Genomic DNA, 41,659 nt, shown 5'->3' with positions numbered 1-41,659 from the left:
TGCAAGCGCAACAATTCGCGCACGTGGTACTTGAGTGGTACCAACGCTTTGGCCGCAAAACATTGCCATGGCAATTGGATAAAACACCGTATCAAGTCTGGCTATCAGAAGTGATGTTGCAACAAACGCAGGTTGCAACGGTCATTCCTTATTTCCAGCGCTTTATGCTGCGTTTCCCTGATATTCGTGCTTTAGCCGCTGCTCCGTTGGATGAAGTTCTGCATTTATGGACTGGCTTGGGTTACTACGCCCGCGCCAGAAATCTACATAAAGCCGCCCAAACAGTTGTTGAACGCCATCAGGGTGAATTCCCGACGACTTTTGACGAGATACTCGCATTACCCGGCATAGGCCGCTCCACGGCTGGCGCGATTTTATCGCTCTCTTTGGGGCAGCATTTCCCTATTTTGGACGGTAATGTTAAGCGAGTTCTGGCTCGTTGCTATGCCGTTGAGGGATGGCCGGGTAAAAAAGATGTCGAAGGGCGACTGTGGCAAATTAGTGAGGATGTCACGCCAGCCAAGGGAGTGGGCCAATTTAATCAGGCAATGATGGATTTAGGCGCTATTGTCTGCACCCGCTCCAAGCCCAAGTGCGAACTTTGCCCATTGAATATAGGTTGTCTCGCTTATGCCAACCATAGTTGGGCGCGCTATCCAGGTAAGAAACCCAAGCAGACGATACCGGAAAAAACGGCCTATCTTCTATTGTTGCAAAACGGCCCTCAGGTATGGCTCGAACAACGCCCACCTGTTGGGCTATGGGGCGGGTTATTCTGTTTCCCACAATTTGCCGAGCAAGATGATTTGGATAGTTGGTTGCAACAACGGGGTATGGCTGCCAGTGAGTTGCAGCAGTTAACCGCTTTTCGTCACACCTTCAGCCACTTCCATCTGGATATTGTTCCAATGTGGCTGGATACTGCATCAGCTCGTGGATGCATGGATGATGGGGCAGGTCTCTGGTATAACTTAGCACAACCACCGTCGGTAGGATTGGCCGCCCCAGTTGAGCGTTTATTACTTCAGTTAGCAAAAGAAGAGTTAGCAAAAGAAGAGCTAGCAAAAACTAAGTTAGCAAAACCATAACGGGCAACACCGCCGTCTACCCAAACAGTTTTTTGACGTCAGTCATAGAAGAGGATTGAGCATGAGCAGAACGATTTTTTGCACGTTTTTAAAAAAGGAAGCTGAAGGACAAGATTTTCAGCTGTATCCAGGCGAAATCGGTAAACGTATCTATAACGAAATCTCGAAAGAAGCCTGGTCACAATGGATAACTAAACAAACCATGCTGATTAATGAGAAGAAGCTCAGCATGATGAATGTCGAAGACCGTAAATTGCTGGAACAGGAAATGGTCAATTTCCTGTTTGAAGGACAGGATGTTCATATTGAAGGTTATACTCCGCCGAGTCAGTAACCACTCGGGGCCAACACACTGGTAACGTACCGTATGACGGGTATTACCCTAAATAGCTCGAGTTACAAAAAGGCAGCTAACGCACTGGTAACTTGAAATATGACGGGTAAATTCCTCATCAAGATATGGCTTGTAAGATGAAGAAAATTTTAGCTTTGTTGGTCATTGCACCTTTGTTAGTGTCTTGCTCAGGCAATAAAAATCAGGCAGATAACGAAGCCTTTATCAAAGACACGAACGGTTTTGAAATTTTAATGGGTCAGTTTGCCCATAACATTGAAAATATTTGGGGATTAAAAGAAGTCTTAATCGCGGGCCCAAAAGATTACGTTAAGTATACGGATCAATATCAAACCCGCAGCCATATCAACTTTGATGCCGGTACTATTACGGTTGAAACTATTGCCACGACCGATCCGGCGGCTCACTTACGTCAGGCGATCATTACCACATTATTAATGGGCGATGACCCAGGCTCTATCGATCTCTATTCTGATGCCAACGATATCCAAATCAGCAAAGAACCGTTCCTTTATGGGCAAGTACTGGATAACAATGGCGAGCCTATTCGTTGGGAATGGCGAGCTGCACATTTCGCCGATTATTTACTGCAAAACAAAATGCAAAAACGTACGTCTGGTTTGCATGTTATCTGGTCGGTGACCCTGCAATTAGTGCCTAACCATCTGGATAAACGAGCTCACAAATATCTGCCGCTGGTACGGCAATCAGCCGAAAAATATGGTGTAGAAGAATCACTGATTTTGGCAATTATGCAAACAGAATCGAGCTTTAACCCTTATGCAGTCAGTGGCTCTGATGCGCTAGGTCTGATGCAGGTTGTTCAGCACACGGCCGGGCGGGATGTGTTTAAAATGAAAGGTAAAAGCGGTCAACCTAGCCGCAGTTATCTATTTGATCCTGCTAATAATATCGATGCAGGCACAGCCTATCTATCCATTTTGCAAAATACCTATTTAGGCGGTATTCAAAATGCCACTTCACGCCGTTATGCAGTCATAACTTCCTATAATGGCGGTGCTGGGAGCGTGTTGCGGGTATTCTCCAGCGACAAGAACCAGGCAGTAAATATTATTAACAATATGGCACCAGGCGATGTATTCCAAACGCTAACCACAAAACACCCATCAGGTGAATCTCGCCGTTATCTGGTGAAAGTGAATAGCGCTCAGAAGAGCTACCGCCGCCACTAATACCGCTGCAACCTTAGTCTAAAAGATATCAATGGCACAGTTCGCTGTGCCATTTTTTATGACTAAAATTGTGATCAGCGGATAACTGTGCACATTTGAATAACAACCATTCGCAATAAAACGATTATAGTATCGCTCACTATTTTCGATCCACAACTGGCAGATTGAACAAATGGACTTTGGACTTACCGCATTTGAAATGGTGGCAATCTTCTCCACCATGGTCATTGCCTATATTATTTTTGGTATTACTGGTTTTGGTTCCGCGTTAATCGCCAGCCCGGTTTTAGCACTATTTATCCCCGTAGCAAAGATTGTCCCATTGTTAGCCATTGTTGATATGGTTGCCGCAATCACTAACGTAGCGCGTCATAGCCGCCATGCGGATATTGCTGAGCTCAAGCGCCTGGTACCATTGATGATTATTGGCAGCCTGATAGGCGCAACGGTACTGCTGCGAACCCGCCCCGATATTTTGCTATTAGCGTTGGGCATATTTGTCATTTTATATGCAATTTACTCCCTCAGCCGACGCAAGCCACAAAAGCAGTTCAAACCTACAGCCGCCATTCCTTTTGGCTTAATTGGCGGTATCTTCAGTGCATTATTTGGTAGCGGCGGGTTTATCTATGCTATTTATTTATCTGGACGGATAGCCAGCAAAGACAATTTACGGATTACGCAGACGACACTTATTGGCCTGAGTACCCTAACCAGAGTGATTTTATTTGCGCTAGCCGGAGTCTACATGGACTTGTCAATTCTATGGATGGTATTGCTATTAGCCCCTGGGATGTTAGTCGGATTGGCGATTGCTAATAAAATCAGCTTAGGGATCAGTCGTGAACAATTGATTAAGATCATAAACATCTTACTATTGCTTTCAGGTACTGTTTTATTGGTACGTTATTTCGGTTACTGATCATCCTGAGAGGGATAAAATATAGTATGACAGCCGACATTCTTATCGGCTGTCTATCTGTTTTCAGATTACTGAGTAATGACATAACCAAAAATACGTCGCCGCTCTACATCACCTTTTTCGATATAAACACCCTGCAATTCCGGTGAGAAGCCCGGCAGTAAATTGATCCCCTCCTCTAAAGCGAGGAAATAACGCTGCACCGCCCCACCCCACATTTCCCCCGGAACGACACACAACACGCCCGGCGGATAGGGCAAGGCACCTTCAGCGGCAATACGCCCTTCCGCCTTAGCAATAGGAATCAATTCAATATTGTCACGGACAAATTGAATATTGGCATCCTGAGGATTCATAACAACTTGCGGGAAGCTGGCTTTTCGGAACATATCCTTTTGCAGCTGCTTCACATCATAACGGGCATACAGGTCATGCATCTCTTGGCATAACTGACGTAAGGTATAACCGCGATAACGCTCTTCATTTTTACGATATATCGTCGGCAACACATCACACAGCAGTGCATCTTGTTCAAGATAGCGCTCAAATTGCACCAACATATCAACCAGATGAGCCATTTTGCTTGGATTTTCCGCCGGCGTCAGCAGGAACAAGATCGAATTCAGATCGCATTTTTCCGGCACAATGCCATTTTCGCGCAGGAACGTCGCCAGTATCGCTGCTGGCACACCAAACAGGGTATATTGTCCAGTACTGGCATCAATACCCGGCGTGGTCAGCAATAACTTACATGGGTCAACCAAATATTGGTCTTGGTTATATCCTTCAAACCCATGCCAGCGTTCATTGGGCCCAAAATTAAAGAAGCGGGCATCATTGGCAATAATATCCGTATCATAATCCTGCCAATTTTTCCCCCTCACTATAGGTGGAATAAATGGCCGCAACATTGAACAGCGCTCTAATAATAATTTACGGGTCTCGATACCGAGCTTGACACAGTCCATCCACATCCGGCGGCCACTATCGCCAGAGTGTATTTTGGCATTAACGTCCAATGCCGCAAATAATGGATAAAACGGGCTGGTCGAGGCATGTAGCATAAATGCATTGTTAAAACGCTTATGGTTACAGTGGCGCTTTTGTCCTTTGATATGGTTATCTTTTTTATGTACTTGCGAGGTCTGGGAAAAACCGGCCTGCTGCTTGTGTACCGACTGAGTCACAATAATCCCAGGATCGTTTTCATTGAGCTCCAGCAGCAACGGCGAGAAATCTTTCATCATTGGGATAAATTGTTCGTAACCCACCCACGCCGAGTCAAACAAAATGTAATCACATAAATGACCAATACTATCAACCACCTGCCGTGCGTTATACACCGTACCGTCATAGGTACCTAACTGAATGATAGCCAATCTGAATGGCCGTGCATCACCCGCACGTTCAGGGGCAACCTCACTCAATTGCTGGCGTAAATAACGCTCATCGAAACAGTGTGCGTCAATACCGCCAATGAAACCAAACGGGTTACGAGCAGTTTCCAAATAAACAGGCGTTGCCCCTGCTTGAATTAGTGCACCGTGGTGATTGGATTTATGGTTATTTCGGTCGAATAACACCAAATCACCACGGGTCAATAAAGCATTAGTAACCACTTTATTAGCCGCTGAAGTCCCATTCAGAACAAAATAGGTTTTATCTGCATTAAAGACCTTAGCTGCATATTTCTGTGCATCTTTTGCCGCGCCTTCATGGATAAGTAAGTCGCCCAATTTGACATCAGCGTTACACATATCTGACCGAAAAATTGTCTCACCATAGAATTCAAAAAACTGACGACCAGCGGGATGCTTACGGAAGAACTCGCCGCCTTGATGCCCTGGGCAAGCAAAGGTTGAGTTTTTCATCTCGACATATTTCTTTAATGTTGAGAAAAAAGGCGGTAACAGATTTTTTTGATATTCACTTGCGGCAGCCTCTACCTGAGCATTATAAAATGCCTTATTTGCCTCACCGAGTGTGATGACGCCTTTAATCAGAGGCAAATACTCCGCAGAAACCGTCTGTTCTGCCGTGACAGCAACAAAAGTAGGAATAGCAAAGCCCAGATCATATAGCTTTGACAATATACCGGCATTCGCATCTTCTACCGACATCACCACGGCGGCAACATCCGTAAAATCAGTCTGATTGAGATATACCATTCCACGCTGGCTTTCTATATAAGAAGCCAAACGAGCACTTGTTGCTATTTTCAATTGTGTCATGTCACTTACTCTCAAACGGTCAGGTATGAGGCTGCCACTTTGGCATATAGATAGCATCACATTGAGTAGCTTTTGTGATGCCGGCAAATTGATATCTTAGACATACACGTCTCCCAGCAAAAGGAAAGCCAGAATAGTGAATGAACTGGTCTCAGCATCGACCAATAGACATCAGTAAAATCAGAGTGTTAGCTCTATTTTTAATAATGCCTAACAGTGAGCAACACGTAGCCTTACCGCATGGAAGTGATAAGAGACTTAATAGAAATGGGGCAGAAGAAGTGACACGTAAGGCGCTGAATATGCATTGGATAGAGTGAAAATGCCATAACCGCCCCCGCTTAAACTCTCAAAATGATATGGACTAGTCGAATGAATAGTAACGCTAAATTCGCGCAATAATTACATGTTTACGGGAGCGATTCAACCCTTGAAATTCAATAAAAATGCATATTTAGTGAATATCTAAGCTATTGTTATCTAACGAACTGAAAAATAAAAAATCTATAAATCAAGCAGATGAAACAGTGCATTACGATGAAAAAATCATCGTGCCAACACTTTCTAGCGACTTTCGCATGAAAAGAGAACAACTGATCGCCTTTATATGAGAAACTCATTGACGATTTGGTGCTAATACGGTTTAATGCGCCCCGTTGCCCGGATAGCTCAGTCGGTAGAGCAGGGGATTGAAAATCCCCGTGTCCTTGGTTCGATTCCGAGTCCGGGCACCACTATTCATAACCTGTTTGTTAAGAACTAAGATTTTTAACAGGCATGACAAAGTACTCGAATCATCATCGTAAAGTAGGCTGTAATTGCTACACCTTGGTTGAACATAGAGTACGAAGAAACCGAAGAATGTTAATGCATCTTCGGTTTTTTTATGTCAATTCTTTGCAAATATTGGCAGTTTTTTAACGTGACTGTCAATTTCCTATTAAGGAAAACGGTAATTTACTGTTTTCAATGCTTAAAATATCTTAAATCCCTTTTCTAATCTGAAAAAACCTCTTCCAATGCCAATCTTAGACTGTCTATATTCCCTTCAACATATTCCAGAGTAACCGCGACACTTGAATGCCCGAGCAAGGACTGAACTGCTTTCAGGTTACGATCCGGTGATTTCATCATCTCAGTAGCGATCGTATGCCGAAATCGATGTGGGCTAATCGTACAGCGGCATTCAACTGAAAGTCTGCGGAAGAAAGAACGTAATGGTGGATTATCCATATTTTCAGTGACAGACTCTTTTCTCCCGTCAAACCGACTGATATTGAATAACTGATCCATCTGATTAGCCCCCTTGTCTATCGTCGCTGCAACCAAACGCTCCAGTCTCGGACGTAACACTCGGGCTATTGGTACCCGATGTTCTCTATGATTTTTCGAGGCTTCTGGTCGTAAATTAATCCATCCCTCATCGAGATTAATATCCCCAAGACATAGGTGTAACAGCTGATTTTGCCGCATCCCGGTGTAACGCAGGGTGTCAACGACGGTCAGCCAGAACCAGGCTGGCCTCAATGCACATCGAGATTTATCTATTATCCCGACACACTCTTCCCGCTCTCTTGCTTCCATAAGCAAATATATTTTTTTAATTTCAGATTGAGTTAGCGTTTTTTTACGTTTGACGTCGGGTCTGGCGATAACGCCATTAAATGGATTTTCTTTATGTGAAACAAAATTATGTAAAAGTGCATAATTAAAAATAGCTCTCATGTGAGCTACTTTATTGTTCCAGGTGATAGATGAGAGTTCCTGCTCATTTAAAACATACCGTCGCCAGTTCAATACAATTAGCCGACTCACTTCACCAGGCAACAGATGATCTCCGGTATAACGTCTAAAGGAATTGATTACCTTGCGATAACTCCATTCAGTTGCTGGCCTCAATGACTTACTAAAAAAATAGTCCTGAAGAATATCGACATAATTAGCCGAAATCATTTCTATTTCCATATAGGTTTATTGAATACCTTATTAAATATCTATTTATTAGCTAACAGCCACTTACTGTCATTGGGGAAAAAACCATTAATAAAAATAAGAGTAAGCGGAATAATATAATATAATACTTTGATAAATCGGCCATCCCTATTTTCGCGTTCATATTTACGGTAAATATAAATACCCTTACCGTTGCGAGAATAATGACGGTTTAGTGCCTCAAAGTTCTTCTGAATATCATCCTTATCGATTTTAGCATTAGGCTTTATGGCTAAATAACGATAAAAACAGTCCGGCGTCTGAACAAAAACATGCTGCTTTATGATATGTAGCAAACTATCCTGGGCGTTAACTGTGAGTCGCCCAGCGTCCACTGATGAAACCAGCTAATGCCAGAAAGATTCTTCCGGTATTTCAGTGTTAACCGCCTTTTCACTTTGAAGTTTGGCTGAGAAATGTGGTAAGCAGGTCAAGGACGGAAGATATAAATACATTGCCACTGCAGAATGGATTTATATCCCCGTCAGGTCTGCGTTATTAACTGCGGTGATATAAATGCGATAGCCATCGGGCGTAACCACGGCGTCAATCATCATATTGAATACACGACAAAGAAAAGTGGAAACAGGTTATTCCGAAATCCTAATTTTGCGATCCACAACAGATACCAGACACGCTCGACGAGAAATTATCACATTCCTGCACCCAACTAGAAATGGAAAACTATTTTCTCAATACCTTATAGGCTTTGTTTTTTTGAAAAAAACTTACTCCATAAATCAAGTCTTAGTGAAGTTACAGACATTGTATGCCTCCACTGATTCATCAGGCTATCTCTAGCAGCTACTTCGGATTCCAAATAAGCTACTACTTCATCAAGAAAATTAAGCTGCTCTCTATTCTCTCTTCTTACATATTCGGCATCTAGTCGGCTAAGTTTGGCATAATCCAGCCGACGCTGAAGTCCTTTTTTTTCTATCACTTTCCAATCATATACGTATTTTGCCTTTTTCCTATCCTGCTCAATCTGTTCACGTATTGCATTAGCATCTATCGGTGGCTTAATACCCTTTTCTCCGGACAAATAAGCCAGTGCAGCATAATTATATTTTGCTTGCGCCTGCAGCTCACCATCGGTTGCAAGCCGCTCTAATACCTTCACCTGTTTTAGGCTAATTTCATTGCTTTCTGGCATGGCTTTAAAAACTGATATATAGGGCTTGTAAGCAGTATCAATCTGGTCACTGGCTGAATTATTACTCATAAATACCGCCAATGCTTGATCAAAGGTGTGTTGATTGAAGGTTTCAGTATCTAAATTTTCCGGTGTAACAAGCGGCAACCTCAGCATATTCTCATCTGAGATTGATACACTATTTTTAGTATCCTCTAAAAGTTCTACCTGCTCATTCGATTCAAGAACCAAAGTGATCCGTAGAACAAGTGCATCTTCTACCTGATTAGATAAATTAGTATCCCTAACTTTACGAGAGTGGGTCTGTCCTAGCAAATCAGATGATTCAACTTTGCTGGTTATCCGTGTAACATTCTGGATGCGTATCTCCTTTATCCTTTTACCAAATTCAGGGTAGGTGCTGAACATCCTTGCTGTCGGTTGGATATTGGGAGTACTCAGCATGGCCTTAAAAGCATCCTTCGTCGCACCATCCGCCTTGAGCACTATCGGTTTATTTTCGCTCGCACGCAGAGCTTTTTCACCAACAATCGCCTTCATTACAGCGACGGTTTTATTATTAGCAATATTCTCCTGCGTAATATACTCAATGTTTTTATACAACTCTGCATTGTTCTTTATGAACTCTCCCTGAAGTTCATTCATCTTTAACGGCTTCCCTATCCCAGGCCTAGTAACCTGATTATCCCGTGTCCCGTACATGGTATCCACAACCAGCACTTTTCCGTCATCCGATACCCTGAATTTATAATAGGACTCCGAATCTCCCTTAACATGTATACTCGTTTCCTTTCCGGGAGGTGTGGAAACGTTACCGTCCTTGTCTATATAAGGAGCTATAGTGGCATCAGGGGATAGCTTTTCCGTATAGCGAATATTGTACTCTTTTGCTTTTGATACTGATTCAGGTTGAATCTCATAAAACTCATGATATTTTTTCATTCCACTATCCAGGGCGTCAGTCCAAGTCTTATTATTCTCATGATATTTAACGAGATCGTAATAGTAATTTTCTTCAGCTGGTGTCATGCTTACCGGTTTTTCTGGTCTAATATATATAGGTTCATTATCTTTATTCTTCGACTTAATTTCATTTATTCTATTATGCTCATTTAAAGCTTGGGTTTTCACTTCATCGATTCTTGATTTAGTAATACCTTTTGACGGTTCAGGGTTGACCGGACCGAAAGTCTTTTCCTGAGACGTTACTGGTGGTTTTTTCACTCCCATCGACGGATGTGTGTTCCCTAGCGATTGTTGCGGTGGTGGCATCTTCCCTGGCGGCGGTGGTGGCGGTAGTGGCATCTTCCCTGGCGCTGGCGGTGGCACGGGACTTGTGGGTTGTGAAGGCCCCTGAGATGTTGATTGACCCTCTTCTGAAATTTTGTTCACCCCACCACTGTTTTGTAGTCTGTACGCTAACAAATGGATTTTGTTCCCCTTTAACCAGGTAACTCCGTTATCCAAGGATATATAAAATTCACCCCCATTTATTTTTCCTAGCAAATCTGTCTTTCCAATTCTGAATTTCCTCGGTAAGTATTCCTCTGGTTGTAACCTCCCCGGCATCCCAGCCTCAGCGTTAAATTTTTCCCTGAGTTTACTGACTGGTATGTGACTACCTTCTTTATCAGACCAAAAATGTTGAGATTTGGCTCCCGAGTGAGTAGTGGCAGGTTGCGTTCCCCTTGGGGTATCCATCACTGGTTTACTCACTTTCGGTATGTTGCTGGTTACAGTGTGCCTATATCCTTGTTTTATAAAACTCCCCACCTTACTTACCGGTTTAGAACCTATAATTCCTGGGATGGATAAAATCGCACCATAAATTGCAGTTTTACGCGCCGCTTCACGGTACATCTCTTTCTCCTCTGGCGAACTGGCATTTTCCGTTTGCAGCAAGTTAATACCAATCTGTGATCCAGTGATAAAAATAAAACCTTTCAAAGGAGATAGAGGTAAAAAATTACCTACTGCGCCAATAACCTCACCTGTGACTCTGAGGCCAAAACCCACCTCGATTTCCGTTTCCGTGTACGTTACCTCATCCAAGTGCTCTTTCAACTTGTCAAACCAGGCTGATGTTTTATTCACTGCCCCGCCGTTCAATTTATTTGACAAGGTAAAATAATTATCTATATCTTTAGCGTGTTTCTTATTTATTTCATCAAGATATTCTTCATAACCTGAAATTGCTTCATCTCGCCGGGAGTATAATTTGTACACCTCACTATTTTCCGGCATAACTACTTTAATATTTGTTGAGCGAGTAGGGTTGAGGTCATAATTAACCTTCCCTATAACAATATCATAAATGGTCACCGTCTTGGTTTTATCTGGATGAGTTCTCCTGAATTCTCTTATCGGTTTTTCATACAATTTATTATTTCTAGCATATTTGTCTGGTAAAGGCTTTGTTATATTAAATGTATAAGTGTCATCTGGCTCAAGATTTGAATTATTTCTTATCCATTGTTTAATATATTCTTCAGGGCTTTGAATATTCTTAATCACACCTTCAACTTTTGTTATGAATTCTTCCACTCTGTTTAATTCTTCATCCTGGCTATCGGTCTCACTTTTAATTTCATCATAAAGTTTTCCACTAATAACATCCTGCCAATCGTCCTCGCTAATCATCTCAGGTTTGCTAAGTGTAGCCACAATGTCTTTAGGCACGTCACCATTAATCACAGAGATTAAACTGACTTTTATCAACGTGTGTGGGATTTGTATTTCACTTGGCCATGATGATTTCTCCGCCGCCGATTCAATATTATATACCCTTCCCTTCAGGTACATTTCAATACTATCGTCATAATGTTTTTTCTTGGCCACTTCTTTAGATCTATTCAACTCGGCCTTCTTGGCTTTCTCTCTTAGCTTCTCGTCTTTCTTTCTATTTTCTTCTTGTTCTTGTTCTTGTTCTTGTTCTTGTTTTATTTTTTTTACATTCTCGTCGCTAAATGTTGAGTTAAATTTTTCAATATACTCCCCATGTTCTACATTTTTGTAGTCAATGATAAGTTTTTCCAGCTCATCATCTAAGCCCCCCTCACCCAATATCGTAAGTTTCGCCAATTGCGTGATGTAATCATTTATTACTCGATTGTCACTTGTTTCATATACCCCCTCCTCTTCGTTATACCTTACGTCAATTACCCCCCAGTCCTTTGTATTTAACTGCACATGCGTCTTAACATCAGGATTTGTTACCCAGTCTGCTACTTCAGTATTATTTTGGTTTGCCCATTTTAATGCAAACATCGCATAGTTTCTCTTTGGATTCAGAAATAACCCATCTTCCCCATCTAAAGGTGGAGGAAAAGTAATTCTCCGTCCATTTATATTCCATTCCGCTGCCCGTTTACGTCTGACGTGGGGGCGGTCAGCGTCCGGATCATGCTCATCAGACAACGGCATAATATCCGTTTGTGGCTGTAACGGCGATGAGTGAGTTGCTGAAGTAATTTTCTCTTCGGTTATCGCAGCCTCTATCAATGTAGTAGCATAAGCTTCGGCCACCGTTCTGGTTCCTGTATCCAGCCCACGCCAGGGCGCCTCCCCGATAATATGCTTCGCTACCTTTTCCCCAGCGCCTTTTAGCCCGCCCTCGTACACATCCCATACAATCGAGGCAATCCCAAGCGTCGTTGCCAGCCCTGGGGGGAGTGAAAGGACGATTTTGATAGCGGCCGTTTTGTAACTTTGCTTGGTATATTCTGCTATTTCATCACTGATATCCCCTTCCCCTCCACGTATTCCCTGTCGACCTTTATGGGCTCCCCATGCCACTTTTGCACCTGTAATAGCAAATTTAATCGGCAACCGCAGTGGAAATGCGGCCAGGTTCGGTAACAGCTTAAAGCCCCCCAGACAAACAGCCAGAAAAGCCCCTCTGATCAGTTTTCTTTCTGACCAGTCTCTTATTGCCTGCTCACGGCTCTTCATCCCTGCAAGAATATCAGCCATCGTCGCAGGGTAGAGCGTGTTACCTTTAGCGACATTGTCCACTTCAAGGCGCAGCCGCTGAAGAAGTTTTTCTCCTTGCGGATCTGATTCTTTGGATAACTGGGGAAGATAGTGCTGGATCACCTCAAAAAACACGTTGTCATAGTGCTTTTCGGTTGCCGCCCGCTCTTCTGCGGAAAGCGTGCCCAAATAGCGTTGCTTTTCCGCTTCACTCCATTCCGCCATCCACCTGGCTAACATCCCCTGACGGGAGAAATTGTTAATCGATTGCCCGGTTGCCTGCGTGATCCCGGTTTTCAGGTTGTCTTTTATGCCCTTCAGCTGCTGTAACCAGGACACAGTCTGTTTATCCAATTCTTTACCACCAGCTTGACCAGGCTCGGAAAGACGTAACAACGCCTGGCCCAGTGCCTTTTGGACGTCGGATAAGCCTTCAACAGTGGCTTTTACCTGTGTATCGAAATCACGGATAATATTATTGGAGGCCAGCGGGTTGGTGACAGCGTTTAATTCTTCTCTTAGCGCAGACTGGTATCTTTGTTTCATGCTCACGTCTGACAGCATCGTGATTGTTCCGAGTACTTGCTGCAGTTGCTCTTTTGACTCTTCTGCTTTTTGTCGCCATCTGCCGGACTCAGCACACAACTTTGCATCCAGAATTGAATTGCGCGGCATACCCGATAACATCTCATCAAGCTCACTGCAATGCGATACAGTTTGTTGTAATGGGCGAGAGGTTTGTATGGCCTTATGCATGTCAGATGTAGTTTGCTGAATTTTATCAAGCAGTCTTATGCCGACCTGAAAAACAGCTTTGTTTATGTTATGACTGTCGCCATTCTTATCAGAGGCAGTAGAACCGGGCAAGGCATGCACAATGCGGTGTTTATTTTTGTTACCCTTATCAGACAGCGTTTGAACAGAGGCTTTGGCCCCCTGCATTTTCTGTCCCACTGCATTCCAGACTTTTCCCAGCTCATGCGTTACCGTTTCTATTGTAGTGCGAGCTTCCTTCTGACGGAGTGGTTGATACATTTCAGGCTGAATCTGTTGCCCGGCGTATTGAACGACATGGATAACTGACTGCAAAACCTGGCAGAGAAAATCGATGTCGCGTTTAATCCCGCTGGTTTCACCTTTTTCATCGGGCTTTTCCGCATAATTTCTGGTCAGTGTAATACCACTTAATAATCTCGCCGACAGCCTCTCTATCTCTGTGCTCAATGTTTCACGGGCTATCCTTTCATCCAACGTGACTGAATCCACGATAGCATTAAACTTTATGTTATCAGGCTGCTTTCCCGTCAGATTTCCACGCGTTTGGGCGGCATATTGATTATTGTGCGTATCGGCATTTACCGGGAGAAGTTCATCGAGGAGTACATCGTAACTTGTCTGCCTGGTGGTTTCCCACGGAGTCTGGCGTTCCACGTTCTCATTGATGAGACTCATGAGATCCAGCGTTCCTGAGAGATAGCCCCCCAGGCGATTGCCATGCTTAAGCGCCTGATGATAATCCCGGTTTTGTGGATCATCCCAACCCGCTTTGTTCACCTCCAGGCGAAATTTGATAAACTCCAGCGCGTTGTTATGTAAATCACTCTCTTTTCTGAACCGCCTGAACCGGCCCAGAAAGGCGTTGGCGGCCTGTTCCAATAGCGTGTGCTGTGGTTGTATCAATGCCGGTATTTGCATTGTGTTGACCCGTGCCTGCAATGCGTCGATATCGACCTTTTTAGGATACAACAGGTTATATCCGGCCTGCTGGAACTCATAAAACCCAGGCAGGGCGCCGCTGATAATGGCTTGCAGGTGTGCCCTCAGTTCAGCCAGGTCGGCTTCAATTTCTTCATCTAAACGCTCTGTGAAACTGGTTGATGGAACCTCAACGGGAAGTTCTGTTTCATTTTCTGTATTAGTGAGAAAATTTTCGTTTTCTATTGGCTTTTTACCTAATTGCTTAAGTTCACTGGCATAAGTCATAAGACTACCCTCAGGTTTGGATTAATTACGGCTGAGTTCTGTGAGGTGCAGTATCCGGGTGAAAATAAACTCACTCGGTTTACGGCACGAATAACGGAGATAGACGGCGCAACGATGACGGCATGCCATTATCGGTGTCCGTTTCAGGATGCACGGTATAACCGCCAGATAACTGAGGACACACCGGTTTATAATATCAGCGAGGCCATGCAGGCGCCGGAGAGCAATGTGGTAAGCAGGTCAAGGATGGAGGATATAAATACATTGCCACTGCAGAATGGATTTATATCCCCGTCAGGTCTGCGTTATCAACTGCGGTGATATAAATGCGATAGCCATCGGGCGTGACCGCCGCAGCCTCATCCTTTGCCCATTCTTCAAAAACAGTGTTCATCGGGACGAGATATTCTGTTCGCGTCATACCGGACACCCGCAGAGACACACTGATGTCATCCGCACTTCCGTTTGAAGCGGCAACCGGCGAGGCATCCAGATTAACGTGCGTCATTGCAAGACGGGCATCATAATCACCGCCCAGCGCCACCATTAATTGCTCCCGCAGTACATCGGAAATGGCCTGTGGAGAAACGGGCGCTTTTGGCTCAACGGTGGTAGACAAGGATTTCACCGGGGTCACTTCCTCGTCTTTATCACACAGACTAACCGGTACGGTGACACAATAGTTGAGCGACAGGCGCGGACGATTACCCAGTGATTGCCAGAAGTTACCCAGGCTGTTCAGATTTTCTTTGGGTGGCATAACCTGCGTGTAGGCCCCGGGAATATCGGCTAGTTGGCGATTGTTAATCAACGCCGCCAGAACCTGGGACATGACTTTTATAGCCTGGTTTTCAGGCTGACTGTCCGGGTTGTCGGCATCCGTGGCGGGGCCGGTTGATTCCCAATAGGTAATGAGGTAGTTGCACTTCACGTTGGCCCAGCCGGGTGATAACCGTTTTGTGCCGGCATTAAATCCGCGGGACTCGGCCGTACGCAGCTGCAGGTCTTCGTGGATATCATAAAGAAACACGCTTATCGCGGCATCGGACTGCGTGGCATCCACATCCGGTAAATCAAAGCGAATCGCCACGTCCTTATTCACGTAGGCGCGCAGCATCTTATTCATTGCGTTATTCACGTCGAGCAGGGTTTGATAATTAGACATCCTCGTTCCTCTGAATTAATAGTACGTCATCACTGTCCATGATGCGTTATTGATAATGGATATTGAGTCGTCGGATTAAATAGCCAGCCGCCCTGTTTTAGCCAGTTCACGGGTTAACGCCGCGTCGATATGACGGTGACTGACTTCCTGGCTGTCACTTTCTTCGGCAAAGAAGGCGGCCAGTAGGGCAATATTCCTGATATTGGCGCCGGTAATATTTGCCCGCTGCGCTAACTTTTCAAAGTCCACGTCCGGTGAGATTTTGATATTCTTCGGCCATATTTTTTTCCACATGTTATGCCGCAGCGTTTCATCCGGGTAAGAAAAGCGGGTAATAAAGGTGAAGCGCCGGTTAAATGCACTGTCGAGATGGCTGCGGTTATTGGTGGATAAAATAACCAGCCCGGGGAAATTTTCCAGCCGTTGTAATAGGTAAGACACTTCAATATTGGCATGCCGGTCATGGGCATCCTTGGTTTCACTGCGCTTGCCAAATAAAGCATCGGCCTCATCAAAGAACAAGATACCGGCATCCTGCTCTGCCAAATCAAAGATACGGGAAAGGTTTTTCTCGGTTTCACCAATGTATTTATTGATCACCGTGGAAAGGTCAACCTTGATTAAATCGACACCCAGGGTATGAGCCAGTACTTCCGCCGCCATGGTTTTCCCGGTTCCCGAGTCACCGTAGAACAGCGCGCTGATCCCGACGCCATAACCCACCTTGTCTTTAAAACCGCCGGCCAGCACTTTTTCCCGATAGCGAATGGCCGTCAACATCTCCTGGAGCTGTTGCAAGAGACTCTCCGACACCAACAGGTCGTTTAATGACCGCTTCGGCGTAATGCGTTGCGCTAACGAACCAAAATTCTGCTGGGTGCGTAAATTGAGCGCCTGGCGAATATCACACTGTTGCAGAACATCCGCCGGGTCGCGTTGCTGCCGATACAGTTCGGCCTCTTGCACAATCAACGGCAGACTTTCCGGGGTAAAGGTGTAGCGCTGGCTGAGACTGATAAGGTCCATATCCGCCGCACGTCGTTCCGGCAGGCAATCCCTGAGCAGGTGCGTTTTTTCCTCCTGCGTCAACACCGGCATCGCTGTCTGCAAGGTGGGCGTCTTTTTCAGCCATAACGGCGGGGCATAGGGTTCGACCAGGCACACCACCCTTAATCCCGGCTGGTTCAGTTGCTCAGATAACCTCTCCGGCAGTGACGTGCTCTTTTCCATCCGTGTCTGCAGGTTACGTATAACCATGCCCGCACCACGCATACGGGCTTCGCGCATCAGACAGGTTAAATGCAGTAACAGCGCATCGTCATCACTCTCGGAGCACTTATCGACATCGACCTGCAGCGTCTGCCGGTTTTCAGAGGCAAAAATGCTCCACACAGCATGGGCTCTGGCGCACCCCGGCATACCGCGCAGCAACACCACAGGGCGCGGCTCAATATCGTCAGTCAGTAACACGCCGGCCAGCGCGTGTTTTAAGCCGGCAGGATAAAACGGCAACGCGGGAGGGGAAGACCATTCCGCCCACGACGCTAATGCCGGGGCCAAATAGTGATGCCCGAGTAAAAAATGGTACACACTGCTGTCGGTCATAAAACGGGTTTGGCTCCATGCCGGATTTTTTTTATTCTCCTCAATCGTTAATAGCTGACAGCTCATTAACGGTGACTGATGCAGAAAACTGGCTTGTTGTGCCCACTTTTCCCTGTCTGAAGAACAAAATAGCGTGAGGGCCAATGAAAAACTGGGCAGCTGGCTTTGCTTTCCCTGCTGGATCCAGGAAAACAGATCATAATAACGGCTGTCAAAATGGGGCAGCAATCCCAATAACACAGTGTCCCGTTCAAAGTCGGTGAGTTCGAAACGATGAATCAGGTCCGTTAAGCCTTCTGCCAACAAGGGCTGCCCGTTTTCCGCCCGGTATACCGGCTGTGTAACAGCGGCCCAATGAGGCCTGCCGAACGGGTGTTGCATTCGCGCCTCCACCTCCTCCTCGCTGAGCAGAAACGCATTAAGCCCCTCGTGACGCGCTGAATGGCAGTAATAATAATGCTGTAATAGCAGATCGATACGTTCCAGTTCGCTAAACAAGAGCGATAGCTGGCAATCACCCTGCGGAATAAACGCAGGCTGAAGTGCTGAAGAAAGCGTCATGTTGATATCCGATAAGAAGAAAAAATAGCGGCGGTTTATCCTGTGAAACCGTTTAGCGGCCAGACGATGGTCAGTGGCAGTTCAATCCACGGGAAAGACGCCAGCGTCATTGGCCACGGCCAGTCTCTGAGTAAGAAATCATAGGGTTCAGGCCACACACTGATTTGAGGGACTGGCCCTTCCGTGCTGATTTCCCCTGCCCGTTGCAAGAACAATTGCCGAATGTCTGTCAGACTCAATTTTTGCCAACCGGGAAGTTGTTGGCCAATAGCGGCCAGCCAGTCGTCAATCTGTTGGAGTTGCAACAGACTCAGCGGGGCGGGCGGCGGTACGGCGGTTGAGCAGGACACCCCACATAACACCTGATTCAACGTCAATCGTTCCTCCGTCGGGCTAACTTTCCCCCAGACCAGTCGGTCAAGACTGTACACGGCCTGCCACCGCGCCACATCGCTGACAAACTGCTCTTCCTCCCACAGACCCAGCAGGGAAAACAGCTGAGGCAATAGCGGCCACAGCAGAAGCAAACCGGCGTTGCTGATCCCCAGACTCGATGAGCGTGATTCACTCGGCGAACGGAGGCCGCCTTTCCCAGATTGCATCGTGCGTCGGGATGCTGCCGGTATCCCTTCACACTCTGGCAACATGGCGTTATCTCGCGATAGCGCAATCTGCAGGGCATCGGACGGCATCCCCCGGCCCTGCGGCAACGCAGAACTCTCTGGCAGTAGCGCAACCTGCAGGGGATCGGATGGCATCCCCCTGTTCTTCGACAACGTGGCGTTATACCTAGATCGCACAACCTGCTGAGCGTCGGACTCCATTCCCCCGTCCGGAGATAACATCGTATTATCTTGCAGTGGTGCGACTTGCTCGGGAACGTTATGCATCCCTTGTTCCTCCCGCATGGCATCATCATCCTGCCGTTGTAAACAGCAGCTCAGATAAGCATCAAGGCGCTGCACGCCCCGCCCGCCTTTCAGCCGATGGATCACCTGGCGCACGGCGGGTTGTCGCCATAATGGCAATAACCAACGCATCACGATCAGGGCGGGATAGGCCGGTTGTCCAAGCAATATGCTGTCGGAAGGCCGGTTGCCGGTCAGTAACTCCGCCACCTGCTCTGGGGGAACCTCTCCCTGAACAATCGCCTTTGCCCAGTCAGTCACCTGGCTGGCGGTGGGGGCGTGCTGATGCATCAGCCAATCATGCCCCCGTTGGCTTTTGAGTAAGTACAATATGGCGGCTATCGACAACCGGCCGGCGGTCACCCGGCCGTACCAACATACCGGCAACATTTTCGGGGATTGCCATGCCCCCTCAAGTAACCGCTTCAGTAACTGCTTAAGCTGGTATGCAGGGCTATCCTGTAATAATGTCTTAAATGTGTGAGACGTCAAACAGCAACGGGCAAGCTGGAACAATCCCTCCCCATCAAAATGAAAGCCGCCAAGTAACACACTTGATTCAGTTGCATTTGATGTCAACATCCTTACAGACTGCTGACCAGCGATTGACGCATGCTCGCGGGCGAGGCATTGTGCAAATGCCTGCGCCAGCCGCTGATTAAACTGCGTGTCAAATTGTATTAGTGGAATAGCACCGATATTAATCTCCAATTTATTCAAACAGAGTGGTGTCGTCCCGTATTTATCAATCACATGAAGTAAAACAGATTTCAACCTATCAGCATTGAGTGGAATGACACAAAGAAGTCGTTCCCCAGATAAGCGATTAGCTATTCTTAGATGGAGCTTAAATTTATCAATTAGGAGTGAATTCATAACTTCATAATAAAGGCCAAAGCATAGTAAGGCGGTATTGCAGAAATTGTGTGGTTATGTGATGCCGTCGTCATAGTAGCCGTATGCTTATGACCTAGGCCAGAGCCTGTATCTTTTGTTTCACCTGTTGCTTTCGTGCCTCCCGAATCTTTGCCATCGCGATGAACCTTTAAGGTCGAATTTTCCGGAACCACTAGGCTACCTGATACCTTTGCTACATAATAAAATGAATTTAACTCCACATTATGAGAGTGGCTTGGTATGTGAGCGGTGGTCAATTTAGTTTCCGCCACATTGACCGTGCCTGTTACGGTAGTACTTCCCGTGGATGTCGTTCCATCCCCTTTGTCGGTGAACTTTTTCCCTGCCATCACAATAAACCGGTCACGTAAATCCGGCGTCCCCGAGCCCCCATCACATAATGCCCAACCTGTCGGAATTTCATCTGCACTACCTGCGAACATCATCACCATACCTTTAACCATCCTTTGTTCATCAAGGAGCCTCAAACCATTCGCCTCACCGGCAACCAGCCCACTATTAACGGCCAGCTTGATACTCACGCCTCGCGTACTAATTTGAATTCCATCACCCGGGCATACGGACAATCCATTCTCTCTTAACGCTAACCCACCGGCATTACCCCAAGTGATACCATCACTCCCTTGCCCCTCTCCGCCATTAGTCTGAGCGCCTTTCGCCAGTTTTATGTTCATACCTTTGCTATCCACCGCGATGCCATATCCGGTTATAACACTCACGCCATTGTTATTTACCTCGAGGCCTTTATTTTCCTCTGCCTTGACAGCAATGCCATTTTTATCGACGCTAATTCCGTTTCCCGGTTTAATGGATATACCCGCTGAGTCTTTCAACTCGATCCCACTATCGGCTTTTGGCTTAACCGAGACCCCGTCATTATCCATCGTCAAACCACTATTGGTTTTTAACTTAATGGCCACCCCATCCTGATCAACGCTAATCCCTTTAGCCGCGTTGGATTTTAATTCCAGCCCCCCCATAGAAGAAAGTGCAAACCCATTTGCTGGCCCGGTTTGGCCTTCTGCGCCCCCCACCGCCTGACGGCCCATATTGGCCAGATCAATCAAGTCCGCAAAATCCGTCTGCAGCGGAATACTGCCCGCCTTAAAACGTGCTTTCAACGCATCAGCCTGGGGCAAGGTTTGGCTTTGTGGCGCACTCTCACGCATTGTGTCCGTCGTTTTTGGTAATGCTGTCGCAGTATTCATCGGGGTTTCTACCGATTTCTTCGGGGTTTTGTCAGTCATTTTTTTCTCCAGATTCGTCATGATGTTAAAGGGTGGTTGGCACGTCTTGCGGCACGTAAAACAGCTCTTCTCGCAGGATGACGTCTTCATTCCACTGGCTGCCGTCACCGACAACCTCGGTACGCTGCGCCTCGGTGGCGATGCGCATCAGGCCGATGTCCAACTGGGTAACAGGGAGATGCCCCAGGGTCAGCATCTGCATCAGCGCAAAGGCATCATCACCCAGCGGCATGCCGCTGTTTTGCCAGCGCGCATAGGTCGCCCCAAAGTTGTTAAAGGTGGCGTCATCAAGCCAGTGATTAATCAGGGACACGTGGGCCGGGAACTCCGCCATAATGGTTTCCTGTACCCAGGCAACCAGCTGGTCAGGTACAATATTGGGGCTCTCTATCAAACGGCGATTGAGTACCGCGCTGACCACAAAGGAGAACCGGTCTGTCGTCGCATAGTTTGAGTCACTAAACGCCCACTGATAACGATAACTGGTCTCCTCTGAGGGAAAATCCTCTGTGCTATTGGCCGCTTTTTCGATAAGTAACGAGCCTGCAATCGGGTCGACTGCTTTCACGGTCGCCTCAAGCCGCCAGTCCGCCTCCACAGTGAAAGCGCGGTCGGCCTTCGCCCCCGGCTGGCAAAACTGCAGGCTCGCGGGGCGCAGGACAATCACATCGCCGACGCTGACCATAGCGGGATACGGACTTTGTGCGTTGCTGGTCAGTAAACGCTGCTGTTGATTAGCCGGTTGCAGTTTAGCCTCAGCATAATTCAGCCGGTAATCCATATCCTGCAGCCAGACATTGCTGTTCTGCCAACGTAGGTTGTGACTCGCCCAGGCCGCCTGAAGCCGTGACAGGGTGTTGTGCAGTTGCTGACTGTTTTCCGTGCTGACGGTAAAACTGTCCCCGTCAGTCGCGATAACCAGCAGTCGGCTGACATGCAGTCGACTGCCCTCTTCAATCGCAATCAGGTCGATAAGCTGCCCTTGGACCACCTTGCTGGTACTGCCCGCCTGCGTCAGGGTAATGGCGGGCTCAGCCACCGCAAAACCGGACGGGGTCTGTTCATTGTCAAAAGTGCTGTCCGGGGTCTGGGGCAGCAGCTGACGATGCTCAATCAGGTAAAACGGCAGTTGGCTCAGGTTCGGGTTGTCAGCAAAGCAGGTACTGCCAAGGCCGATGCGCGCCGCAATGCGCTTTTGCAGGGCGGAGACTTGGTCAATACGGATATTGATGCGGTCATAGCCCAGGGCGGGTTGTTGTGCCAGATATGCTCGCTGCGTCGCCAGAAAATCCGGCAAATCCAGCGTCAACGGCAAGGCGGCGCGCTGGGTGCCAAAATACCCCAGCAGAGACTGAAGAAAATCCAGTTCGCGGGCAAAATTGGCCCCCACAGGCTGCTTATCCTGCGTGAAGATAGCCGCATCCTCCTGCGCCATCGCTTCCAGCGTTTCCGCGTAGGGCTGATGAATAGCCTGTTGCACCATCGCATTCGTATAGGGCCAGCGGGTCCCCCGAATGGCGTCGCCCCGGTCTTTAAAGGCCAGTAAGGTCGGTAGCTGCGCCAGTTCTGCCGAGCCGTCGGCCAGCAGTTGGTCGACAGGCAGCAGAAACTGATGCACCGCGCGCATCTGATCGTCAATCACGGCATCGGGCTGCTGTAGGGCATAGCATTCGGGCAGGCGCTGCCCGACGGGAATATAGCCCGTCTGATCACGAAAGCGGCCGGCGGGTAACACCGTGGGCGTTGTGACGATCAGGTCTGCCTGTGTCAGGTAGCGCGCCATCGCCTCACGGTCCAGCGTGTTGCGAATACCGCCTTTCGACACCAGAGTTAACGGACTATCGTCACCCGCCAGCAGGCTCAGCGGCGCCGCCCCCCACAGCAGGGGGTAATAACCGTCAGCCACCTGCCAGCGCCAGTTGTCCCCGGTAACAGCCGTAATGTGGCCATCGCCTTTATCGACCGACAAGGTGCTCAGGCTGGCCACGCCGGGGACAGCCAGCAACAGGTTCACCAGCGGGCCGAGGTTGAGGACGTATCCCCCGGAGGTGATCTGTGAGGGCGCCGTTTGCTGCCAGCCGTGTTTCAGCCTCGGCCCCTCAAATATGGCGTCATCGGCATCGCCGAGCGCACGCCGTTGTTCGGTGGTATAACGGGCGACCGCCGGGCGCAAGAACGCGTCGGTAACCTGATAAATCTGCGCCGCCACCTGATTGATGTCGCCGATGTTATCGGCCAGTTCAATCGTCATTCGCGGGCTAAAGGTCGCCGGTTGCAGCCAGATAATGCGCGACACCGCTTCGCCGAGATTACGGTGCGCCGCGAGAAAGGCAGTCAGGTATTGTTCTACTACCGCCCGGTTCTCGGCCGACAGAGACTGGGTATAGCGGGTCGGGACCAGCGTCAGCCACAGATTCCCCCGCAGAGACAACGTCTTCTTGTCTTCAGGCTGGGTGACCGTCGGCTCCGTGAAGCTGTATTCGCGTTTTTCCGCGTTATACCACCAGTGAAAACGGTGCGCTTCAGGTTCTTGAGTCAGGCTGACATCGCTGAATAAAAAATCCTGCCCAGGGGTGTCCAGGGCCTTAATATCGCTGCTGTGCAGGTCCAGTAAGGCCCGGCGGTAATCCTCTGCCGTCACCGTGTTACAGGTGAGCACCTGTTCAGGACCGAACTCTTCCGGGAACAAGGTGCTCCGGTCTTGATGGGTCAGCAGGTCATTCAGCGGCAGCGACGCGCGGTAACTGAGGTCGGAACAGTTCCAGGTTGCGGACTGCAGCAGGGTGACGCCCGGATCGTGATCGCCGGTATCCGTCCAGACTTCGCCACTGAGCGCAGTGACTTTTTCGTGAGCCTGTTGCCACAGCGCCTCAAACACAATCGCGTCCTTCACCGCCGGGAACAGGGCGTTTTCTTTAGACATCAGTCTCTCCTTCCGGACATAAAATCAGGACCTCGTCATCCCTGGCGGTGACGGTGCTTTGTGTTTCCACACGCGTGCATTTTCCCTCTTCATCAATAACGTCGTGAATAAGGACCAGCGCGTTCAGGGACTGCACCAGCGGTGACTGTTGCAGCGTGGCCAGCAGACGGTAGTAGTCCACCTGATTGCCCGGCGTGACCGCCTGGCGCCGATCGGTTGCCCAGGGCATATAGTCGTGTTGTAACTGCGCCGCGAGCTGTCGATAGCCATAATCCGGGTTAATACCCGTCACGAACGTCACCCGATAGCGGGCCGTCACATCGATATATTTAGGGTTCTTGAGCGTCGGCGCCGCCCACAGCGAGGTGTACTGCGCTAGCCACTGCGCCATCCGGGTCAGCCTTCCGTCACTGAGCGCCGGGCGCAACGCGTCATCGTTGTCACCATAACGGCCGTCAGGAATAACCATCAGCGATTGCACCTCAAGCGCCGGCAGACGACTCAGTTTGTCCACATCGGGAAAACGGACATCAAAAATCTCCGGGTAGTGCTCCATCAGCAGGCTGCGCATATTGTTCCAGGTGATCGCCCGCTGCCGGTGGGCTATCCGGGTCGCGGCGCGCTGCAACATCGCCGCCTCCGTTTCCCGTGGCTGCCCGCCGACAGAAGGCAGGGGCTGGCGAACGTCGCTGATGGCGGCAACCGGCGTCACCAGTTGGCTGACGGTATTGGCCGGCAACGGCTGGGCAAAGTGGCTGTCATCTATCGCCTGCGCCCTATTCAGGGTTGCGGTCATCGCATTGGCCAGCACGGCCTGCAGTTTCGGCATGGCCCCGGCGGGCGCGCTCTCGTCCTTTGCCGCTTTCTTTTCGTTCAGCGTGCCTTTGATCCAGTAATACCCTGCCTCCAGCGGCTCGTCATCCTGTGGCAGACCGCTCCCCGGCTGACTGTCCGCGGGCAGCCGCGCCCGCCACAGGTTGCTGACGGACAAGCCCGCCGTCTCGTCTTGCAGCCCCGCATCCAGCGAGGCCCAGTCTGTGCCGTTGTAATAACACCATGCCAGATCCAGCGCCGATGGGGCGCGCACAGACCAGTAAACCGACAGGGTGTCCTGCGCCGACGTCCCGCTGAACCCCAGATAGAGCACGGGAGCCTGCTCTTGAGTGGCCGTCCCTTCCCCGATTTTGCTAAAAAAACGCAGCCCCTCCGCCGGTAGCGCAACGCCCGTCGCGCTGTCGATGGCGGTATACCGTTTCCACGTATCCCCAACCTGGGCCGTCCAGCACAGCTTTTCCAGTTGCTGGCCGGTGATCAACAGACTGTCGTCAGTCTGATAGGTGATGCTGTTCCCGACGCTATCATGGCCGCCATCCAGCAGGCTGCCGGCAGGTAACGCATACGGGGACGCATTTCTTTGCAGCATAAAGCTCACCGCCACGCTGTCCGGTTGCGGGGCACGGGGGGCAAACCCCAATAAATCCCGGTAGTAAAGTGAACGGTGCCGCGCCGGCACCGTGTTCAGCAGGACTTTGGGCGTTTCTAGCAGATGCAACAGCGCCAGCAGGAACGCCTGTTGCACCGGCAGCGTTTTCTCTGCCAGCTCGGGGTGCTGATAGATGTCACTCAGCGCTTGCGGCGTGCGGCCGGCCAGCCAGAAGCGGTTCCAGTCAGCCTCGGCATCGCAGGCAAACGGCACCGCGTCGGTATATTTTGCAACCAGATTGAGCAGGTCCTTCCCTGTCCGTGGCTCCAGCAGGAAAGTCTGGTCGGTTAATCCGCTGCCCACTCTCTGTTTCAGTTGCTCCAGGTCAGACATGATGTTGTCCATTGGTTATGTGTTGATAAAGAAGACACGCAGGGTCCGTTTTCGCCCTATCGGCAGCGCAATGGCTCACCCGGCGGTGACAAACGACTGGCTGTTGATAAATGTGCCAGTTCCTTGCGTAGGCACCATATTCGGGTCCGGCGTTCCTTGCGGATCCATCGCCGGGGAATTGGGGGTAAAGCGCGCGGTAAATTGGCTGCCTACCACAATGACGGCCGTTCTTGCCGTGACGAACACAGCCTGTTGATCGGCGGCCAACGCGGCAATGGTGATGGTTCCCGTTCCCGGTGTGGGGTGTGTGGACTTGGTATACGTAGCTGCAATAGACACCTTGCTTTCGTCGCCGAGCACGCAGATTTTTTTATTCGTAATATCAGCCACCCCACGGCCCTGAATCAGGCAAGGCGCGGTTGGCGTAACGATATTGGCGCCAAAATTGCTTTCAAATTTCAGCGCATCACCGTCGATGACCACCAGGTTGCTCATAGTAACCTCAGCGTCTGGCCGTCATGGATATTCAGCGTCCCGTCCACCGTCTCGACCAGATCAGTGCCCGACAGAGACACGGTGACCTGCACTCGAAGACGGCTCGCGTCCTGTGCCCCCGGCTGAATAATGATGTCCTTGAGCAGCGCCCGGGGTTCATGGCGCAGAATGTTTTCTTCGATGCAGTTGTGGATGTTGGCTAGCAGTTCATCGGTGATATTCTCAAAGATGAAGTCATGCATGCCCCCGCCATAGCTCTCACGCATAATGCGTTCGCCCGGTTCAGTCATAAACAGCACGCGCAGACTCTGCATCACCGCCTCAACGCCCGCCGTCAGAGACACGCCGTCGGGCTCAAACCTCGGTGGAAATGCCCAGCATTGCCCCAGGGTCGCTGTCAAAATGTCATTACTCATGGCACCCTCACCCTAATAGGTTATTTTTTCATGTTAATTTTCGCGCTGGTGATCTCCACCTGCTGCTTGCCCGTGATCGACAGGTTACCGTCGGCCTGCAGTTGCAGGGCGTTCGGCGTATGAATGGCAATGTCCCCCTCGCCGGTTAAGGTGAGAGCATTGTCACCCGCCATCAGCGTCAGCGTTTTCTCCGCGGTGTCGATCATCAGAGCCTGTGTCTGGTCGGCTTGACTCACGACCAGCCCCTTACGGTTGTTCTTTTCATCCGGTGGGAAAGGCGCAGTATTTTTCGGGTTGTGCATCGCCCCCAGGATGATCGGGTAACGCGGATCGCTGTCGATAAACCCCACCACCACTTCATCACCGGGCTCTGGGTAAAAACAGAATCCACTCGCTTTACTGGCCCAGGGCTTACTCAGACGGGCAAAAATCAGCGAGTCGGGCAGATTCAGGGCCGGCAGGTGCAGGGCAATCCGATCCAGATGCTGGGGATCGGCGGTAAAAGCAGCTACCGTGGCAATATGCAGCGACCGCACCGGTGGCGCGGGCTCCAGCATGGACGCCGGCAGCCCCATCACCAGCTCACTGCGCCAGCCATTCTCAGTATCAAACAGCTGATTGACCCCGCTCAGTATCGCCGTGCCGTCCAGCCCAGACCCAAAGCCGCTCAGGGTGATGCTTTCGCCCGCCGCGAAGTCCCGGGTCCCCGCCAGCACAATGTGGCCCTGTACGCCGGTCATCTGTTGATAGTTCAGCCAGGAGCTCGACAGGGCTTGCAGCGTCGCTTCAGGCAGCATGCTGAACGCTAGGGCGAAGTCTTGCCGCCCGGCGGAGGACTGACCGACCGGCCCCTCAGGCTTCCAGGGACGAAACGCGCCGACCGCGCTTTTTTGCGCCGGCGTGAGCTTTTGTGCGGCAATATCCCATCCCTGCAGTGACAGGCTGTCCGGAGTAAAGCGGTTATCAACATTCAAATTGATTTCAAACAGCCTGTAATCTCGACTGTCGCGAGCCAGCCGCTGTGAGACCGTTGCTGCGTCGGACAGCGGGCGGATCACCACCGCGTCGCTGGCGGCATCGGGCAGCAGCCAGCAATTGGTGGACAACAGCCGGCTGCGAATAAACTGCCAGTCACTGAGACGAAACTGGATCAGCTGATCGTGCTTGCTGCTCAGCTGAGCAGCCGCTTTTTGCGTCAGTTTCACCCCCGCAGACTGCAGCAGCCCCTTCAGAACGGTGCTGTCATCCTGCTGACGGAATACCCGGCTATGGGGCAAAAACGTCAGTTTCTGCAACGCGTGGCGCGCCTCCAGCCGCACGGACCAGTCTTTCCCCTTCAACTGCATCTTCTTTTGCACCAGATAACCGTCGAAGAGCGGCTTGTTATCTTGGGCAATCACCACGCGGGCGCCCAGGATAAAACGGCTGACTTCGCGTTGTACCGCGTTATCCGCCGCGCCATGATTATCCGTGGGAATACGCAGCTCCAGCTGCGCCAGCGGGATCTCATTGATCAGCTGCTGTACCCGTAGACGACGGATCCCCAATGCACTCCGCTGTCCCGCAATGTCGAAGGTGATGTGGCTCATACCTCCTCCCCTTTCGTCGCCCGCAGCAGGTCTCCGGACTGAAAATCATCCAGATTATTCAAATCGTTATCCCAGGCCAGCGATAACGGATCGACGCTGCTGGCCAGCGCCCCGCCGGCGCTGAGCGCCAGTAGCGGCAGCGAGGCCAGATCCGGTACGCTGACCAGTGTACGATCGGGGGCGCTTTGCGCCTTAAGGGATTGCTGAATAACAAAGCTCTCATCCGCCACCAGAATCAACCGCACGGTGGCCCGTAGCGGCGTGGCGTCCCGGTCAAACAGCGTGTAGGTGACCGATAAATCACGGGCGCGCCCGGCAAACCACCCTTTATTCTCCCAGCGCATTTTTCCCCAGGTGATGCGCAAAAAGTAAGGCGACCCAGTGGCCGCATCCACGGCACAAAGGGATTTCAGCATCGCCAGCTGCGTCTCTATCGGGGTGGTATTCCCGGGCATCTGGCTGTCGAACAACAAGGTGAGATTGAGCCCGACCGGCTCGGAAATCACATAACGGTTGCTTTGTGACGCTTTGTTAATGGTGTCTTCAGTGTTAAACCGCGTCTGATAATCCAGTTGAATCGTCTCTGGGTTATACATCGCGCTCATGCTGCCCGCAGGGATTTTCCCTTCGCGATCTTTCCAGGCATTGAGGGTCAGCTTTGACAGCCCCCGTTCAAGTAAGCTCACTGACGCCCCCTTTCAAGCAGCTGTTCCAGCACCTCTTGTTTAATCATCTCCACCCACCGCTCGTCGTCCCACTCACGGTGCTGCGCAAACGGTAAGGACGGGGCAGACTCGGTGACCTCAACCCGGACGATCAACTCACGAATTTCGACGGTCATAGTTTTATCCCCAGCATGCGCATATCCTGATAACGCAGCTCAAGTGTGTTGATGAGCACCTGGTTACTGCTGGCATCCAAATCGCCCATCTGCCAGCGCACCGGCAGGGCATGGCTCAGCGTCCAGGTGGTCACCGGTAATGAAAGCTCATTCAGCAACATGATCACCACGTTGGCCCACTGCGTACTTTCCCGGCGCAAGACGCGGTCAAACTGCAGCGTCAGGGGGGAAGCGTTCATCACGCCGCGCTCCAGCACCAGGCTGCCGTGATCCACCTGTTCGGCCAGCCAGAGGTTGCGGGCATTTTCGCCCCCTTCCCGGTGCTGGCTCACTGCCAGCGTGCGCGACAACCCGGAGATGCGCTGGAACGCGATGTCAAACGGACTGGGAATGTTGTTAAATAAAAAATTGACGAGAAAACGATGGGATACCGCGGGTGTATTCATCATGATTATCCTCCGATTTGCGCGCTGGTCGTGCCGTCACGCAGATCCAGTGTCAGGCTGACAGCAATAAATTCCGCGGGAGCCAGCAGCGCCAGACGGACCTGCAAGATCATCTTTCCCTGGCGAATATCGTCTTGCGTCATGGTTTCATCCAGCCCGATACTGAGCGAAAAGGCCTCATCCTCCACCGTGCCGAAAAAGGCGCCGGCCAGCCATTGCTGGCGCAGCCACGTCCAGACCTGGCCCTTTAACTTCATCCAGGTTGGGGCCGTATTCGGCTCAAATAGGTAAGCGCGTGCCAGTTTGCTCAGATAGTGCTCCACGCTGCTGACCAGTAAACGGGTCTGGATATAACGCCAGGGTGAGTCCCCCTCGTTGAGCAAGGTCCGGCATCCCCACAGGCGCACGCCTTTCCCGACAAAACTGCGGATCAGGTTGCAGGACACCCCCTGGTTATCCAGCAATGCCTGAGACGTCAGGATACTTTGGGTGGGGCGACGGGTTTTGGCCAACGGGATGTTGGCCGGAGCCTTCCAGACCCCGTTATCGTGGGCACTGCGCTGAATGGCCGCCGCGACGGCCGGCAGGGGGGACAACACCACAGGTGCCGACGCCTCATCTTCGTAACAGGTTTCCAGCCGTGGCCACCAGGCCGCCCCGCGCTGGCACAAGTCTGCGGAAAAAGACTGCCCGGTCAGCGTCACCGCCTGCGCCGGGGAGTCCGGTAACTCCAGCAGCGCAAAGCGCTGCGGGGCCTGACGACACAGCGTCAGTAACGCTTGCCAGCCCTGATACCACAGGGCATCGACGTCAACCTCAGCCGTGTCCGCTCCCTCGAACGTATTAACCGCATTGAGCTCACTCAGCTCCGGTACCAGGACCAAGCCGGTCTTGTCATCCGCTAACAGCGTCTCCAGCATCTGCGGCGCCTGTAATGCGGCAATCAGCGCGTGCAGACGCGCGGCCGGTTCTCCCTTCCCTGGCCCAAGGGACAGCACGTAGCACCGCCGCCCACCGTTCTCAAAGAAGTGGCGCAGGGAGTACGCCAGCGTCCCACGTTGACCAAAGTGGACGATCGCCTGCGTCAGTGATCCCACGCTGACGGGCTGGATCGCCGTGACAAGTCTCGCCACATCAGGGAAGGTATAACCAATAAACAGGGGCATCGTCACCGGATCGTCGCCTGACGCTTGCGTTAACAGTGTTTCATCGTACGAAACCCCAGGAAGAACCATTGCCATCACAATATCCTTATAAAGAGTCGGAAAAGGGGTTTCCCCCTTTACTGAGACATGTCCTGAGTAAACTTGAGGATGATGAACTCGGCAGGGCGCACGGCGGCCATCCCCACCTGAATGATCATTTGCCCTTGGTTAATCTCGTCTTGTGTCATGGTGATGCCTTTACCGACGCGCACAAAATACGCCTCTTCCGCCTTGTTGCCGGCCAGGGCGCCCTGTTGCCATAGGCGGTGAAGGTAGTTATCAATCGCTGCCTGCACCCGTTTCCAGGTCGGCTGGCTGTTGGGTTCAAACACCATCGGCTGCAGGGCCTTTTTGATGTCGCGCTCTGCCGCATCGAACAGGCGGCGCACCGGGATATAGCGCCAGTCATCATCATCTTTCTGCGTGCGACTGCCCCACACAACCAGCCCGCGATCGCTGAAATGACGAATGACATTGATGCCTTTCGGGTTCAGCTCCGACTGTTGCTCATTGGTGACCCGGACGCTGACATCGCTGACGCCATTGAGTACCACATTCGCCGGCGCTTTCCACACCCCACGTTCACCGTCAGTCTTGCAGTACACCCCCGCCATCAATGCGGAAGGCGGAAGCGACAGCGGCGCACTCAGGTAACCGGACAGGGATTGCGCAATTTCGGCGGCAAAGTCTGCGTTAACGGCACGAAGATCGGCCAGCGTGGTGATAGGCTCCCCGCCAGCATCGATGTAACCGTCGATGGTAACCTCTGCGTCATCCAGCTTACGGATGTGCGGTAGCTCTACATTCGGGTAATACACCGCCACCTGGGCGGAACCGCTGACCGCACTGGGTACCTCGTCATTGACGCTGTCGGCCAGCAGGAAATACCCTTTGTGCTGGCCGAGTGAGGGGGCCAGGGCGCCATACACCGCAGAACGGTAATCCTCATAGGGATCCGGACAGGCCAGCAGCGTGATCGCCCCTACCTCGTCGATGAGACCCGGCAGCGCGGCCAATTTGGCATCATAGTCTGATTCCTCCAGCGGATAGAGGTAGCAAGGGCCGCCGCCGTTCTGGAAATAAAGCCGCAGGGCGACGGAGGCCGTAGAGTCCAGGACCTTAATATCAACAATATCGTAGGTATATTCATCCTCCCCCTCATCGACAAACGTTGTCGCCGCTTCAGACGGCACCGTTTCCGACTTTTCGTTTTCAGGGGGCATTGGCCTCACCTTGATGCGTGCAGTGGAGGCCACGGCGGTATCAAACAGGGTGGTATAGTCCAGCCAGCTGCCGATGCGCGTAATGACGCCCGCCAGCTCTGGCTTGAGCGGGGTAAAACGCGCGACAAATAACGGTACGGCGGTCGCTCCCGCGCTCACCGACATCGCCGGCGAGGCATCTTCTTCAATATAAACACCCGGTACAGTTGTATCTGTAGGCATGTTCTTTTCCTTCAGTGAATTATTGCGCGATATCCTGGCTGAACTGCAGGATGATGAATTCTGCCGGGCGAACCGCGGCCAGGCCGATTTTGATGATCATCTTCCCCTGATTAATCTCTTCCTGGGTCATGGTGAGATCTTTGCCGACCTGAACAAACCAGGCGTTAGCTGGGGCATTACCGGCCAGTGCGCCCTGCTGCCACATACCGTGCAAATAACTGTCTACGGCGGCCTTGACGCGCTGCCAGGTCGGCTGGCTGTTGGGTTCAAACACCAGTTTATTCAGAGCCTTTTGAATATCCCGCTCAACCGTATTGAACAGGCGGCGAACCGGGATATAGCGCCAGTTATCACTGTCCTCCAGCGTGCGGGTGCCCCACACCACGGTGCCCTGGCCCGGGAACGTGCGGATCATATTCAGCGCCTTGCCCTGGTTATACTTACCCTGGAAATCATCGCTGACGGCGAACGCGGGGGTAACGCCATTCACGGCCTGGTTGGCCGGCGCTTTCCACACGCCACGCGTACGGTCGGTTTGGGCAATGGAAACCGCGGCGATAGCGCTCGGTGGCACCGTTTCACCCGACGCTAGGGTGCCCCACGGGTAAAACACCGCGCCAAACGGGGAAGTCGGATACGCCTTCATGACCTCATCCGGCTTCGCCGTGCCGGCAATTCTCTCTTTCGGGCCGTCAAACAGGCCAAAGATACGGTAGCCCTGACTCACCACCCTGTTGAAAGCATCATAAACAGTAGTAGCCGTCGTGGTATCCGTCCCTGCTGCAACAATCAGCGTAATATCATCGTATTGCGCCACCGCGTCGGCGATACTGGTCTCGCCCACCAGATAGCATTTACCGCCGCCGTGCATAAACCACAGGCTCAGGCTGGTGTAAAAAGCATCTTTCAGCGGCGTAGGATACACGGAGGTAAATGCCGCCCAGTTGCGGAAAACCTGAATCGGTTCATTCGTGGTGACGACACTTTGACTGTCGTACGCAAACAGGGGCACTGCAGTGGCGGCACTGTTGACCGAAAAGCTCGATACGGCATCTTCGCTGAGATAAACACCGGGGTAAGTGGTTGTCACTGTCATGGCAACATGTCCTCTTGGTTAGGCTGTCTGAATGGTCACGCGATCGGCCATGAGCGTGATTTGCTGTACCGCGATTTCGTTACTGGTCGCATCAAATGACGGGGAGGTCAGTGAAGTTGGGAAGGCGTTGCTCACATTCCAACTGACCAGCACTTCCGTGCCGGCTTCATTGGTCAGGCTGATCATGATGTCTTTCTTTTCAACCTGATTGAGTTGAATGGAATTAATCCACTCATACATCGCATTTTTGCCCGGAAATACCCCTTTACTCAGCGTAATGTTAGGCACCTGTCGCTGGCCGGGCATTTTGTACCAATTGCCGGTCCCGTCCCGGTATTCAATGGTGTCAAAATTAATGTCCAGACCGGAGGCGCTGGTAAACGACACCTGCTCATCGCCCAGGGTCACAATAAAGCGATAGGTCGGAATGGGATATTGCACTGCAATGTCATCTGCGGTAGTAGCCATGAGTTCAATCCTTCTTTTTACAATGGATAATGAGTGCAAATAATCTCGTTGAAATTATTTACATGGAGTACAGATTAATTAATTCGGTTTTTTCCTGAAAAAAAGCACGCTACCGCCCCCTGATTTACACCAGTTGTTTTTTCACGCTTATAAATAAAGAAATATGTCTAACTGTCTTACTTAATTCAGAAAGAGTGCGCGTTCGGCTGCTCTTCTGCGTACCAGTCCGGGACTCGTTTTACCGCCGGCATGGATCCAGCGTCCAAATTCCTGTGCCGCGCCGTCATCATCTGTAGTGGATCACAAAATCAGGACACCGGAATAACCTGTCTCCACTTTTCTTCATGCAAGCAAGGCGGTAAACCACCGTTGTTCGTATGAGGGCGATAAACGTTGTAATAACCATTTATCCACTGGTTTATATCGCGTACTGCATGGCTAAAATCACTATAGCCACCTTTCGGAAGCCATTAACTTTTAAGGCTGCGAAAGACTCTTTCTATCGGCGAATTATCCAGGCAATTCCCTCTGCGACTCATACTTGCATTACCCCATCACGCCAGAGTAATTTCCTGTATTTATTGCTTTTATATTGAACCCCTTGATCCGAATGAAACAGCAGACGGCCATCACGAGGTCGTATTTCCAGAGCGTTACGCAAAGCCCGGCACACCAAATTAACATCAGCGGTTAATGAGAGGGCTGAACCTATAATCCGGCGTGAATAAGCGCGAGATAGCACCGTCCGTCCTGCAGGCGAATAAAACTGATATCACCACACCAGACGCGGTTTGGTGCGGCGGGGTTAAACTGTCGGTTCAATAAGTTTGGTAATGCCGGACTGTTGTCTTCATTTACCCAGTCGCGATGTTTAACAGGCTGGCGACTAGTCAGCCCGCATTCCTGCATCAGTCGTCGCGCCAGCCACCGACCCGCATTAACGCAACTCTGGCGCAACATCTGACTGATTGCCCGACTACCTGCAGCACCACGACTGAGAGCATGGAATGCTCTCACCCGACTTCGTAATTCAATTCTTTGTGCATTAACAGACCGCTTCACCTGCGCGTAATAAACGCTACGGCGAATGCCGAATAAATGACAAAGGATCTGCACAGGCCACTTTGCTATTAGCTGCGATATGCACTTTGTGGCATACTCTTGCTTGATAACCATGCTGAGCGACAATAGATAGCATCAATGAATTTATAACTAATATTTTTATTTCTCATTGTTTTGAACAGAGAATCCAGGTCAACAGGATATATATCTCGTCCCATTCTGTTACGTACCGTCAATACATCAACACCATAATGATTCGCAATGTTACGTACAAATTTATATGTATCTTCTGCATATTCTTAAATATTATAATTTCTGATAAACCCACCACCTGAAATCGACTTTCTCGGTATAACTCGCAGAGCTACGACGTCTTCCAAGTCAGGATCATATAAGGCATAGTTATCGGCTGAGTAATAACGAATGATGGATTCCGTAGGCAAATATATCCTTTTCGGTAGCAGGCTCTGTTCTCCATGAGCAGTTATCAATAACCGATTTGACTGTCTTCCTGTCGACTTGAAAAGATAATAATCACCGCCCAATGATGTTGCCCCTACAGATATTCTTTCATTACTCCGAGAGTAACAAGAAAACCTACTTATCATTCCTCCTTTATTATTTATTAAATCATATCTTCCCATAAATAACTTCCATGGTTCTTAGTGCCAAAGAAAATAGTAGCCACGATTAATAATCTATAGATGGGTGTAATTAAAGATTTTTTCTGAACCAATCAGTCTGAATAGTGGTTATATTATTAAAATGTTTACCACTGTACATGTCATAATGTTTAGCCTCTTCTTCTATATGCAACGCTTTATGTAATGACCCTACAGCATTGTACAAAGCGACGCCTTGTTCCGGTGAATTAACAGTATCTTCTCCCGCGACAACCACTAAAACTGGGCAAGTTACACGTGCCGCATTATCTTTGGGTTTATATCCTAAGGTTTCTCGTACAGTCAGGAAAGGTATTTTAATATCCATAGCTGGATAAAGCGCTTTATTGGTTTCAAAGAAAGTTTTCGACTCGATGTCATTCAGTACCCGTGTTACCCCCACGAATGTTTCTTTGCCCGTAGTTTTTTGCTTTGCTGCCATTTTATCTAATGTGGCAATAAATACCTGCTTTTCTTCCTCAGACAATTTTCCGGTAACGACCTGTTCACCATCAGCAAAAGCAAGTTGGCTCACCACACATGAGATATCAGGATTATCAGCTGCTGCGCCAAATACATGGCAACCACCAAATGAAGTGCCCCATAAACCGATGCGCTGAGTACTGATATTTGGCTGCGCTTTAATCCATTCGACTACGCTGAGGATATCTTCAATTTGCATTGCAGGAACCAAACGGCCACGCTCACCCAGGCTGGAGCCAAAACCGCGATAATCGAATGTAACTGTATTAAATCCTGCTAATGTAAACGACTCAGCAAACGCAGGTAATAGGATATCCTGAATACCACAAAAACCGTGACACAAGATCACAATAGGTCTGTTGTCTGGATCTTCAGAAGTACGCAGGGTCAGGGAAATACCATTGGGTAACTGATAGATAACTGTTTTCATCCTAAAAACCTTTTTCATATGGAAAGATAAAAGTACCAAAGTAATATTGGTTAAGGTGCCCGATACGTCAGAGCCTATCCCTAATTCTGTGTAATTAATTTCCGTAATATATTAAAGGTGCTCACTTAAGTGAGCACAGAACTCAATAATAAATCGACTCATTACCAATTTTTCGTCAATCACTCCACCACAGCCTCTTTGACATCAGCAATACGAACTTCGTAAACCATAGTGGCATTAGGGGGTATTTCAGGTAAGTTACCTTGTTCGCCGTAGGCCAGCGATGGCGGAACTACCAAAGTGATTGAACCATGGTTTTTCAACAACCGTAACACTTCTTGGAATAATGCCGGATAATCATTAAGTGGCTGAGACATAACCTTATTATTACTTTCCATATCATTGATGACTGTTCCATCAGTCAGGCTCTCTTTAACCACGATATCGACAACCGCATTTCCTTTAATGTCTTCATCACCAACGTAATCAATGTAATACCAGAATCCCGAAGATGACTGCTGCACACCTTTTTTCTGCTTAAAATTATTTACAAATTCATCATCTGTTTTTTGCGCAGATTTCAGCGCCTTTTCACGTGCTGTAGCGATGACATTTTCCGAGTCACTAAAAGCTTTATCCAGTTCCTTGGGCGCTAACTTATATTGGCCAGTAAATGCATCAGTGACGCCAGAGAATAATGCTTGTCGATCCACATCAACGCCCCAGCCAGACCTTTCTTGCTCCATTTTGTTGATGTCTTTACCCAGCGCCACTCCCGCAGCATAAGACTGTCGAGCTGTCGCACTTTTTAGTATTTCTGATGTAGCAAATAATTTGTCTTTGCCACGTAATTGAACCACTTCACTTTCCAGCCGCGCCTCAATCTGCTGTTTTTCATGCAGTTTAGTGCTGACTTGCTGATAACGTTTATCAGCATCAGCCACCTGCTGGCTCATTTTGGCCAACTCTGCCTGCTCTTGAGCACGCTGTTTTGTTATTTGAGTGACTGTTTGCTGTGTCTGTAGGTTTTTCTGTTGTGCCTGGGCGACTAAGGTTTTCGCATGTTGTTCATTCGGGGTAATCGCCATCGCCTGGCGCAGCTTACTGAACATCAGGCTAACAGTGGAGAAATCGAACTCAGGGTTAGCGGTTTTTTCTTGCTTGACCTTATTGAGCGGCTCCATTTGTTGTTGCAAACCCGCAATGACTTGCTGTTGTTGTAACAACTGCCGCTGTGCTTTTTGTAATTCCAGCGTTAATGCCAGCTCTTTTGCCGATTGTTGCCCACTTTTATTGGCCGGTGGTGCCGGCGGTCGCACTTTTTGCTGCTTTGGTGGCACTTTTTCTTTTTGCACCGGCTCACGCTGCTGGTATCGTTCAGCAAATTGCAAAAGCATAGGAACGCCGGGTTGTTCATTTTTCGCAATCGCAGCTATAGGAAAAAGCAAAGGCAACAGAGTACCCAACAACGCAAACTGGGATGGTTTCATTGTTATTTTGTCCCGCGTTCCGCAAGGCTAGTCAACAGCACTTGATTAATTTCAGAACAGAACAAATTAACCCGATAGTGATAAAGCGCATCTAGGGTATCCTGACTGTCGACATTAACGTTGGTGCGAACTCCCGCATATTCCGCTGCACTATTCATTAAGGTATCAAACCGCTGCTGGTAAACCCCATATTTTGCAGCATCAATTTTTTGCAATGCTTCTAATTGCCGTTGGCAAAGCCCTAGTCTGTTGGCTTCATCAGTGGCGGAGGACTTAATCTCACTGCTTTGAGCATTACCCTTCTGAGGGTTAATATGGCTCTGACTGTTTTCCATTTGGCAGCCAGCTAATAACAGGCATAGCACAAACACTATGGGAATAGTTTTCATCTTCATTTACTCTCATTTCTACTTTATTTATTTGCTTCAGACCTACCTTTATTTAAAGGTTTTCTGTTCTGCATAGGTGATAAATCAGTCAATAATTGATCATAAGAGTAAACAACAAACACACCAACATCAAAATATTCTTTTTTCCTCGAAAAATATAGGTGATAAAACCAAAAAAAAATAAAAAACAAGCACAAAAAACCATAAAAATATATTTTGAATGTACTGTATAGCTTTATATACTTTCTTGCCAGGTTACATCAAAAATGAATCCCACCGATTAGCACAAGCAGTTATTTATAAATTTTAATAATTAAGACAAATCATATAAAAACCCCCATCAGTCCTAAAGATATAATTTACCTTAACCTATATATTATCTGAAATAGCTATTTAAAATTAAAAATATTCAGTTTTCTTGAGCTGCATCTATTGCCTACATCATGAATAAAAATTTGTTTACTCTGTTTGAATTTTACAAAATAATGCCGAGCAAAAGAGGAATTAAAAAATGAATGACTATATTTATTTTGATGTCAATTTTGTAGGGACCGATGGCAGTATGGAGTATAACCGTTATCTTAAAACCTTAGAGATAACTATGCATGGCGCACCATTCAATGCCAATCATATGTCAACGCTAACACTGGCAAAAAAATTAAGCAGGTTCTAGGTAGCCCCGTTGGTCATCGTCCTATACATTTAGATGAGATAAATGAAGTTCGGTTTTATTGTTGTTGGAGTGCTTTCGGTGGTGCAGTTTCTGTCGCCAATTTACAGGCAACATACTTAAACAAAACCGTTAGGGCATATAATAGTCGCTATTGTCCGCCAGGCACAGCCGGTGGTTATGATAATAAAGACAAAATATTCCTTCCCCAACCCAAAAACTTTATTAGAAAAAATGCTCATAGAGTACTTCACTTCACCTCTAACTCAGTTATCTTGCCAATATGTCGTGTAATGAGAAGATAACTTTTACCCTGCAATATTTTATCGATCCTTATCCCTATTTACCGAGGTCTGGGGCTGAGTTTACACGGATGCGCCCCCCTATATTTATAAAAAATTGATAATAATACTGCGGAAGAAGCTTTAATGTTAAAATGGAGATAGAGCATACCATTTTAAGCACTAATTGCTAAAATTCATGGAGTACTGAATTTGATAGTTAAATTAGAAATGCAAACTATAATAACCATCTTATTATAAAAAAATAAATATTTAAGATATATCAACAATATATTGTTATTATTAAAAACCTAGTAATGCAAATACTTAGGTATTACAAAAAACAAAACCAACCACTCAGATTAAAAATAAGGTAATTCATAACAAATCAACAGAAATTCTTAGATATCTATATTTTAGATAATGGGATAATGAAAAAATTAATAACCTTAGGAGAATTCTAATGAGCAGTAATTTAGCCCGTCAAACAGAAGCAGCATATCAAAAAGCAGAATGGGAGTGCGCAGAAGCTTATCTAAAGGCTGAAAAAGATAAACAGTGGCGGAGTGGTATTCAGAAGCAATGGCAAGAGAAAGCGTCTAAGGCTATACTGGCCATGTGCCCACAGCATCTTAGACATACCGATAAAAAACTCGTTCACCTAAAAGACATACGAAATCATAAAAATCAATTGGTTACACTACTAAAAAAAAGAGAAAAAATAAATCTGGCTATGATCAGACACTTTCAACAGAAGCTCAATGGCTTCATGATGTTGTAATGTAGTGGTCAAGCAAAACTGGCCACGGCTTTAGAGTTTTTCCAGAACAATCGCTCTGATTCATTTGGCGTCAAACCACCATTATATTGATGAGGTCTGAGCTGGCTGTAATATCCCGTTATGTAATTCGTTATCGCTGTCCTGACTTCGCTAAAATTAGCGTATCCATTATCCGGTACCCACTCCGTTTTCAGACTTCTAAAAAAACGCTCCATGGGGCTGTTATCCCAGCAATTCCCTCTGCGACTCAGGCTTTGCTTTATCTGATATCGCCACAGTAACTGTCTGAAATTCCTGCTGGTATAGTGGCTGCCTTGATCCGAGTGATACAGCAAATTAGCAGGTTTTCCTCGCGCTTCCCAAGCCATGAACAGCGCTTTACCTGTCAGTGCAGAGTCCGGGAAAAATGACATCGCCGCACCAGACCTGATTAGGCTCTGTTACTGCAAACTGGCGTTCCAGATAATTGGGGATCTCTACGTGTTTCTTAGACGCCTTTTTATATCGATGACCAGGCTGCTGACAACTGATGGGATTAAGTTCTTTCATTAGCTTTGTTGCCCGCCAGCGGCTCAATTTTACGCCTTTGGTAGTGACCATCGCGGCAATATTACGTGCACCTGTGTAAGTACCCCACTTAAAAGAACCATTCACTTTTAGAGATCTTCCGACATACTGACTATGTCCCTTTGAGGAGATCGCTATGCGCAAAGCACGATTCACTGAGCACCAGATCATCGCCGTTCTGAAGTCTGTTGAAGCCGGACGTACTGTCAAAGATGTCTGCCGCAAGGCCTCCATCTCTGAAGCTAACTATTATAACTGGAAGGCAAAATATGGCGGTATGGAAGCTGCTGATATCAAAAAGATAAAAGATCTTGAGGATGAGAACCGTCGTCTCAAGCAAATGTTTGCCGACCTGAGTCTGGAGTGTCGGGCATTGAAAGATGTTATCGAAAAAAAGCTTTAAAACCAGCGATAAAGCGTGAGCTCGTCAGTTATCTGACGGCGAAATTTACAATGAGCATACGCCAGGCATGCAGGACGTTATCGCTGAGCAGGACAGTCTTTCTTTACCAGCCGGATACACGGCGTGATGAACCGGTGATTCAGGGGCTAATTGAGGCAGCAGAACGCTATCCGCGATACGGCTTTAAGAAGTTGTTTCAGGTGCTGCGCAGGCAGGGTCACCGCTGGAACCATAAACGGGTTCACCGAATTTATTGTCTGTTGAAATTAAATTTTCGTCGTAAGGGAAAACAACGTCTGCCGGTGCGTAATCCGGCACCACTGGCAACACCGGAGCAACTGAATCAGAGCTGGTCGATTGATTTTATGCATGATGCATTGGTCTGTGGCAGACGATTCAGGACGT

Annotated in this window: 28 protein-coding genes, 1 tRNA gene and 4 pseudogenes; 7 read left to right on the top strand and 26 right to left on the bottom strand. The window is 48.9% G+C overall.

The genetic code is table 11. The annotated features are described in order from the left end of the window. From mutY to ACNSO8_RS21165, 4 genes are all read left to right on the top strand, one after another. Positions 1-1,088: A/G-specific adenine glycosylase (mutY, locus tag ACNSO8_RS21180; protein WP_418395799.1), on the top strand; the 1,088-nt coding region annotated here is incomplete at its 5' end. Between the two features lie 61 nt (positions 1,089-1,149). Then, positions 1,150-1,422: an oxidative damage protection protein gene (locus ACNSO8_RS21175; protein WP_004703528.1), complete on the top strand. Its 273-nt coding sequence runs from the start codon at positions 1,150-1,152 to the stop codon at positions 1,420-1,422. 137 nt (positions 1,423-1,559) lie between these two features. Next, on the top strand, positions 1,560-2,636 hold the full coding sequence (gene mltC / locus ACNSO8_RS21170) for a membrane-bound lytic murein transglycosylase MltC (protein ID WP_005157159.1): 1,077 nt from the start codon (positions 1,560-1,562) through the stop codon (positions 2,634-2,636). 172 nt (positions 2,637-2,808) lie between these two features. After that, positions 2,809-3,558, top strand: a complete 750-nt coding sequence (locus ACNSO8_RS21165; RefSeq protein WP_019082387.1) for a sulfite exporter TauE/SafE family protein — start codon at positions 2,809-2,811, stop codon at positions 3,556-3,558. A gap of 68 nt (positions 3,559-3,626) precedes the next feature. Here the strand turns inward: ACNSO8_RS21165 and speF are convergent, their stop codons facing one another. Then, positions 3,627-5,789 (bottom strand): ornithine decarboxylase SpeF, encoded by a 2,163-nt coding sequence (gene speF / locus ACNSO8_RS21160; RefSeq protein ID WP_418395798.1) that lies wholly within the window; start codon positions 5,787-5,789, stop codon positions 3,627-3,629. A 658-nt stretch (positions 5,790-6,447) separates the two neighbouring features. Between speF and ACNSO8_RS21155 the strand changes: the two genes are divergently transcribed. Next, a tRNA-Phe gene (locus tag ACNSO8_RS21155) sits at positions 6,448-6,523 on the top strand. Positions 6,524-6,785: 262 nt separating this feature from the next. Here ACNSO8_RS21155 and ACNSO8_RS21150 read toward each other — a convergent pair. From ACNSO8_RS21150 to ACNSO8_RS21035, 24 genes and pseudogenes are all read right to left on the bottom strand, one after another. Continuing rightward, on the bottom strand, positions 6,786-7,754 hold the full coding sequence (locus ACNSO8_RS21150) for a tyrosine-type recombinase/integrase (RefSeq protein ID WP_418395797.1): 969 nt from the start codon (positions 7,752-7,754) through the stop codon (positions 6,786-6,788). Between the two features lie 29 nt (positions 7,755-7,783). Continuing rightward, positions 7,784-8,116: a conjugal transfer nickase/helicase domain-containing protein gene (locus ACNSO8_RS21145; RefSeq protein ID WP_418395796.1), complete on the bottom strand. Its 333-nt coding sequence runs from the start codon at positions 8,114-8,116 to the stop codon at positions 7,784-7,786. 365 nt (positions 8,117-8,481) lie between these two features. After that, positions 8,482-14,892: a hypothetical protein gene (locus ACNSO8_RS21140; protein WP_418395795.1), complete on the bottom strand. Its 6,411-nt coding sequence runs from the start codon at positions 14,890-14,892 to the stop codon at positions 8,482-8,484. 283 nt (positions 14,893-15,175) lie between these two features. After that, positions 15,176-16,057, bottom strand: coding sequence for a DUF4255 domain-containing protein (locus ACNSO8_RS21135; protein WP_418395794.1), 882 nt, complete (start codon positions 16,055-16,057; stop codon positions 15,176-15,178). A 75-nt stretch (positions 16,058-16,132) separates the two neighbouring features. Further along, complete coding sequence (locus tag ACNSO8_RS21130) at positions 16,133-18,223, bottom strand: ATP-binding protein (RefSeq protein ID WP_418395793.1); 2,091 nt, start codon at positions 18,221-18,223, stop codon at positions 16,133-16,135. 35 nt (positions 18,224-18,258) lie between these two features. Next, the gene (locus tag ACNSO8_RS21125) at positions 18,259-20,007 is read right to left on the bottom strand and encodes a contractile injection system tape measure protein (RefSeq protein ID WP_418395792.1); all 1,749 of its coding nucleotides are present in this window, start codon (positions 20,005-20,007) and stop codon (positions 18,259-18,261) included. Next, positions 20,004-21,296, bottom strand: a complete 1,293-nt coding sequence (locus ACNSO8_RS21120; protein ID WP_418395791.1) for a hypothetical protein — start codon at positions 21,294-21,296, stop codon at positions 20,004-20,006. The genes ACNSO8_RS21125 and ACNSO8_RS21120 overlap by 4 nt, the downstream gene beginning before the upstream one ends. A 25-nt stretch (positions 21,297-21,321) precedes the next feature. Then, positions 21,322-24,219, bottom strand: a complete 2,898-nt coding sequence (locus ACNSO8_RS21115) for a hypothetical protein (protein WP_418395790.1) — start codon at positions 24,217-24,219, stop codon at positions 21,322-21,324. Further along, positions 24,212-26,035, bottom strand: coding sequence for a hypothetical protein (locus ACNSO8_RS21110; RefSeq protein WP_418395789.1), 1,824 nt, complete (start codon positions 26,033-26,035; stop codon positions 24,212-24,214). The genes ACNSO8_RS21115 and ACNSO8_RS21110 overlap by 8 nt, the downstream gene beginning before the upstream one ends. A gap of 75 nt (positions 26,036-26,110) precedes the next feature. Then, positions 26,111-26,530: a hypothetical protein gene (locus tag ACNSO8_RS21105; RefSeq protein WP_418395788.1), complete on the bottom strand. Its 420-nt coding sequence runs from the start codon at positions 26,528-26,530 to the stop codon at positions 26,111-26,113. Then, the gene (locus tag ACNSO8_RS21100; RefSeq protein WP_418395787.1) at positions 26,527-26,946 is read right to left on the bottom strand and encodes a GPW/gp25 family protein; all 420 of its coding nucleotides are present in this window, start codon (positions 26,944-26,946) and stop codon (positions 26,527-26,529) included. Before ACNSO8_RS21100 ends, ACNSO8_RS21105 begins: the two co-directional genes overlap by 4 nt. 20 nt (positions 26,947-26,966) lie before the next feature. Continuing rightward, positions 26,967-28,535, bottom strand: a complete 1,569-nt coding sequence (locus ACNSO8_RS21095) for a phage baseplate assembly protein V (RefSeq protein ID WP_418395786.1) — start codon at positions 28,533-28,535, stop codon at positions 26,967-26,969. Then, on the bottom strand, positions 28,532-29,221 hold the full coding sequence (locus tag ACNSO8_RS21090) for a hypothetical protein (RefSeq protein WP_418395785.1): 690 nt from the start codon (positions 29,219-29,221) through the stop codon (positions 28,532-28,534). The genes ACNSO8_RS21095 and ACNSO8_RS21090 overlap by 4 nt, the downstream gene beginning before the upstream one ends. Beyond that, a complete protein-coding gene (locus tag ACNSO8_RS21085) occupies positions 29,218-29,376 on the bottom strand; it encodes a DUF5908 family protein (RefSeq protein ID WP_268216083.1) in 159 nt (52 codons plus the stop codon). Before ACNSO8_RS21085 ends, ACNSO8_RS21090 begins: the two co-directional genes overlap by 4 nt. Next, positions 29,373-29,825, bottom strand: coding sequence for a phage tail protein (locus ACNSO8_RS21080; RefSeq protein WP_418395784.1), 453 nt, complete (start codon positions 29,823-29,825; stop codon positions 29,373-29,375). Before ACNSO8_RS21080 ends, ACNSO8_RS21085 begins: the two co-directional genes overlap by 4 nt. Positions 29,826-29,827: 2 nt before the next feature. Beyond that, complete coding sequence (locus ACNSO8_RS21075) at positions 29,828-31,063, bottom strand: phage tail sheath family protein (RefSeq protein WP_418395783.1); 1,236 nt, start codon at positions 31,061-31,063, stop codon at positions 29,828-29,830. A gap of 41 nt (positions 31,064-31,104) precedes the next feature. Next, positions 31,105-32,472, bottom strand: a complete 1,368-nt coding sequence (locus ACNSO8_RS21070; protein ID WP_418395782.1) for a phage tail sheath family protein — start codon at positions 32,470-32,472, stop codon at positions 31,105-31,107. Between the two features lie 19 nt (positions 32,473-32,491). Further along, positions 32,492-33,568, bottom strand: a complete 1,077-nt coding sequence (locus tag ACNSO8_RS21065) for a phage tail sheath family protein (protein WP_418395781.1) — start codon at positions 33,566-33,568, stop codon at positions 32,492-32,494. Between the two features lie 18 nt (positions 33,569-33,586). Continuing rightward, the gene (locus ACNSO8_RS21060; protein WP_418395780.1) at positions 33,587-34,036 is read right to left on the bottom strand and encodes a phage tail protein; all 450 of its coding nucleotides are present in this window, start codon (positions 34,034-34,036) and stop codon (positions 33,587-33,589) included. Between the two features lie 180 nt (positions 34,037-34,216). Next, a pseudogene (locus ACNSO8_RS21055) lies at positions 34,217-34,327 on the bottom strand (glycoside hydrolase family protein); the annotation flags it as partial. A 17-nt stretch (positions 34,328-34,344) separates the two neighbouring features. Beyond that, positions 34,345-35,173 (bottom strand): annotated as a pseudogene (locus ACNSO8_RS21050) (IS3 family transposase); the annotation flags it as partial. Positions 35,174-35,812: 639 nt separating this feature from the next. After that, complete coding sequence (gene uilS / locus ACNSO8_RS21045) at positions 35,813-36,673, bottom strand: UilS family quorum-quenching N-acyl-homoserine lactonase (protein ID WP_418395779.1); 861 nt, start codon at positions 36,671-36,673, stop codon at positions 35,813-35,815. Positions 36,674-36,852: 179 nt separating this feature from the next. Continuing rightward, positions 36,853-38,163, bottom strand: coding sequence for an FKBP-type peptidyl-prolyl cis-trans isomerase N-terminal domain-containing protein (locus ACNSO8_RS21040; RefSeq protein WP_418395778.1), 1,311 nt, complete (start codon positions 38,161-38,163; stop codon positions 36,853-36,855). 2 nt (positions 38,164-38,165) lie between these two features. Continuing rightward, positions 38,166-38,558, bottom strand: a complete 393-nt coding sequence (locus ACNSO8_RS21035) for a hypothetical protein (RefSeq protein ID WP_268216090.1) — start codon at positions 38,556-38,558, stop codon at positions 38,166-38,168. Between the two features lie 1,408 nt (positions 38,559-39,966). Between ACNSO8_RS21035 and ACNSO8_RS21030 the strand changes: the two genes are divergently transcribed. Further along, positions 39,967-40,284, top strand: a complete 318-nt coding sequence (locus ACNSO8_RS21030) for a hypothetical protein (RefSeq protein WP_418395777.1) — start codon at positions 39,967-39,969, stop codon at positions 40,282-40,284. Positions 40,285-40,292: 8 nt separating this feature from the next. On the opposite strand, the pseudogene ACNSO8_RS21025 reads toward ACNSO8_RS21030, so the two are convergent. Further along, positions 40,293-40,905: pseudogene (locus ACNSO8_RS21025) on the bottom strand (DDE-type integrase/transposase/recombinase); the annotation flags it as partial. An 82-nt stretch (positions 40,906-40,987) separates the two neighbouring features. Here ACNSO8_RS21025 and ACNSO8_RS21020 point away from each other — a divergent pair. Further along, positions 40,988-41,659 (top strand): annotated as a pseudogene (locus tag ACNSO8_RS21020) (transposase); the annotation flags it as partial.

Source organism: Yersinia sp. LJYL362, assembly GCF_048323875.1.
Note: the sequence above shows the minus strand (reverse complement) of the source record. Positions and strands in the feature narration are given on the sequence as shown.

Excerpts from the sequence above, each read along its gene's own strand:
- ACNSO8_RS21175 (WP_004703528.1), top strand. The coding sequence starts at position 1,150 with ATGAGCAGAACGATTTTTTGCACGTTTTTAAAAAAGGAAGCTGAAGGA.
- mltC (WP_005157159.1), top strand. The coding sequence starts at position 1,560 with ATGAAGAAAATTTTAGCTTTGTTGGTCATTGCACCTTTGTTAGTGTCT.
- ACNSO8_RS21165 (WP_019082387.1), top strand. The coding sequence starts at position 2,809 with ATGGACTTTGGACTTACCGCATTTGAAATGGTGGCAATCTTCTCCACC.
- speF (WP_418395798.1), bottom strand. The coding sequence starts at position 5,789 with ATGACACAATTGAAAATAGCAACAAGTGCTCGTTTGGCTTCTTATATA.
- ACNSO8_RS21150 (WP_418395797.1), bottom strand. The coding sequence starts at position 7,754 with ATGGAAATAGAAATGATTTCGGCTAATTATGTCGATATTCTTCAGGAC.
- ACNSO8_RS21140 (WP_418395795.1), bottom strand. The coding sequence starts at position 14,892 with ATGACTTATGCCAGTGAACTTAAGCAATTAGGTAAAAAGCCAATAGAA.
- ACNSO8_RS21135 (WP_418395794.1), bottom strand. The coding sequence starts at position 16,057 with ATGTCTAATTATCAAACCCTGCTCGACGTGAATAACGCAATGAATAAG.
- ACNSO8_RS21130 (WP_418395793.1), bottom strand. The coding sequence starts at position 18,223 with ATGACGCTTTCTTCAGCACTTCAGCCTGCGTTTATTCCGCAGGGTGAT.
- ACNSO8_RS21125 (WP_418395792.1), bottom strand. The coding sequence starts at position 20,007 with ATGAATTCACTCCTAATTGATAAATTTAAGCTCCATCTAAGAATAGCT.
- ACNSO8_RS21120 (WP_418395791.1), bottom strand. The coding sequence starts at position 21,296 with ATGACTGACAAAACCCCGAAGAAATCGGTAGAAACCCCGATGAATACT.
- ACNSO8_RS21115 (WP_418395790.1), bottom strand. The coding sequence starts at position 24,219 with ATGTCTAAAGAAAACGCCCTGTTCCCGGCGGTGAAGGACGCGATTGTG.
- ACNSO8_RS21110 (WP_418395789.1), bottom strand. The coding sequence starts at position 26,035 with ATGTCTGACCTGGAGCAACTGAAACAGAGAGTGGGCAGCGGATTAACC.
- ACNSO8_RS21105 (WP_418395788.1), bottom strand. The coding sequence starts at position 26,530 with ATGAGCAACCTGGTGGTCATCGACGGTGATGCGCTGAAATTTGAAAGC.
- ACNSO8_RS21100 (WP_418395787.1), bottom strand. The coding sequence starts at position 26,946 with ATGAGTAATGACATTTTGACAGCGACCCTGGGGCAATGCTGGGCATTT.
- ACNSO8_RS21095 (WP_418395786.1), bottom strand. The coding sequence starts at position 28,535 with ATGAGCCACATCACCTTCGACATTGCGGGACAGCGGAGTGCATTGGGG.
- ACNSO8_RS21085 (WP_268216083.1), bottom strand. The coding sequence starts at position 29,376 with ATGACCGTCGAAATTCGTGAGTTGATCGTCCGGGTTGAGGTCACCGAG.
- ACNSO8_RS21080 (WP_418395784.1), bottom strand. The coding sequence starts at position 29,825 with ATGATGAATACACCCGCGGTATCCCATCGTTTTCTCGTCAATTTTTTA.
- ACNSO8_RS21075 (WP_418395783.1), bottom strand. The coding sequence starts at position 31,063 with ATGGCAATGGTTCTTCCTGGGGTTTCGTACGATGAAACACTGTTAACG.
- ACNSO8_RS21070 (WP_418395782.1), bottom strand. The coding sequence starts at position 32,472 with ATGCCTACAGATACAACTGTACCGGGTGTTTATATTGAAGAAGATGCC.
- ACNSO8_RS21065 (WP_418395781.1), bottom strand. The coding sequence starts at position 33,568 with ATGACAGTGACAACCACTTACCCCGGTGTTTATCTCAGCGAAGATGCC.
- ACNSO8_RS21060 (WP_418395780.1), bottom strand. The coding sequence starts at position 34,036 with ATGGCTACTACCGCAGATGACATTGCAGTGCAATATCCCATTCCGACC.
- uilS (WP_418395779.1), bottom strand. The coding sequence starts at position 36,673 with ATGAAAACAGTTATCTATCAGTTACCCAATGGTATTTCCCTGACCCTG.
- ACNSO8_RS21040 (WP_418395778.1), bottom strand. The coding sequence starts at position 38,163 with ATGAAACCATCCCAGTTTGCGTTGTTGGGTACTCTGTTGCCTTTGCTT.
- ACNSO8_RS21035 (WP_268216090.1), bottom strand. The coding sequence starts at position 38,558 with ATGAAGATGAAAACTATTCCCATAGTGTTTGTGCTATGCCTGTTATTA.
- ACNSO8_RS21030 (WP_418395777.1), top strand. The coding sequence starts at position 39,967 with ATGAGCAGTAATTTAGCCCGTCAAACAGAAGCAGCATATCAAAAAGCA.